Source organism: Acinetobacter marinus (assembly GCF_900096915.1).
Taxonomy (GTDB): Bacteria; Pseudomonadota; Gammaproteobacteria; order Pseudomonadales; family Moraxellaceae; genus Acinetobacter; species Acinetobacter marinus.
In genome coordinates, this window is the sequence record NZ_FMYK01000002.1 from 1 (window position 1) to 57671 (window position 57671).

A 57671-nucleotide genomic window follows, 5' to 3' on the forward strand; every position below is an offset into this window, starting at 1 on the left:
CACCTGATCCCTTCCCGAACTCAGAAGTGAAACCACTTAGCGCTGATGGTAGTGTGGGGTTACCCATGTGAGAGTAAGTCATCGCCAGCTTTTAATTCCAAAGCCCCCACCAAATAGGTGGGGGCTTTTTTATGCAGTGAAGGAGCTTAAAGGGGTGCATTACATCTACAATTGTTTAAAAAATGTGATTAAAAAATTGATCTAGTCATGTACTTTTAATTTATAAAAAATTAGAATAGCAACAAATATTAACAATGACACAGGAATAATAAATGACGTTAGGAAATGATATAAGAGTCCTTATGTGCTTAGGGATCTCTACCGTATTAGTGGCATGTGGAGGTGGTGGATCCTCTACAGAGAACAAGCCTGCGGTTGTTCAAAAAAGTAATAGTAGTATAACGTTTACGCAACAACAAGATAGCGATGATGATTTTCAAGTTGAAATTGATTTGAAAGAACTTGTGGATGAGTTAGACATCGATCCGAGCTTAATTCAGGCGACGGTTGATTGTGAAGCGAATCGTGTTCCAAGTTTTGCAAATGTGATTATTAAAGCAAGTTTATCTGATACAACAAAAACAATATATGCACCTGTCGGTTGTGATAATGTGATTACCACGTATGCAACAGACTTAGTACAAGGAAATTGGCAATTTGAAGTCATTGCTTATGATGTTCAGAAAAAACAGATTTTGGCAGCAGAAAAAACGATCAATATTAGAAAGACTTCAAAAATTGAATCGGGCTTAACCTTTGTTGCAGATGCGAGTAGAACTGCAGAAAAAGCCACTTTATCCAAGACTATAGATGAAGATGTACTATACGAAGTTTCTGCGACATTGCCTGAATACTTTCATAGTGATGAAGAAAATTTTGTCTATTTAAAGAGTATTAATGATTATATCGGCGCCAATCAAGAATATTTTTACTTATCCGATGAGTTTAGTTTAGTCGGTTATGGTAATCAAATGCAAGTCAATGTAGATGGTTTTGATGGAGTGTATTGGGATGGAGATTTTATTTTATCCGATTTAAAAAGTAATCTTGAAACAGGTGTATATGGAAACTTACTAAGATACCCTTTTCATAATCCACGTATTGGTGGGTTGAGTTGGACAGGTGATTATCGTGGATGTAATGAATCCAAAAGTTGGCTGTTAATAGATCAAATTACGGTTGAAAGCGGTGCAATTCGTTCTATTGATTTCCGATTCGCTCAGCATTGTGAGGATCAGCCCGATGGTGCCTTATTTGGTTTTATTCACTGGAAATCACCTTCTGATTCGATTGGTTATAAATGGCAACCTAAATTAGAAACAGTTCCTGAGGGTAATTATATTGCGATAGAAAGTGATAAAGGCGACTACATTGGCGGTGGTCAGAATTATTTATTTGACCCAAGTAATGCAGTAGTGCAAGTGGAAAATAATGAGAAAAATGCCCTCTCTATTAATATCCACGGTGATTCATGGTGGAGTGGACAATTTGCTATCCCTATAAGTTATTCAAAATTAGAAAAGGGAACCTATTTAAACTTAACGCGCTACCCATTCCATAATCCAACTCGTGGTGGTTTGAATTGGGATGGCGATGGGCGAGGTTGTAATGAACTTAGTGGTTGGATGATTGTTGACGATACTGTATATCGAGAGGATCAGTTGATTTCGATAGATCTTCGATTTGAGCAACATTGTGAGGGGAATGCTCCAGCACTCAGAGGGAAAGTGCATTGGAAACTTCCTTGATACACCCAAATAAATAATACGCTTGCAAAAAGCATCCTCATTTGACGGATGCTTTTTTATTTAAAGTGTCGACTACAATTTAATCAATCCGATTCTTTTAAATTCATGTTAAAATAATTGCCTTTCATTTTCAGCCCATCAATTTGATCCTTCCAATTCTCAATCTATATTGAGCATTGTACTAGAGATCACGCTGATTTATTTATCGAAATTCACCAAAAGTTGCCAGCCAAACTTGTTCAGCCAGTATGTTTTCAGTAACGGCTATAAGCGAAGTTTGCCAGCCGAGATTGACCAATTATGAGCACTGCGTACACCATGCAGACTGCGCCAAAAGCGTTGTTTGATTATGATAAATTTTGGGCATCATGCTTTGAGCCTGCACCATTTTTGCCGATGTCACGTGCAGAGATGGACTTGCTTGGTTGGGACAGTTGCGACTTTATTTTGGTCTGTGGTGACGCCTATATTGATCATCCGTCTTTTGTGTCAGGCATTATTGGTCGTGTGCTTGAGGCACAGGGTTTCCGTGTAGGGATTATTGCACAACCTGATTGGACAGATGTCGAAGCCTTTCGTGTGTTAGGTAAGCCAAATATTGCTTGGGGTGTGACAGCGGGTAATATGGATTCGATGATCAACCGCTATACCGCAGATCGTAAAATCCGTTCCGATGATGCCTATTCGCCTGATAATGTGCCGAATAAACGTCCTGACCGTGCAGCGACCGTGTATTGCCAGCGTGTACGTGAGGCTTTTCCTGATGTGCCTGTGCTACTTGGTGGTATCGAAGGTTCATTGCGTCGTATTGCGCATTATGATTATTGGTCGGACAAAGTGCGTCGCTCGATCTTGATGGATTCCAAAGCAGATTTGCTGATGTACGGTAATGGTGAACGCTCGATCATTGAGGTGATGCATCGTCTCGCCAAAGGTGAAAAAATCCACGAGATCACCGATGTGCGTGGTACAGCTTTTATCATCAATAAGCATAATCGTGCTTCAAAATCGCAGTTTGTCGAAATTGCCTCAAATGATGTCGATACCATTGGGCGTGTCGATGCGATTATCAATCCTTATGTCATGACCGAAGATTTAGAAGGTTGTGATATCGAAAAGAATAAAAATAGTTCACTCAGCCAATATCAAAATTTTCAGAAAGAAGCGGTTGCCAATCCGATTATTCGTCAAGCAGATGACCTTGCAGCTGATACGCAGATCGTGCAGTTACAACCATCAAAAGCGATTAAACACCGTTTGCCACCACGTGAGCTTGCCGTAATTCGTTTACCTGCGTTTGAGCAAGTGGCAAATGATCCTGTGCTGTATGCGCATGCCAACCGAATTTTGCATCTTGAAACCAATCCGGGCAACGCTCGGGCGTTGGTTCAAAAGCATGGTGAGCGTGATGTCTGGCTCAATCCACCACCGATTCCGTTGACTACGGAAGAAATGGATTATGTGTTTGATTTGCCTTATGCACGTCTGCCACATCCTGCTTATAAAGACGCACGCTTTCCTGCCTTTGACATGATTAAATTTTCTGTGAACATCATGCGTGGCTGTTTCGGTGGATGCACATTCTGTTCGATTACCGAGCATGAAGGACGAATTATTCAAAACCGTTCGGAAGACTCAATTCTACGTGAAGTGGAAAAAATTCGTGATACTGCACCGGGTTTTACAGGGATTATTTCTGATCTTGGCGGACCTACGGCGAATATGTATCGCTTGCAATGTAAAGATCCTGAGATTGAAAAGAATTGTCGTAAACCGTCGTGTGTCTATCCAGGTGTCTGTCAAAATCTACACACCGATCATGCGCCATTAACCCAATTGTATCGTAAAGCCCGTAGTCTAAAAGGCATTAAGAAAATTCTGATCGGTTCAGGCTTGCGTTATGACCTTGCGGTGCTGAATCCTGAATATGTCAAAGAATTGGTACAACATCATGTCGGCGGTTATCTGAAAATTGCCCCTGAACATACCGAAACTGGACCTTTGTCAAAAATGATGAAACCGGGTATCGGCACTTATGATCGCTTTAAACAAATGTTTGATCGTTTTAGTAAAGAAGTCGGTAAAGAGCAGTATTTGATTCCGTACTTTATTGCGGCGCATCCAGGGACATCAGATTATGACATGATGAATTTGGCGATTTGGCTCAAGAAAAATGGCTTCCGTGCCGATCAAGTGCAGACCTTTTACCCATCACCGATGGCAACGGCGACCACCATGTATTACACAGGGAAAAATCCGTTGGCGAAAGTCGCTCGCTATACCGAAGATGTCGATATCGTCAAAGGTGAAAAGCGTCGCCGTTTGCATAAGGCGTTTTTGCGCTACCATGATGCCAACAATTGGCCGATGCTTCGTGATGCTTTGAAAGAAATGGGACGTGCTGATTTGATTGGTAATTCTAAACAGCATTTGATTCCGACCTATCAACCGCAAGGCACAGGTGAGTATCAATCTGCTCGCAAGAAAAATTCTTCGAAAGCTGGTGACTCTGTGAAACGTACTGGCGGGCAAAGCACATCACAAAAAGCCCCTCAAAAAGGGCAAATATTGACTCAACACACAGGTTTGCCACCAAGAGAGCAAACGGATCGCTCAAGTTCGACCAATAATAATCAAGCAAAAAAAGTTCAGTCGAAAAATGCGCAAGGTCGAAATGCTTCAAATCCTAAACAAAAATCATCAGGGAAAAAGCACTCAAATCGTGCTTAATGAACTAATGCAAAATCATGCGCTGTGCTGAAATTGTGCACAGCGTATGGTGTTATTCATTTAAATTGCGCTAAAACACTTTCAAATAAACATTTTGGTACGAAGATTGCATTTTTACAGCGCAACAAGAGTGAAGATGTTGTGTTCTGCATGGTCTTGGTGCATTTTGATAGATGTGCAACGTGCATTATCATGAGTATGTGCTTTGCATGAATAAGCGCTAAACCAAATTTGCAAAAGAGTCGTAAAATGAGTGAAATCCGATTTGAATTTTATGGTCGGCTAGCGAGTCTAGCAGATCGACCAAGCATTGATTTAGCAACGACTTTTCCAATTCGGCTACAAGATGCCTTAACGCACTTGGCTGAACAGCTTCCACAGATTCATGACAATCTTGAACGCTGTGCCTGTGCGGTCGGCGATCAATTGGTGCATCGTGATTTGATGATTCATGAGCAGATGACCATCGCTTTATTACCTCCAGTTACAGGAGGCTAAAAATGTCAGAACAACTCAACCTAAGAATTAACGCTGAGATTGAACGCATTCAAGATCATGAGATTGATCTGAATCAGTTGCTTGCCATGCAATATTTTCCTGAATGTGGTGGTTTAGCACTTTTTGCAGGGACGGTGCGTGATCATCACGAGGGCAAAGCCGTAAAAAGCCTGAAATATACCGCTTATAAGCCACTGGCAGAGCGTTTAGTCCGAGAGATCGAACTCGACATCGAGCAAAAATATGGCGTGTCTTATGTGCGGGTCGTGCATCGTATTGGGCATTTAGACATTGGCGAAGTGGCGATCTATGCGGTAGCTCGTGCTGCGCATCGCCGTGAAGCCTTTGCCGCTTGCGAGGAAGCGGTGGAACGGGTGAAACACGAAGTGCCAGTGTGGAAAGAAGAATTTTATCATGACGGGACAAGTGTCTTTGTCGAAGGTTGTTGTATTCGTAGTGACTATGCTGATGTGGCGCAGAAAAAGGATATAAAACATGCACATCATCAGCACGATCATACAGCTTGTTCACATGAACATTAAGCGTTATATGTTTTGTAAATGCAGGAGACTTTATTTTGAAAATAAAAGCATTTTCGACAAGGTCTTGTGGTGTATGCTCTTATGTAAGGATTAACCTTCGGTTCGAGTTACTTTTCTTTCGGGAAAAGTAACCAAAACCATTTTGTCAGTTGCAAACTCGGTCAAATACCTTAAAAGAAATAATGTCTTGAGAAACATTATCTTGCATATTGAAGTTGTTCCTCGAACATGCAACTGACATTTCTACGAATCAGATGATAGTTACTCATCTAATGCTTAGGTTAATTAAAACATTAAACTTTAAAATTTAAACTTTTGGAAATTTTGCGATGAAAAATGTCGGCATGAAGCCTGAAAGCTATCGAATTGCCAAAGCCAGTGCCGAGTTGCTTGCGCCTGCACACTGTATTCAATTGCTTGCGGATGGTAATACTGAAAAAGGCGATGCCTTAAAAACAGCACGTATCGCAGGGATTCTCGCAGCAAAGCGTACCGATGAACTGATTCCGCTGTGTCATCCATTGCCGATTTATCGGGCGGATGTGGAATTTGAACTTTTGGAAGATCGTGTGGTGATCTATGCCGAAGTGGAAACCATCGGTCCAACGGGTGTGGAAATGGAAGCCTTGACGGCGGCAAGTTTGGCAGGATTGACCATTTATGACATGCTCAAACCGCACTGTGAACCTGAAGAATTAGTATTGCAACAATGCAAACTGGATCAAAAAAAAGGCGGTAAATCTCACTTCAAACGCACATTACGCCGTGCAGTATCTGCGGCGGTGATTGTGTTGTCTGATACCGTGGCAGCAGGGCGTAAGCCTGATACCGCAGGGCGTTCGGTAGTTGACACTTTAGAGCAAGCAGGCTTTGAGCCGATCCATTACCAAATCTTGCCTGACGAATCTGAGCAACTCAAAAGCCTTGTTTTAGAGTTGAGTCAAAGTTACGCCTGCGTGATCACTGTGGGTGGTACAGGTCTAGGTAGTCGTGACATTACCGTTGAAACCTTACAACCTTTATTGAAGCGTGAAATCCCTGGATTAATGGAAGCAGCTCGATCATTTGGGCAGAAGCGCACACCGTATGCGGCGCTTTCTCGTGGCGTGGCGGGCTATATTGATCGTAGCCTCGTCATTACCTTGCCGGGGAGTCGTGGTGGTGCAAGTGAGTCGATGGCGGCGATTTTGCCTGCATTGGTGCATTTGGTTGATGTCAGTCAGGATTTGCCACATGCGCAAGGTTATCAATAAGGTCATTTAAAATTATGGTGGCAACAGTATCAGCGTGTGGTGCGGAAAAAGGTTTAATCAGCATTGATCAAGCGATCGAAATCATCCTGCAGCAGACACAACCTTTAAGCATTGAAAATAAAGTACTACAGGCAAGTTTACATCACTATTTGGCAGAAGATATTCACGCCCAAGTGAATTTACCCACCTTTTCGCAAAGTGCGGTGGATGGTTATGCGCTGTGTTTTGATGGTGAAAATGCTCAAGATCAAACATTTGAAGTGATCGGGGAAATCCGAGCAGGTGGTGATCAGCAATTTCAGTTGAATCATGGTCAAGCAGTACGGATTTTCACAGGCGGTAAAATTCCTGAAAACACCACCACGGTTGCACGGCAAGAAATTGTTCAAGCCAAACAATCATCAATCACCATCACGGAACCACTTCGAGCCGATGCGGATATTCGTCATGTTGGTGAAGAAGTGTCAAAAGAGCAACTTTTGGCTGAGCGTGGGCAATATCTGAGTGTCGGTGCAATTGCAGCCTTGAGTATGGCAGGTGTGTTTGAGGTCACTGTATTTAAGCAACCGAAAATTGCGGTGCTGATCACGGGTGATGAAGTGGCGACCTCAAGCAATGATCCGTCAATGGATGCTAGCTCAAAAGTATTTGATGCCAATGGTCCTTTACTTCAAGCATGGTGTCAGTCGAATCATTTTCAGGTTGATGTTTTGCATATTGTCGATGATGAAGCGGTGGTCAATGACACTTTTCATCGCCTTAAAACGCAATACGATGTGTTGATCACTACAGGTGGTGTATCGGTTGGTGATTATGACTATGTACGTCCTTGTGCGCTGAACAATGGTTTTACGCAACACTTTTGGAAAGTGAAACAAAAACCAGGCAAACCGTTATTTTTCGCATCCTTTCAAAATCAAGATCATCATTGTTATTTGCTTGGGTTACCGGGGAATCCTGCGGCGGTCTATGTCTGTATGCAGGTTTATGGCAAGCTGTTGCTGAATACCTTACAAGGCAATTGCAATACCCTACAGTGGTTTAGCGCAACATTAACGCAGCCGATCAAAGCGGATCAACGTGAGCGATTTATCCGTATGGTCATGGCGTTTGATCAAGGGCGTTTAACGGTTCAGCCATTGGCAAAACAGCAGTCACATATGCTCTCCAATCTGATGCAAGCCAATTGTTTGGTCAGAGTACCGAGCGATCGGCAATGCGAGGCTGGCGATCCATTACAAGTATTGATGCTCTAGTTCAACAGATATTAAATGACTAATTCACACATAAAAAAACTGCCTGATTGATAAGACAGATCAGGCAGTTTTTATTGAGAATATGCTGTTTAAACTTAGAAGTTATAGCTTAAACCAACTGTATATACCCAAGGATTCACTTCTAAAGTACCGATGTCAGTACCATTTAATTCGAGGTCAGTTTCAACATTGGCATAACGGACGTCTGCATACACGCCCCAGTTTTTTGCATCAGCAGGTTGGAAAATGAAACCCACTTGACCAGCAGCTGCTACACTCACGTCATCTGCTTCAAGATCGTGGTTCGTGCCTTTGACTTCTTCATCCCAAGGCACAACGACTGTTACACCTGCACCGATATATGGTGTAAAGCCTTTATAAGTTGGCAAGTTGTATTTTGCAGTCAATGTCGGTGGAAGATGTTTGAACGATGCTTCAAGGCCAAGTTCAGGAAGCTCTACATCATGTTTGAATGGGGTTGCCAACAACAATTCTACAGAGAATGGTGTATCAGCAAAACGATATTCTACAGATGGCGTGAAGTTGTATTCACTAGAAACGTCTGGGTGTACAGTCGTACCGCCAATATTTAGCGTACCGTTGTCTGAATCAGGAGCAAGTAAACTTCCACCCACTTTGACAGTCCAGTTGCCTGCGAAACTTGCAGAAGAGAGCGCTAAAACAGCAGTAGCGAGAGCAATTTTTTTCAACATTGTTGTATCTCCAATTTGTAACAAAATAATTGTAATGCAGATACAAATGTTTACGCAATCACATTTTTAGATACATTTGATATCTAGTTGAATTTTATAAGAATATAATTTAATAATATGTTAATGAGAATAGGTTTCATTCTTTGATTTGACGAAAATAAATAAAATATTTAATAAAAACAATGAATTAAAATAAATATACACTTGTGTATAAATGAAAACTTAATTCAGAAATGCTTAAATATTCAGCAAAATAAAGCACATTATTTCTTCACAAAGTATTTGGGGGAAAAGCAAGTGGTTTTTAGGTTGGAGAATAGATGGTAATCAATAGCAAAAAGAGAGGATAAAATGATGCTTATTAGAAAATGGTGGAGTCAAGGAGGATCGAACTCCTGACCTCTACAATGCCATTGTAGCGCTCTACCAACTGAGCTATGACCCCAAGTATTTTGCTTTTATACAGCACTACAAAAAAGTGCTACGCCATCTTATGCAGATGGCGTAGCACTGTCAATTCTGCTGGATTATTCCGCAGTATCATTTGCTTCATTTTTAGGCAGTTTTAGCTGTTGATTCAGCTTTTCCCACACTTTCAGCTCTTTTTTGCTTGGGGCGCCGACGATGTCTAAGGCATGGCGCAGACGGGCAAAGGTCAGGTCAGGGCCGATGGTGACCATAGCTTGCATCACTGGGGTTGCGCTGGTCGAGCCTGCGATGGCAATAAAGAACGCAGGCATAAAGTCACGCAGTTTAATCTCCATCTGGTTCGCCAAATCCATCAAGGTCTGGCTCACCGTGTCATTATTCCATGTAAACATGCCTTCCAAACGCCAAATCGCAAATTGCAGACTTTGACGCACTTGTTCAGGACTGAGTTTTTTACTTTCAAATTGTTCAGCAGTTAATGTCGGCATGTGATTGAAATAAAATCCAGCCCAATTCACTGCTTCAGACAGGAGATGAATTCGAGGTTGAATTGCGGCGGCGATGTCTTCGAGTTTTTGGCGATCGCCTTGCCATGCCAAAATGGTGTCGAGCAATTGCGCTGGAGTCAGAGCTTTAATCCATTGTCCGTTGAGCCAGTTTAGTTTTTCCACATCAAAGATTGGACCACCGAGGGAAACCCGTTGAATGTCGAAGTTGGCGATCATGTCCGCCAAGGTAAACACTTCACGCTCATCAGGCATTGACCAGCCCATCCGTGCCAAGTAGTTTAACAAGGCTTCAGGCAAGACCCCGATGTCACGATAATAGTTGATTGAGGTCGGGTTTTTACGCTTGGATAATTTTGATTTGTCTGGATTGCGTAGCAGAGGCATGTGTCCGAGTACAGGCATCTCCCAACCAAAATATTGATAAAGGAGTTGATGCTTCGGCGCTGACGGCAACCATTCTTCACCACGGAACACATGGGTAATTTGCATCAAATGATCATCTACCACATTGGCAAGGTGGTAGGTCGGCAAGCCATCGGTTTTCAGCAAGACTTGCATGTCGACTTGTGCCCAAGGAATCTCGACTTCACCCCGTAATAAATCATTGACTTTACAGATACCGTCTTCAGGCACTTTCATGCGGATTACGTGTGCTTCGCCAGCGTCAAGGCGCTGTTGCACCTCTTCGCTCGAGAGCTTCAAACCACGACCGTCATATTTTGGTGTTTCGCCACGTGCTTGTTGTTCGGCACGCATTTGATCGAGCTCTTCGGCTGTGGCGAAACAATAAAAGGCATGTCCTTTTTCAATCAATTGTTCAGCATATTGCTTATAGATATGCATCCGTTCCGATTGGCGGTACGGCGCATGTGGCCCACCGACGTCAGGCCCTTCAGACCAATTTAGCCCAAGCCAACGCAGTGAATCCAAGATCATTTGCTCTGATTCAGGGGTTGAGCGCAGTTGGTCGGTATCTTCGATACGCAGAATAAATTCGCCGCCGTGTTGTTTGGCATAGCATAAGTTGAATAGGGCGATATACGCAGTACCAACATGCGGAAAACCTGTTGGTGAGGGAGCAATACGGGTACGAACGGTCATAATGAATGTCTAATAAGAGTGCAATGCGCAGTATTATAGCGAAAAATGCGCAGGCAAAAAATGCCAATTCGGCGCAAATCCTTGGCACCAATATCGAGATAATCCCTATCGTGGATTGGCACATTTTTCGCTACAATGGCGCAGCGTTAAAATTGGGTATGATGATGCAAAACGATAATCCACATTCACACAGTAGTTCAAGTGCGAATACCAGCCAAAATACAGATGACAGCTGGTTTGTAAAATGGCAACCCTATCAGGGTGATCTGGAACAGACGCCTGTAGCGATCCATGAATATTTACCCGCAGGGCAAAATGTTGCGCTCGGCTTACAGCATGTCTTTGCCATGTTTGGTGCCACAGTGCTTGCACCACTCTTGATGGGCTTTGATCCAAGTCTGACCATGCTGATGACAGGCTTTAGCACGATTTTATTCTTCCTGATTACAGGCGGCCGTGTGCCGAGTTATTTGGGCTCGAGCTTTGCGTTTATTGGTGTGGTTGCGGCAGCGACAGGCTATGCAGGCGCAGGCAGTAATCCAAACATGAGCCTTGCACTTGGCGGGATCATGGCGTGTGGTATTTTCTATGCCTTGGTTGGTTTGATCGTGATGCGTACTGGCACACAGTGGATTGAGCGATTGATGCCACCAGTGGTGACAGGTGCTGTGGTGATGATTATCGGCTTGAATCTGGCACCGATCACCATCAAAGGCGTGTCGGGCAATGTCTTTGATACATGGATGGCGCTACTCACAGTACTATGTATTACTACCATTGCCGTGTTTACCAAAGGCATGTTGCGCCGTCTGTTGCTCTTGGTGGGCTTGGCGCTGTCCTATTTATTCTATTTTATTCTCGCCAATGTCATGGGGCTAGGGACGCCGATCGACTTTGCCCCGATTATCAATGCAGCGTGGATTGGTCTGCCGCAGTTGCATAGTCCAAGTTTTGATGCCAAAGCGATACTGCTGATTGCACCCGTATTTATCATTTTGATTGCAGAAAATTTAGGACATTTTAAAGCGGTCAGCGCCATGACAGGGCAAAATATTTCGCCGTATATGGGGCGAGCTTTTTTTGCGGATGGTTTATGCACCACGATCTCGGGCGCAGTGGGTGGCACAGGCATGACCACTTATGCCGAGAACATCGGCGTGATGGCGGCAACCAAGATTTATTCTACCGTGGTGTTTATGGTGGCGGGAGTATTTGCGATATTGCTGGGTCTATCACCAAAATTCGGTGCGGTAATCAGCACCATTCCTGTGGCGATTTTGGGTGGTGCATCGATTGTGGTCTTTGGTTTGATTACCATTGCAGGCGCTCGGATTTGGATTAGTAATCGGGTTGATTTTAGTCAAAATGGCAATATGTTGGTCGCTGCGGTGGTGGTGATCATGGGCACGGGGAATTTCTCGTTACACCTTGCAGGCTTTGATCTGGGTGGTATTGGCACGGCGACCTTTGCGGCGATCTTGATGAATTTGATTTTTAATCGGCAAAGTCTTGGTCAAGAAAATCGAGATGAGCACGACGCTTTTTCGGCACATTAATGCTTCAAAATTTTGCTGAAAATCATAAAAAACGATGGGCTAAGGCGCATCGTTTTTTATTGGGTTGGATGGGGCGACTATATCGATCAATCGCCAATAAAATCTGGACAGTAAAAAACTGTAGAGAAAAAACTGTTGAGTAGAAAAAGCGGTGGCACACTGGATTGTAAATATGACAGTTTGGTAATAAAATCGTCGCAACTTTTCTATGCCATGCTTTTGACAAGCACCGTCAGGTTTTTGAGTCGATCTGACACGATTTTTGCTTAGCAAAGTTCAGGCATTTTTTCGGGGATTTCCATGAAACTTCAGCAATTGTGTGCGGCACTTGCACTGACTTCGATCGCCAGCTTTGCGACGGCAAAACCGATTTGGCAAGACTTTAGCTTAACAGGATTATACGGTGAAAATTATGAACTCACCAATGAACCTGAGCAAGCGACCATTACCGCAGAATATGCGGCAAAGTTAAAATACGGTGATTTCTTTGGTTTTATTGACCGCACCGAAAGTGGCGGTGACAAAGACAGCTATTTCGAAGCATCGCCTCGTTTGAGCCTCGCTGGTGTGTCTGGCAAAGACTTGCAATTCGGTATCGTGAAAGATGTTTTGATTTCAACGACTTGGGAAGGCAGTGAAGATGACAATAACTATCTCTACGGCGTTGGTGTAGATCTTGATATTCCATATTTCCAATATGCCAGTGCCAATATTTACCGTGCCAATAATGACAGTATTGATGATGATTGGCAGTTGACCTTGACCTATGGCGTGCCGTTCCAACTGTCGAATGAAGACTTTTTATTTGATGGTTTCCTCGACTGGTCAACTGAAGAAGATGATCATGAAAGCGAACTGAACTGGACGAGCCAGCTCAAGTGGAATGCAGGTAAACACATTTCACCTGATACTCGTTTGTATTTGGGGATTGAGTATTCACACTGGATCAATAAATACGGTGTAGATGGTGTGGATGAGCACAATGTCAGCGCATTGGTGAAATACCATTTCTAAGCATTGAAATGAGTATTGAAATTTGAAAAAGCAGATCAGACGGTCTGCTTTTTTTATGATGATTTTTTATGGCACTATTTTAGAGTGCAATTTTTCATGTTGTCTTGGGGTATCTTTTTTGCGCCTAGGTAATCAGACGGTCTGCTTTTTTTATGATGATTTTTTATGGCACTATTTTAGAGTGCAATTTTTCATGTTGTCTTGGGGTATCTTTTTTGCGCCTAGGTAATCTGTTCGATCTACGTTATGCTGAATAGATCAAAACAACATCAGGCGTTCAATCATGCATAAAATAATCGCCGTCATGCTGTTGGCAGGTTTAGCAGCTTGTAACCAAAACCAGCACAACAGCGTTCAAGCCGAGACATCATCCATAGAATCTGCTCAACAGGCAGACAAACTGCAAGCGCAGATGCCAAATGCGCAGACTAAAATCGTGAATATCAAGACCAATGATCTTGACGGTGACGTGGCGCTGATGCAGGGTTTAAATCCGTTCTTTAAACAGCAAAAATTTAAAATCGTTGATGTCGTGTCTGATGATGTCTGGAGCTACAATGATTGCCAAAATAATATGCAACTGCGCATCGAGGGCTCAGGTGTCACACGCTATTACATCAAACGCACCGAAGCCAAGCCGAAAAACTATTATCCTGATTATGTGATGTGGGTAATGCAATTTGCCGACCCAAACCAAGCGCAACAAGTCGAACAGCAAATCCGTGCGGCGAAGCGTTCAGGGCAAGGATTTTGCAATGGTAAAAATGCAGAATATTTCGTTCGAGATGGTCGCAATGTGATTCATCTGAGTACACGGGCGCATATGTTTATTGACTATATTCAGGCGGTTGCGGATTATATCGAAGCGCATCCGACCACAGTCGAACCTATAGAATAATTAACGCAACAGCGCCATACAAGGTACAAAAGGGCAAGCACAGACCGCAGGAAAAAGACCATGGAAGAAATGAGACTTGAACTGAATAATGAACAACGCAAATATTTGGGCTTAGCACCTGTTGAAGCACATTGGGAATTGCAACAGCTTGGCGAGCAATATTTATATTTTGATGGTGACAGCATTCGCAAAGAAATACGGGTCACAGAAAATAGCTATTTTGAAAAAGAACTGAATGAAAAAACCGCTGAAAATCGCACCATTTTGCTCCCCAAAACGGCACGTGGAAAGCCAAAAAAACTCAACTTCACCGCCACGAAATCCTTTGGTAGTGTTGGCGTGTATTTTCAGTATTCCCATGATTATATTAGCATCTCTAGCTACGACACGCAGACCACATTTCATGGTGAACGATTGCCAGAAAAGAGTAATTTAGCATCTTTGCAGGTGTGGCTTGCACAGTGGATCGCCGACAGCACAGCAGATGATTTGAAAGCCATCGAGGCATTTAAAACTGCTAAGCGTTCGCATCATAAATATCAAGAAGGGGATTTTTTTGCCTTCAAAGTGGATCGCCGTCGTTATGGTTTTGGGCGCATCTTGCTAGATGTGGTGAAACTGAAAAAGTCCAAAGGTTTTGATCAAAATAAAAACTATGGTTTGACCAATCTGATGGGGCGGGCGTTGATCGTCAAGGTCTATCATAAAATCAGCGATACGCTTGATGTGGATTTGGATGAGTTGGCGCAGACCATGGCATTGCCATCGCAAGCGGTGATGGATAATCACTTTTATTATGGTGAAAACATCATTATTGGACACAAGCCGATCGAGCCGAGTGATCAAGATATGTTGATCTCATACGGAATGAGCATCCGAGCTGATGAAATTGATTTGGTTTATCTGCAATACGGTTTGATTTACAAAGAGATGCGAGTCAAACAGTTTAATCAGCTTCTGTATCCTGATGATCCGAATATCCAGCCTGATACTTTAAAAATCAATCCATTTCGTAATGAAGGCATTGGCTTTGGTCTGGAGGTACGTCCGCTCGAAGCCTGTATCAAGGCGAAGTCGAATCAACCATTTTGGGAAAAGAGTTGGGTAAGAGATTTGCGTAATCCACAATGTGCTCAAGAAAAACGAGCAGTTTTTCAGGCATTTGGATTGGATGCAGATAAGAGTTATGAGGAGAATTTGGCGTTGGTTGAGTAGTTGGGCTTTGTAATTCACTATGTGATATAAACGATATAAATGAATTGGCGTGTTTTTAAAATGAAGTCAGAATATGAGCGTATGATTAAAAATGCTTTTCCAAAACAACTACAAAGCGATGTAGATGCTGTCATACAAATTTTACCACTCGCAGATGAAAATCCTATATGTGGCTCATATCCACTGATTGTATCATCTTGGCAAATACGACTTGAAGATGAGTTTTTAACAGTTCCCTATCGGATTTATTTTAATGAACCTGAGCTTGATTTAGAAAGCACTTTAAATGAAAGACAAACAGATATTTTGAATTGTATATACTCACGACATCATAATGGATATGTCAGAGCTAAGCGTTTGAAGCGTATTTCAGATCATGCAGAAAATTGGACGGTTCCATTTGTAATACAGTTATTGGGTGAATATGTTTGGGAGTTATTTCCGATCATTAATACTAAAATCAATGAAAGTACACTGCATTTTTATAAAGATTTCCGCTTGGAAAATCCGACATATTGGAGGCTTCTGGAGAGTAGAGTTGTGAGCTATTGGAATGAATATTACAGAGATAGCTTTCCAAAATGGGAAAATTATTTTGGCAATCAAGTATTACATAGAATTAATCAATAATATGTATAACCTGTTGTTGTATATGGTTTTTTATATTTCTTGGAAAATTATTTGGATTAAGCGCTTCATTCAAACGCATGCAAAAGGTAGCTTGTGAATACAGCACTTGAGCCGAAGAACGATTAAAAAAAGCAGAGAGGATTTCTGATATATGTAGTACCGACTCTTCGGGAAAACGAAAAAATACTTCCACTAGATCTAACTGGTCGCTAGGTTCATTATAAAAATCAATTGCAAAAATGAAGTCATGGTTATTTTGCTTTTGAAAGACATGAACATCGCCTTTACCAGCTCTTTCACAGTCTTCAAAATAGTCATCAACCAATTGTGTAACATCAATATTTGCATTAAAAATTTTGAAAATTGTGGAAAGTTCTGTTCGTTGACCATTGATAGAATCATCACCCCAATCAACAAGATCGACTGCGGAAATGATCATTCTAAACTCGGTAGCATTCATATTACGCCTCGTTTTGACCTTGTAGGTCGGAATGCCAAAAAGCAGTTTAAAGCTGTCGTTTAAACTGCTCACGAAGATTACTTCTGCTCCGTCCAACCTTCTGCTTTTTCCACAGAATCATCGTTGCTCAAGAACTTCTCACGTTGTTCTTCAAGGAACTTTTTGGCATCAGGTTCAAACACATTTAAGCGTTTTTCATTGATCAAGGTGGTTTGATGCTGCAGCCATTCTTGCCAAGCCTGCTTCGACACGGTTTCTAAATATTCCTGACCTTTCGCCCCTGGAAATGGTGCAAAATCAAGTGCCTCCATTTCCTTTTGATATTTACGACAAAATATCTGCTTTGACATAACGATTCCTTAAATTCTGCTGTAAAGTTTTAAGCCAATTTTTCGGTGCTTAGAGCGATGCAATACGCTGACGAGCACGTTCAATGGCTGCGCTGACTTGCTTTGGGGCAGTCCCGCCCAAGTGATCACGAGCCGATACCGATGCTTCCAAAGTCAACGCCAGATCAAACACATCTGCTGTAATCAAATCAGAGAATTGTTGCAATTGCTCAAGGGTGAGTTCGGACAAGTCTTTTTCCTCTTGCACACCGAGCGCAACCGCTTTACCGACGATCTCGTGCGCATCACGGAATGCCACACCTTTTTTCACCAAATAATCGGCAAGGTCAGTCGCTGTCGAGAAGCCACGAAGCGCTGCTTCACGCATACTGGCAATATTTGGTACAAGCGCAGGCACCATATCCGCAAACGCCATCAAGCTACCACGAACGGTATCAACCGCATCGAATAAAGGCTCTTTGTCTTCTTGGTTGTCTTTGTTATATGCCAACGGTTGACCTTTCATCAGCGTCAATAAACTGATCAAATCACCAAAGACACGACCTGATTTACCACGTACCAATTCAGGTACATCAGGATTTTTCTTCTGTGGCATGATCGATGAACCTGTGCAGAAGCGATCTGGAATCTGTACAAATTTAAACTGTGCCGATGTCCATAAAATCAATTCCTCTGACATGCGAGAGAGGTGCATCATGATCAACGATGCTGCCGCATTAAACTCAATGGCAAAGTCACGATCTGATACGCCGTCCAGTGAATTTTCACTGACCGCTTCAAAGCCGAGCAGTTCCGCAGTGTAGTTACGGTCGATCGGATAAGTCGTACCAGCTAACGCTGCCGAACCAAGTGGCATACGATTCACACGTTTACGACAGTCGATTAGACGCTCGCTATCACGATACAACATCTCAAACCACGCCAACAAATGATGACCAAAAGTCACAGGTTGCGCAGTTTGTAAGTGGGTAAAACCTGGCATGATGGTGTCGGTATTTTTCCCTGCCAAATCCAAAATGCCTGATTGCAAACGCTTTAATAAATCTAAAATCGCATCAATTTCATCACGCAAATAGAGGCGAATATCAGTCGCTACTTGGTCATTACGGCTACGACCTGTGTGCAATTTTTTCCCTGTAATGCCAATACGATCAGTCAGACGTGCTTCGATGTTCATGTGTACATCTTCAAGATCGATGCGCCACTGGAATTGACCCGCTTCGATTTCGGCTTGAATCGCCGTCAAACCATTGATAATGTCGTCACGTTCTTGAGTGGTGAGGACGCCGACTTTCGCCAACATGGTAGCGTGCGCAATCGAACCTGCAATGTCTTGTTTATAAAAGCGTTGGTCAAATTGCACAGATGCAGTAAATTCGGCAACAAAGGCATCGGTTGCTTCACTAAAACGACCGCCCCACATACCTGAAGTTTGAGTCGGGTTTTGAGCGGGATTCAAAGAATCAGTTGGCTGATTTGTCGGTGTAGTCATAAGATCGTCAATTCAATTTGAAACTGTTTAAAATTGAGCGAAATTATAACAGACATTGCCATCACAGACATTGAATTGTGTATGCAAGATGAAAAAGTCATGGAATATGCTAAGTTAAGCTGTTGCTTGATCTATTTAAATCAATATTATCCATCGCTCAACAGGACGTGCAACTGCATGGCACAACACACAAAATCCGACCCCACAAAATCTGACCCTTCAGCACAGGTTCAGCAATACGGCTTTCGTGACTTTAAGCAGTGGCGCCACGTGCTGGAGTTATTACTGGCGAGTAATGCACTGGGTTTGATTCTGGCGGTGGCGAGTGTGGCGAAGCTGTCGGATATTTCATGGGCATTGTTGATTCATCATCTGTTATTTGTCAGTTGGGTCTGTGTGGCATTTGCGACCTGTATGGATGTTTTACAGCGTCGATGGTTGCAATTAGAACGTAAAACCTTTTATCAATTGGGCTTTGTGTTGTTGATTGCCATCATTTTGCTCAGTAGTTTCATGATCAATATCCTGCAGCATCATGCCCAATTTACAGCAGCACCTTTAACATGGGCGATCATCAGCGAACATAGCTTGCGACGGATGGTGCTTGGCGGTGGCATTGGCTTGATTGTGCTGCGTTATTTGTATGTACGTGAGTTGGTGACACAGCAACGCCAGTCAGAACTGATGGCACGAGTGCAGGCGTTACAAGCTCGGATTCATCCACATTTTTTATTTAATAGCTTAAATAGTGTGGTCAGTTTGATCGGCAGTGATCCGTTTAAAGCCGAACAAATGTTGATTGATTTATCGAGTCTATTTCGGGCGAGTTTAACGGAATTGCGAGAAGTGAGTCTGCGCGAAGAAGTCGAATTGTGTCAGCGTTATTTAAAAATTGAATCGGTGCGACTCGGTGATCGGCTAGAGGTGAAATGGCGCATCGATGGCGAAAATATGCTGGATCAAGCCAAAATTCCGTTGCTCACTTTACAACCATTATTGGAAAATTGTATATATCATGGCGTAGAGTCATTGTCTAAATCGAGTTTAGTCAGTATATTAATCGAAATACGTGGCGATCATGTCAGTATTGTTTTGACCAATCCTTACCAACTCAAAGTAGGGCAGTCAAATTTAAAATCGAATCAAGGCAATGGAATTGCCATCGATAACGTGAAACAACGTCTTAAGGCGTATTATGGTGCTGAGGTGAAATTTTCGACCTTTGCCCGTGACGATGTCTACACGACTTTGTTGAGTTATCGATATTAAACGAAATCATTAAAAAAACAGATGCAACGCAAGTATTCATCTGTACCAAAAAACGATGGGGAATATAATGGATATTGTAGTCTGTGACGACGAGCCATTAGCACGTGAACGATTAGAGCGCATGTTGACACATCTGGGGCATCGTGTGCTTGGGCAAGCCAAAAATGGTGTCGAAGCACTGGAGCTGGTCGAGCAAGAACAGCCTGATGTGATCTTACTAGATATTCGTATGCCAGAAATGAACGGTTTGGAGTGCGCACATAAACTCAGTGCGTTGGATACACCGCCAGCGATCGCCTTTTGTACCGCATTTGATCAATATGCCATTGATGCCTTTAAAACCAATGCCATTGCCTATCTGCTCAAGCCGATCGGCATGGATGACTTGTCGCAAGCCTTGCATAAAGCCACCAAACTCAATCAAGCGCAGTTGCAGGCTTTACCGACGACAGAAAAAGATCCTGAACATCAAACTAGACAAAATATCGTAGCGAAAACCCATCGTGGTGTAGAGCTGATTGCGATTGATGATATTTACTATTTCTTAGCTGACCAGAAATATGTCATGGTGCGCCATAAGAATGGTCAGGTGCTGATCGATGAAACGCTGAAAGAATTAGAAACTGAGTTAGAAAGCAGTTTTGTGCGTATCCATCGTAATGCCTTGATGTCATTGAAATATTTAGATGGTTTGGAAATGCAGTCCAATGGGCAATATCAAGTGCGGTGTAAAGAGATTGATGAAAAGTTGATGATTAGTCGACGGCATTTGCCCTTGATCAAAGAGCGTATTCAAAATTTATAATTAAAGTGCTTTGAGCTCACTACTGCGTTAACCTCGTTTTTATAGTTTTAGCAGATAACACAATGCATGACTGAAATGTCTACAGATTCTACTTCAACGATAAATCTGAGTTTGATGAAATTTGTGATGTATGTACATAAGTTGGGATTAACCTTCGGTTCGACCTACTTTCCTTTCGGGGAAAGTAGGCAAAGCCATTTGTCAGTCGCAAACTCGGTCATACATCAAAATCAATCGAATGCCTTGAAAAACGCTACTTTACTAAAGCTGTTCTGACCTCGAACAATGCGACTGACGTTCCCACGAATCAGATAATTTCTACTCATCTTATTTAGAACTGAGGTTGTTTTTAAGTTCAGGCGAAAAAATCAAAATTGCCAAAATGACTTGCAATTCTGTCTCAGCACGGTAGTGTAAGTCATCCTTGATTGTTGCCGAGTTTGTGCCATGCCTATACTAAAAATTGCCACCCGTAAAAGTCCTTTGGCGCTTTGGCAGGCGGAGCATATCAAACAACGTCTAGAAGCATTACATCAAGATTTAAGCGTTGAGCTGGTGACTTTCGTGACTCAAGGCGACAAGATTTTAGATACACCGCTTGCCAAGATCGGCGGAAAAGGGTTATTTGTCAAAGAGCTGGAAGCTGCATTACTTGATGGTCGTGCGGATCTGGCGGTGCATTCGATGAAAGATGTGCCGATGCAGTTGCCCGAAGGCTTGGAACTGGCTGCCATCTGCACCCGTGAAGACCCGCTAGATGCCTTTGTGTCCAATCAATATGTGCATTTTGATGATTTACCACAAGGCGCAAAAGTCGGAACGTCGAGCTTACGCCGTCGCTGTCAGATTTTGGCACGTCGTCCAGATTTGAATGTGCTGGATTTGCGAGGCAATGTGGGGACACGGTTATCCAAGCTCGATGATGGGCAGTATGATGCGATTATCTTGGCGAGCGCAGGATTGAAGCGCTTAGAATTACACGGACGCATTCGCCATAGCTTAAGTCCTGAAGTGAGTTTACCTGCAGTCGGTCAAGGCGCATTAGGACTCGAATGTCGTAGCGATGATGCACAAATGCACGGCTGGATTGCGGCATTAAATGATGCTGAAACCTCAGCTTGTGTGCGTGCCGAACGTGCGTTTAATGCGCATCTTGAAGGTGGTTGCCAAGTGCCGATCGCTGCATTTGCCCAGTGGCTTGGCGACCAAATTCATATCGAAGGACGAGTTGGTTCACCAGATGGAGAGCAATTACTGATTGCTAAGCAACAAGGTTCGCTAGCACAAACAGAAGAAATGGGTGTAGCACTCGCCAAGGATTTATTGGCGCAAGGTGCGGGAGAGTTGTTGCAAGCGCTGTATCAAGACCAAAGCCAAGATCAGCAGTAAGATGAATTAAAGCAATTTGTTGATTTAGCTATGACCCAACGCAGATCAAAGCCACTGATTAATACGCGTCCTGCAGAGCGTGCGAGCGTTTTAACTGAAGCGTTGCAGGGTTTGGGTTATGCCGTGTATGAATTGCCTTTGTTGTCCTTAGAGCCGATGACGCTTGATACTGGGTTAAAGACGCAGTTTGCTCAATTGAAAGATGCAAAAATTGTGGTGGTGGTCAGCCCGATTGCGGTTGAGCTGGGCATACAATATGCGTTGCAATGTGATATTTCCTTGACTGAATTACAGACAAAACAATGGATTGCAGTTGGACGATCTACACAGTTAGCATTGTCAAAACATCAAATTGACAGTATTTGCCCCACAGTGGAAACCTCTGAAGGCATGTTGCAACTGCCGATTTTAAATGATCTGATCTCGGCACAATCGAGTACATCACGTGACACAAAAACTGACACAGAAAATGATACAGCAAATGTAACCATTGCCTTTTGGCGGGGCATAGGTGGACGAACCTTGATGATGGATGCGCTGACTGCACAAGGTTGTCATGTTTTGAATATGTTGCTGTATCATCGTGCAATGCCGAATTATACCATTGATGATTTAAAACAGCTTGTACAGCAACTGCCTGCGATGATTTTGATCAGCAGTGAACAAAGTTGGAAAAATTGGCAACAGCTCACAGAGCGCATGATTGAGCATCGTATCGTGAATCAAGATGTATTTGCTGAAAATCAATATGTGGTGCTGGGCGAACGTGTCAGTCAAGTGCTTCGAGATGCGTTGCCAAATCCCGAGCACATCATGACTGTACAGCATTTACAAGCAAATGAAATTGACAGCGTTGTTCAGAATCGCAACAATGCGGGGTAGCAGTGGCTTGATTGGTGTGCGCTGTGAAATTTTGACGCAATGATTGATATGAATATTGATGAAGAATGATGAATAAAATAGGTGCTTTGGTTCTGCTCTTAGTTGTTGCTTGGCTGGGTAAGCTCAGCTTTGATATGTATTATGTCAAGGCGGATCAGCTCAATACATTAAGCAAAAGTCTGAATCAGCAGAATCAGCGGGTTTCGGCATTGTATGATCAACTGGTGTTGTTGCAACAGTTTCATGAGCATGGCGAACCAAGTGTGCAGGCACAAGATCAGATCGCCACAAACAGTCAAACCCAAACAAAGCAAAATGACTCAAGCACACAGACACAGTCGAGCACCGCACCTGCGACATCAAACAATTTACATGCGTTGAACCCAACCCTTGCCAGTATCAATGCTTCGAATTTTGAGAGCCAACGGCTGATCCAAGATCGCTTGAATTATGTCAAAGATCGACTCAGCCTGATCCAAGCCATGTTGCAACAACAGCGCATCAGTATGGCATTGTCACAAATCCAAAGTCTCAAACAAAAGCTCGGTCAAGAGCAATTGCTTGCCAGTAGCTTGAACTCAACCCTGATTGAAGCATTGCAACGCGATCAAAATAGCATTACCCAATATTTACAACAGCGCAGTGAACATTTGGCGGTATTACAACAACAGCTGCAAAAAATCGAAACACAGCTTGAACCTACAGCACTCGATCAGCCGAGCCAGAAGTCATCTTGGTCGAATTGGTTTAATTTACAACGTGTTGAACAGGGAAAAACTGCGCCAAACCTACAACAACGTGCCTTGCATTATAAAGAAATGCAATTGCAAATTTTGCTGGCACAACAAGCCTTATATGCAGGGCAAAACGCCTTTTATCGTCAGCAAATCGACACCTTGAAAAAGGAATTGAATACCTATCCAGATGCGACCTCTAAGTCGGTGCTGAACAGTCTAAATCGCCTTGATCGCATGGCATTGAATCCTGCACCGCAACTCAGTGCGATGACATTATTGGGTGAAACACCATGATGTGCGGATCAACGTGGGAGAGCTGGCATGCGTAATGTGATTTTTGCCTATCTGATCTTATTTTTGATCCTCGTCGGCGCATTTATTGTGCTCAGTTTTAATGTCGGTTTTGGTTATGTATTTTTGCAATGGCACGGCTGGCAACTGCAAACCAATTTATTATTGGTGTTGATCTTATTTTTTATTTTACTTATCGCACTTTATGCCAGTTGGACTGTTTTAAAGCGTATTTTTCGGCGCAATATTCAAAATCATTTGCAGCCTAAATCATTTCACAAACTGCACCCCTATGAGCGACTTGGGATATTGTGGCTACTCAAAGCCGAACAATATGAACAACAACAGATTATCTCGACCTATCAAGCCTCTGCATTATTGCATCCGTTAATTCGAGCGCAAATGTCGCTGAATCAAATGGATGCTGAAACGGCAAAAGACTGGTTGAAGCACAGTAAAAATCCACTGTTCGAATTGGCAGAACTACTCAAAATTGATATTGCGCTACTTGAGGAAAATCATGCGGAAGCATTTGAGCGTATAGAATTCTTAAGTGTGCAACCTTTATCCACATGGTTAAATCCAGTCAAAAGCGCCTATCAAGCACAGCTTCAGCAAAAATGGTTGCAACTGTCACTGCAATATCCGTGGAAAATGTTTGATGCCACGTATCAGCCACAATTTGAGCAAACGCAAAATATATTATGGTTGCAAGCATTATTTCAATATAAAGACCGTGCCGATGCACAAGCAATTGATCAACTGGCGCAGTGGATTGAAAATCAGCAGGAAATGATTCAAAGCTATCCTGTTGAACATAAAATTGTCTTATTAAAACTCATGGTGCAATTTGAGCGTTTTGATGCACACAGTTTTATTTTTGCAGAGCAAATATTAGCTGAGCGTTTCGTGCCTGAGGTGTTGTATATTTGGCTCGATCAGGTATTTGAGCATGCACACTTGGATATTGCTGTGATCGCTGAAAAAATCGAATCGTGGTCACAACAATATCCTGCACAGCCGAGTCTTGCATTTGCCCAGTGGCATATCGCCCAGCAGCAAGGTGATATTACTCAGGCGAATCACTTGTTGGTACAATATCCAGACGATCCATATATGGCATATTTGCGGGTGAAAAACGCATTATCTTCGGATGAATTACAACATGATTTAAAATTGATGTTGCAGTTCTCTGAGCAAGATTTTAAGTTTAATTTATAGCGTTTACTTTATCGCTTATGCTGTATGGCGGTGTGCGAAATAGTTGATTTGGTATCGATCGCATTTTGCATTATCGCATTTTGTATTAATGAATCATTTTAAGGGGCTGGTTATGTCGGAGCAAAGCATGTCAGAGCAAAAACATTCAGAACAGGTAGCACAAGATTTGGATTTAAGTCAGATTCAGGATTATCCATTACACTTTGCGCAAACCGTGGCGTGGGGAGATATGGATGCTTTTGGTCATGTCAATAATGTCATGTATTATCGTTACTTTGAAAGTGCACGGATCAATTATTTTGAGCAATTTAAACTCTTTGCGCATGATTTAATTACTGTGATCGCAAAAAGTGATTGTCGCTATTTAAGCCCTGTATTTTATCCAGATCAATTAATTGTGGCGACCCGTGTCGAACAGTTTGGCAATACCTCAATGACCATGCGTTATACTTTATTTAGTCAAAGCCAAAATAAAGTCGTTGCCGATGGTGAGGCCGTGATTGTCTGCTTAGATGCCAAAACGCAAGTCAAAAAAGTTATTCCTGATGCATTTAAACAGCAAGTGATTGCATTTGAAACACAAGCTGGACACATATTCTAAGTGAGTCAATATTGAAGTAAAAATGCTGAAAGTAAACAGTTGTGAGCGTGGTTTTTGAAATGCATTATTTTAAGCTGAGTTTTTAAAGCATCGTTTTTTGAAGCATGGTTTTTAAATCGTTACTTTTAAATCGGTGCTTTTTAATTCGGACAATCCATTAAAAATTACATAATCCATATCATTATTTATGCGCAATATGTTATAAGGTCGAATAAGTAAATCGATAATGAACATCCATTTTGCCTTGTCGATTTAATATTTATCATCATTCAAATGAGAGACAACAATGGCAACAAATATTGATCAATTGGATTTAACCCAATTCGACCCAAATCAACTCAAAGCAATCTCGGAAAAAGCACAACAAATGCTCGAGAAAAAAGAAAAAGAGAAAGTAGATCAAGCCTATGCGCAGTTGATTGAAGTGGCTAAAAGCGTGGATATGACGCTTGATGAGCTACTTGCGCATGGCACAAGCAAAAAAGCCAAGCCGACTCGTAAAGTGGCACCACGCTATCGTAATCCAAAAGATGCTAGCCAAACGTGGACAGGTCGTGGTAAGCAGCCACGTTGGGTGGTTGAGGCACTTGCTTCAGGTAAAAAAATCACTGATTTAGAGATTTAATCCGCAATCTAATCAGAGACTTCATGAGAAGCCATCATGCACTGTCAGCACGGCAATATGATTGATCAAATCTGTCATTGTTGTCAGTTGTCATGAAATGGTCATCTAAGCCATTGATAATCGATCAAACCAAGCCACGGCTTGGTTTTTTTATTTGCGCTTTGTGAAATTCTAGTGTTGGTTCATGGCGCAAAATGTGCATAATGTGTTAAGAATTGCGGATCAATAACGATTCATGGATGTAGTTGTGGCGTATTTTGGGTAATGATGTGGATGACCAATAAAAAAATTCTAAGATTTTGGCTGATGGTGTTTTTCAGTCTTTTTGCGTTATTTGTATTATTACAAGTGCCTGCGGCATGGTTGTTGTCAAAATTTTATCCAAATTTGCGTAGTCTTCATAATGTCAGTGGCAATATCTGGCAGGGTGAAGCGGATTGGTCTTATCAAAACTTACAAGGCACGCTGTCGTGGTCGACTCGTCCATGGGAGCTGTTGCGTTTGCGTGCGGCGTCGAATATTAGTATTCATTCTGGGCAAACCGAGATCAATGCCATTGCTGCCTATGGTCTGGGCAAAAATGTCTATCTAAGCGATGTGAATGGCGAAATCAGCAGTGAGACCTTAGCCAGTGTGGTGGATTGGCAATGGCCAAGTAGCAATATTAAGCTCAAAGATGTTTCGCTGAAATATAAAAAGCAACAAGGTTATCAAGATGCGGATGGTCAGCTCACATGGGCGGGTGGCTTGCTGAATTATCCGATGGGGCAACGTTTAGAGCGTATCGATATTCCGCCATTGGTTGGACAGTTGAGCGCTGAAAAAGAACAATTGAAACTCGCAGTACAAGATGGTCAGAAGCAACGCATGGCTGATCTCAGTCTAGATAAGAGCAATATGCTGGATGTGCAAATTACCCAGCGCTTCTTGCTGAATGCACCGAGTTATCAAGGTAAAGCGGGTATGGATACGGCTGTAGTGAGTACTCGTCAGCCTTTGGGTAGCTTGTAATGAAGCGGGCGATGATGAATTGGCTTGAGATAAAGCGGGCTGGGATAAAGCGGATGGTCGTGAGTCAGGTTGATGCATGGGCACAGTGGCAAGAGGCGAACCATCATGACTAATATCCAACAGTGGTTAGCACGCTTCAATGCCGAAAAATTCAATAAAGTGGCACCCGTACTGTTTTTTATTTTGATGTTGTGGCTGTGCTGGCGTTTGGCGAATTTATTTTGGTGGTTTGCCTCTCCGCCGAAAGCACCGACCATCCAGCCAGTGGTGTTGGGTTCACAGCAAGTGCGTATGCCTGATATTGTGCGTTTTTCACTGTTTGAAGAACAAGGTCAAAACCCGCAAGCACAGCAGGCAAACTTACCTGTCAAACTGGAAGGTGTGGTGTTGGCAAGTCCGAGTTATCTGTCATCGGCGGTGTTGCGTGTTAATAATACTGCCAGCAGTTATCGGGTGGGTGAAACCATCGACGAGACCAATATGACCTTGGCAGAAGTGTATTGGGATCGGGTGTTTATTCGTGAAAGTAGTGGACAAACCCGAGAGGTAAAATTCGGCGATGAAACCAGTACCGCAAATACACCACCGCCAGCACAAGGGTCGTCAACACAACAAACTAGTCCACCTACAACTGCACAGCAACCGAATACGGAAAATAAACGATCTGATCGTGCCATTGACCAAGCCATTGAAAAACTGAAACAAGATCGTGAACAATATTTGGGTCAAATGGGTGTGACGACGGGACAAAATGGTTTTGAAGTCACGGATCAGACACCTGCGGCATTGCGTGCTCGATTGGGCTTAAAAGCGGGTGATAAAATTCTATCGGTGAATGGACAGGCGTTGTCATCAGGGGTGAATGAAGCACAATTGCTGGAACAAGTGCGTCAAGCTGGACAAGCCAAAATCGAAATACAACGTGGTGATCAAACGATGACCATCCAACAAAGTTTTTAACGCACAGTGATGTGTAATGAATAAATGAGGCAAGTGCGTAACATGACTTCATCTTTTGCAAATCGTCAACTTTGGGCTGCACTTGCAGTAGCACCGATGATCTTTGTGGCGTCGCAGGCAAGCCATGCGCAAACGTGGAAAATTAATCTGCGGGATGCAGATTTGACCGCTTTTATCAATGAAGTGGCGGACATTACGGGTAAGAATTTTGCGGTTGATCCACGGGTGCGTGGTAATGTCACTGTGATTTCCAATAAACCACTGAACAAAGATCAAGTCTACGATCTGTTTCTTGGCGTGCTCAATGTCAATGGCGTGGTAGCGATTCCATCGGGCAATACCATCAAACTGGTGCCTGATAATAATGTCAAAAACTCAGGCATCCCGTTTGATGCCCGCAATAATGCTCGTGGCGATCAAATTGTGACACGGGTGATTTGGCTGGATAATACCAATCCCAATGATTTGATTCCTGCGCTACGTCCATTGATGCCACAGTTTGCGCATTTGGCGGCAGTGCCTGGTACTAATGCCTTGATCGTGTCTGATCGAGCAGCGAATATTTATCAACTGGAAACCATTATTCGCAACTTAGACGGTACGGGTGAAAATGATATTGAGGCGGTTGCGCTACAGTCGAGCCAAGCCGAAGAAATATTAGGGCTGTTGGATTCGATGAGTTCCACGGGTGCAGCCAAAGATGTGAAAGGCTCACGGGTGCGGGTGATTGCTGATGCACGTACCAACCGCATTATCATCAAAGGTGATACCCATAGCCGTAAGCGTATCCGTCAATTGATCGAAATGCTGGATGTGCCGTCTGCGGATCGTTTGGGTGGCTTACGGGTGTTTCGTTTAAAACATGCCAATGCCAAAAATTTGGCGGAAATTTTACAAGGATTAGTCACAGGGCAAGCGGTAAATAGTTCGAGTAATTCAAATAATAACAATACGACCTCGAATCAAATCACCTCATTATTAAATAATGGCAATAGCTCAAGCACCACCTCCAGTGGCTCGAATAACTCAGGCTCGTTGATTAATCTTACAGGGAACAATAATAATACCAATCAAAATGCCCTGACCAGTTTTAGCGCCAATGGGGTCAGTATCATTGCTGATGCCACGCAAAATGCGTTGGTGGTCAAAGCTGAGCCACAGTTGATGCGTGAACTTGAAAGCGCCATTGAGCAACTCGATATTCGCCGTCAACAAGTGCTGATCGAAGCGGCGATTTTAGAAATTTCAGGCACCAATGCTGATCAACTCGGTGTGCAGTGGGCGCTCGGTGACTTATCCAGCGGTGTGGGCTTGATCAACTTCGCCAATGCAGGCGCCAGTATCGCCAGTATCGCAGGGGCTTATCTGGGCGGGACATCCAGTCAGGCGACCGCACTGGGCAATATGAGTAGTGGCGGATCCTTTGCGATCGGTGACTATAGCTCTAATAGCGATGGCACAAGAAGTTTCTTTGGCGTGTTGGTTCAAGCACTCGAGCAAAGTAATAAGTCCAATCTGCTATCTGCGCCGTCTGTGGTGACCATGGACAATGAAGAAGCCTATATTGTGGTTGGTGAAAACGTTCCCTTTGTCACAGGTTCGGTCAGTACCAGTGGTGGAACAGCCAACCCTTACACCACCATTGAGCGTAAAGATGTCGGGATCACCTTGAAAGTCATACCGCATATTGGTGAAGGTGGCACGATTCGTCTCGAAGTGGAGCAAGAAGTGTCTGCTGTGCAGGACGATACTTCGGCGGCAGACATTATCACCAGTAAGCGTGCCATCAAAACGGCAATCTTGGCGGAAAATGGACAAACCATCGTACTGGGTGGCTTGATGAAAGATGATCGTTCCGAAGGACGTCAAGCCATTCCTGGTTTAGGGCGGATTCCTGTCGTTGGGCGCTTATTCCGCTCAGACAATGCCAGCACCGAAAAGCGCAATCTGTTGGTATTTATTCATCCAACCATTATCAAAGATGCTGCCGATGGTCGTCGTGTCACGGGCGACCGTTATAATCAGATTCGCAGTCTACAGATTGCTTTTGATAAGGATGGTAGTTTTGCCACCTTGCCTGATACTGTCGAGGAAATTTACGATCCACGGATCACGTTGCCGATTCCAAAAGATCAGCGTAATCCAGAAGATGGTCAAAAATATCAGACTGTCCCTGTGACTGCGATTCAAAAGCAAAATGGTGAAACGGTGATTGATCTGCGTCAAAATTTGAATGCACCACAAAGTTATGCACCCCAAACCGTTGTGGTGACGCCAACCGCTGAAGCCTATCCAGCGCCACAAGTTGAACGTACCAGCAATACAGTGACCGAGACCACGATTCGAGTTGATTAGTTTTACTGCGTATATGCTGTTTCATTGCATAATTTCATGTAATAAATGGTGTAAAGACTTGCATCTACAGCGCTGTTATTGAATGATGGGGAACAACGTAATATTGATATGAATTCGGCGTAATTGATGTGTATCGCCGTGAAAGAGGTGTTTTGATGAACTGGAAGCTGATTGCAATAAGCGAGCCGATTGAAGGACAGACCATTGTCATCGATCGAGATATGGTGATTGGACGTCATCAGCAAGCAGATATTGTCTTGCAGGCTTCGCATGTCTCTCGTCGTCATGCGGCACTGCTGCTTAAGGAGCAGGGGCGTCAGTTGTGGATTCAAGATTTAGAATCGTCGAATGGTACCTTCGTCAATGATCAACGTATCACCTCGCATCAGCTCAAACATTTAGATCAAATCAATTTTGAAACAATTCGCTTTAAAATTGTCGCTGAACAAGCTGATGCAAGCACGACCAGTACGCCAACAGTCGTACCCGATACAAGTGTGTCTGAGCCAACTGTAGCTGAGTCAGTGCTTTCTGAAGCAGAAATCACAGAATCGATTGAAACAAAAACAGATAAAATTGAAACAGATAAAACTGAAACAGCACCAGTGTCTACAGCGCCTGATTTAGAAAAAGTCGTGCCATCTGACCAAGGTATGCCAACGCTTGCGGAGCGTGGTGATGTTGAGGTGAAACAAGACGGTATGCCTGAAAATGTCGGTGTGCCAAAGCCAGCGCCAATTCCAGAACATGTCGCTGTAGATGTAGCACCTGAGCCAAAAGCGGTACCGATCGAACAGCCTGAAAGTCGTGTTGAGCAAGCGCAAACTCAGCAAAAAAATGCCAAAGTCGGCTTGATGAGTCTGATTGTCTTGGTGATTTTAATTGTCTTGGCTGTGATCTTTTTCGTGGTTTAATCACGTTTAAACGCAATGTTTTACCTTTGAATGCACCGAAAAGATCGTACTATTAGATCGCATTAAATAGCTAGAACTGAGTAGATAGAACTGGGTAGTTAGAACTGAATAGATAGAGGGCTTCATGAATCTGATCGCAGATATTTCACAGCGCCAATTGATCATGTTCGACTTGGATGGCACTTTGGTGGATTCCGCCCGTGACCTGTATGCCTCGATGAATATGGCACTGGCTGAACTGGGTCGTCCTGCAGTCACTGAGTCGCAAGTGCGTAACTGGGTGGGCAAAGGCGCATCACAACTGTGTAGTTGTGTGATTCAATATCAAGAGCACGGTTTAAATCCTGAACTTCAGCAACAGCTTTTACAGAAATTTTTGGCGGTTTATCAGCGTCATCTGTGTGTTGATACCGTAATTTATGACGGGGTGCTGGAGTTTTTGGATTATTGCCGTGCTGAGAAAAAAACATTGGCATGTGTCACCAACAAGCCATTCGATGCGGCACATGGTTTGCTCAAGCAACTGAATATTCTTGATCGTTTTGCACTGGTGATCGGTGGCGATTCGTTGACCCATCGCAAGCCTCATCCTGAGCCACTGTTGCATACTATGCATTATTTTCAGCAAAAGCCTGAACAGACCTTGATGATTGGTGATTCACGCAATGATGTCGAAGCGGCACGTGCTGCGCATGTCGATTGTATTGTGCTCAGTTATGGCTATAATCATGGTGAAGATATTCATGCCTGCGCACCGCAGATGGTGATTGATTCATTGGCGGCGCTTATTTCACACTAAATCATCTGCTCATTTACCTAAACTTTTCAATTTAAAAAAATTGAGGAAAATATGTCTAAAACAATGTTGTGCCCAATCATGTTTCGATGGCGAGTCTGTATCTGAGCCCATTTTTTCGAATCATTTTTTCAACATTGAGTAAAGACCATGACCTCACACGATCAGCTTCAAAAAGCACAACTTCAAAACGATCAACTGCAAAACAGCCAATTCCAACGCCTCGTCCAAGCAGGCTATCAGACCATTCCTGTATTTCGTCAACGTTTAGCGGATACCGAAACACCACTCACTGTTTTTGCACGTTTGCGTCAGCAGGCATTGGCGTATTTGTTTGAATCGGTCGAAGGCGGGGAGACGTGGGCACGCTATTCGATCATTGGTTTGGGTGAAAGTACGGTATTTTCCTGCAATGCAGGCGTGCTGAGTATTCAAGACGAACAAGGGCAAGTTTCAACTCAGCCGTGCACCGATCCTTTTCAATATATTCGGGATTATCAAGCCCAGTTTAAAGTGCCACCGCATGCAGAGCTTCCAGAGTTACCGCAATTTACAGGCGGTCTAGTCGGATATTTTGGCTATGACTCGGTGCGCTATATCGAGCCAAAATTAACCAATGTCCCTGAAGCTGATCCTGTGGGCTTGCCAGATATTTGGATGATGCTCTCAAAAACCGTGATCGTGTTTGATAATCTCAAAGACACCATGTTTTTGATCAGTCATGCCGATGCCAGCCAAGCCGATGGCTATGAAAAGGCACAACAACGTCTTGATGAAATCGAAGCCTTGCTTGCGCAGCCTGTGAGTTTGGCGGCACAACCACACACTGCGCCACAATTCGAATCTTTAACGGGCAAACAAAAATTCTTAGACACCATCGAAACGGTGAAAGAATATATCCGTGCGGGAGATGTGATGCAGGTGGTGCCTGGGCATCGCATGGTCTCCAATTTTGATGGCGATGCGATTTCGGTCTATCGTGCGCTTCGTCACCTCAATCCATCGCCGTACTTATTCTTGGTACAAGGCTATACCCTACACGATCAAAAGCCGTTTCATATTGTTGGCTCATCACCTGAGATTTTGTGCCGTTTAGAAGATGGTGTGGCAACGGTGCGCCCGTTGGCAGGCACTCGTCCCCGTGGCAAAACTCATGAAGAAGATTTGGTTTTAGAAAAAGACTTGCTTGCCGATGAAAAAGAAATTGCTGAACATCTGATGCTCATCGATCTCGGGCGCAATGATATTGGTCGTGTCTCGAAAATTGGCAAAGTACAAGTCACTGATCAGATGGTGATTGAGCGCTATTCCCATGTCATGCACATCGTCTCGAATGTGCAAGGTGAAGTGTTGGATGATGTTGATGCGCTAGACGTATTAAAAGCGACTTTCCCTGCAGGAACGCTGTCAGGTGCGCCAAAGATTCGTGCCATGGAAATCATTGATGAAGTCGAACCTGTCAAACGTGGCGTATTCGGCGGGGCAGTTGGTTATCTTGGATGGCATGGTGAGATGGATATGTCGATTGCGATTCGGACGGGGATTATCCGAGAAGGCAAAGTCTATGTCCAAGCAGGCGCAGGTTTGGTGGCGGACTCTAATCCTGAATCGGAATGGAATGAAACCCAAATTAAAGCACGTGCAGTGATCAAAGCGGTTGAATTATCGTCAAATGGTTTGATTTTATAGGAATTCATAGCATTTCAGTAAAAAAAGCACTTGCATCGTTTGAAAGTTTTGCTAAACTGCACACCGTTCTGATGCGAAACGTCATTGATGAAATGATGTGAAATATCGAAAAGCCGGCATAGCTCAGTTGGTAGAGCAACTGACTTGTAATCAGTAGGTCCACAGTTCGAATCCGTGTGCCGGCACCATTTTTAAGAATGATTGAATATTTTTAAAATATGGTAAGATAGCAGAAGTAACGAGCTCTAATAAGAGTGAAAAAAGGTGAGGTTCCCGAGCGGTCAAAGGGAGCAGACTGTAACTCTGCCACGAAAGTTTCGAAGGTTCGAATCCTTCCCTCACCACCATTTTTCAACTTCGATTGAGTGCTGACTTCAAGTATTTAAAGAATATTGAAGCAACCAACATCTGCGGGAGTAGCTCAGTTGGTAGAGCGGCAGCCTTCCAAGCTGCATGTCGCGAGTTCGACCCTCGTCTCCCGCTCCATTCGAAGAGCATTGAAAACTGAATAACTACATCACGTAGTGATTGCTCTTATAGCTCAGTGGTAGAGCACTCCCTTGGTAAGGGAGAGGTCTCGAGTTCAAATCTCGATAAGAGCTCCAGATTTGATTTAAATTACCAGTGTGTCAATATTCACACAGTAATCAAAACATAGAATTTTATCTCAAAGCAGGCTATTTAGTCTGCTTTTAAAGTATTAGGCGTTCAGTTTTTTAAATTTTTAAGACCTGAACATATTTCAGTCGATAGCTGAAAGATTGTTATTTTACCAAATAGCAATACATCAGGATCGAGAGTCTCGACGTAAGCGAGGAGTATCATCATGGCTAAGGCTAAGTTTGAACGTAATAAACCACACGTAAACGTGGGCACGATCGGTCACGTTGACCATGGTAAAACAACTTTGACAGCAGCGATTGCAACAATCTGTGCTAAAACCTACGGTGGTGAAGCAAAAGACTACGCAGCAATCGACTCTGCACCAGAAGAAAAAGCACGTGGTATTACCATTAATACTTCACACGTAGAATACGATTCTCCTACACGTCACTACGCACACGTAGACTGCCCAGGACACGCCGATTATGTGAAAAACATGATTACTGGTGCTGCGCAAATGGACGGTGCGATTCTTGTATGTGCTGCGACTGATGGTCCAATGCCACAAACACGTGAACACATCCTATTGTCTCGTCAGGTTGGTGTACCATACATCCTTGTATTCTTGAACAAGTGTGACCTTGTTGATGATGAAGAATTGCTTGAACTCGTAGAAATGGAAGTACGTGAACTTCTTTCTTCTTATGACTTCCCTGGTGATGACACACCTGTTATCCGTGGTTCTGCATTGAAAGCGCTTGAAGGTGATGCGGGTCAATACGGCGAATCTGCTGTACTTGCATTGGTTGAAGCGCTTGATTCTTATATCCCAGAACCAGAGCGTGCAATTGACAAAGACTTCTTGATGCCGATTGAAGATGTATTCTCGATTTCTGGTCGTGGTACAGTTGTTACTGGTCGTGTAGAAACTGGTATTGTTAAAGTTGGTGAAGAAGTTGAAATCGTTGGTATCAAAGATACAGCGAAAACGACTGTAACTGGCGTTGAAATGTTCCGTAAATTGCTTGACGAAGGTCGTGCAGGCGAGAACTGTGGTGTACTTCTACGTGGTACAAAACGTGAAGAAGTACAACGTGGTCAAGTATTGGCGAAGCCAGGTACAATCAAACCGCACACTAAATTCGACGCAGAAGTATATGTACTTTCTAAAGAAGAAGGTGGTCGTCATACACCATTCCTTAACGGTTACCGTCCACAATTCTATTTCCGTACAACCGACGTCACTGGTGCGATCCAATTGCAAGACGGCGTTGAAATGGTTATGCCAGGTGACAACGTAGAAATGTCAGTAGAATTGATCCACCCAATTGCGATGGATCCAGGTCTACGTTTTGCGATCCGTGAAGGTGGTCGTACAGTAGGTGCTGGTGTTGTTGCGAAAGTAACTGCATAAGCTACGCTGAAGTCGGTATAATAAAATTTATCAGGTCGGGAATGCGTTTCCGATCTGTATCACAGGTCAGTAGTTCAATTGGTAGAGCGTCGGTCTCCAAAACCGAATGTTGGGGGTTCGAGTCCCTCCTGACCTGCCAAATATAATGCTAAATAATTGATTTGAATAAATACTGATAATTTTTTATTTTTATAACCCTCATCATTACCCACATAAAAATTTGGATAGAATCAGATCAAATAGATTTGTTTAGGACTTTGGTCTAGTGCATTTGGTATCTCTTGTTAAATTGAGTTTCCCAGCTCCAGCTTGCAAGTTGGAATATCTGGCATTCTGCTCGGGTTGTAAATCTTGTATTTTATTTTCTACAGTTAAATTCTGAACTTGATCGGTCGGAAGCACAATGCTAGCCCATCTTGATTCCTTCCAATAATTTAATATCTGTTGCACTTCATTTGAGAATCTAAGCGATTAAAAATATCAATTACTGTGGTTTTTTATCGAGAATATAAGGTTGTAGCGCCTCTCGAACACGTGTTTGAATTAATTGCCAATCTTTTAAATTTACTCGTTTATAAATTACAATTGCTCTTGCTCTTGCTTTTAGCTCTGGTAAAAATAAGAACCGTTGCTCACACCCTCCTCCAAATTTATTACTATGACAATACATGATTGTAATTACATTACCATTTTCATCCTTATATACATAAAGATCTCTATTCATACCATGTCTTGATGGATTATCCAGTTTATACTCCTGTAAGCCATAAATTTCTTTGCCTGTAGGATGATAGGCAGTAGAGCTATTTTTAGGGGCACTCATAATATTGTCCCAAGTAATATCCATACTCCCCCCCCCATAGCGCTTACCACTTTCAATACCAACACTTAACCATTTACTATCTGGTCGGTCATGTTCTGCCTGATATTGAATTTTTGAAGTTTGTGGTGCTTTATAATATCCCTCTAATAACATACCATCGCTATAGCGCATCTCAAAAGCCATCGATTTAATAATAGAATCGTAGGTTCGAGGGTGTTTTTCGTATTCTAGTCTTTCTTCTTTTGTCCCTCCCCATGTATCGGGAGAGTCGTTATACTCCCATACAATAAATATGGTTGAAGGCAACTTTACTGGTTTGCCACCTAAGTTACCTGCCCAATAAGGTAAACCATATTGGTCTTTCGGGCGTTCAAACGCTGGAGCTTGTTGCTCGGATTCAGAATGTGGTTGGCAAGCAGCCAATAATAGAAGACTGGTTGCCAATAATACGAGTTTTAGGCTTGTTTTATTCATCTTAGATTCTCAAATGAAGTGCAACAGAGATTAAATTATTGGAAGGAAGCAAGATGAGCTAGCATTGTGCTTCCGACCGACCAAAGTCAAAATTGCATTCATGAACTATACTCATCTCACTCTTGAAGAAAGATATCAGATTTATGTTTTGTTACGTGAAGGTTTTTCTAAGCGTCATATTGCCTCGTTTCACTGCTGTGCGGTGGGAATCTTGCAAAATATATTTTTCATGGTTGATGTGTGGATTTGAGTGGAGATTCGTTAGGAATAGGCTATCGATAGTCTGGCATTTCGACTGTGTTTTCTTATTTTGATTCGAGTCTTTACCAGCTTGTTTAATAGGTTTCAAAGATCTGATTTATTTAAAATTCTTATTTTTTGGCATTGCCATCCTAAAATGAAAAAAGCCCATATCAATAGATATGGGCTTTTTAGAATTTGGCGTCCCTACGGGGATTCGAACCCCGGTTACCGCCGTGAAAGGGGCGTGATCGAGTTGCTTAATAGTTTTGTAAACTTTTGTAATTTTGCGTTAAAATTGGCAGGGCGTTTAAACATTCGTGCAAATTATCAGGCGCTAAGTGCGCATAGCATTGTGTTATGCGTGTATCTGAATGCCCCAGCAATTGTGAAACGTGGTAAAGCGGTACACCCTGTTTTATTAGAAAACTTGCAAAAGTGTGGCGTAAGTCATGGATTCTAACTTTGCCAATATCGGCACGTTCAACAGCACTAGAGAATCGTTTATAGAATGTTCTATAGTGATCATCGGTTTTTTCATTGTAAAACACCCATTTTTTGTGGTTTCTCATTCTGAGTAGGGCAGTAATTGCAGAATCATTTAGCGGTTTATAAACAGTCTTTTCATTCTTAGAAAGTGAATTTCTAACTATTAAATAACGATCATTTAAATAGACATTGTCCCAAGTCAATTTAAGCAGCTCACCCGACCTACACCCTGTATTCAATAGCAGCAATATATAATCATGTAGGTAAAAATTACCGAATCGTTTTGACTCAGTGAGAAGTTTTGAACATTCCGAAGCATTCAAAAATCGTGGGATGTAATCATCTTCAAAAAGTCGAAATCCATTAAATCTGTTTTTAAAATTCGCATCGTCTTTGTGTTTTAAGTAGTAATTGAATGCCGAGCGAATAACATTTAATTCCCGATTGATTGTACTATTCTTTACCCCAGAAGATCGGCGATACAATACATATTGATGCAAGATTTCAATTGTGATTTCATCGAATTGATAAAAATATTCCAAGTGTTTAAATTTTTCTAAGTATTCATGATCAGATTCAAACAAGCCATTAATTGCATAAAATTTCAGAATTTTTTTAATATCCATAATATAAGCCTTTGTTAATATTGAATTTTATTTGTAGCAAAAAGCAAAAGCAAAAGCAAAAGCGGAATTCAGCGAGGGTGTATGGGCGAAAATTTTGCACGTCACTCGTAGACACTCGTTAAAGAATATATTCGAGTGAGCAGGGGCGTGATGATGGCGAATCGACAAACTCGCTTTGTTAGCGAGCTTGTGAAAATCAAAGATTTTCAAGTTAACTTTGAAATTTAGTGTTCTATAAAAACGACATATGTAACAAGCAGGGCAAAAACCATGGAGGTTAAACAGTCAAGATAGCCGATCCAATAATATATTTGTGCATATTTATCCAAATCCATGATTTAACTCCCCTGTTTGTTGGGGTTGTGACCGTTGATATTCTTGCGTAATACGCTGATATTCTTGGAATTTTGCATATTCATTCAAAGAAATCTGCGCAGGATTTTGTTGACTAGATAGCGGACTATTGCCCGAATTATTGCTTTGAGCATAAGTAAAATTCTCATTTGAGTTAACTTGTTTGAATGGGTTAAACGGCTTGTCACCATTCATATATCGCTTGCAATCAGTTTGTGAAATGTCTAAACGTGTCGCTTGCTGTGAGTAGCATGTACATTTTTTATCGATGATTGCGCAACCTGATAATTGCGGTACTTGTTGTACTTGGTACTGGAAAGCTGTGTAGTCAATGTCATACGGTTTATTAACATTGTATTTCATGAGTTGTTCACGGTTATACTCAAGTTGTTTATTAAAATCAGCCCTGCGTTGTTCTTCTGTGCGATCATCAAGTCCGCCAAAGCCTTGCGGTTCATTAATTGACACAGATGACGCTTGCGATTCAACAACTTTTTTACCGCTTGCGTGATCATAGTTATCTTTGATTTTGTGTGCAGATAAAAAAGGGTTATTTGAGCCAAAAACCATATATAAGATCAATGCAATGACAGCAAGCAAGAATCCGCCTAATTTCCAATATAAAACAGGTACTTTAAGTTTATGTGTGTCAATCGTCGTGGATTGATAATTATCGAATAATTTTGATTCAGGTTTAAATTTTTCGTGTGATTCTGCTTTATTTTTTGCACCCGTTGAGTCAGGAGAATGTGATGTATATCGCCATAAAAACACATCAGCATATGAACGACCATAGGCACGGTGCAAGTGATAATGCTCACCAACAAGGCTTAGAACATGGTTGTGCAAGAAGCTCGGCGATTGTGTAACAAGGATAATGTCATAGCCTTGATGACGATGAGTTTCTAAACCCTTTACACGTTGATCACTAGAGAGCTTTTCACGTCCTTTGTACTGTAAGAAATCAAATTGCTGGGCTTCATCATAGATAACAACGGATCCGTGAGGACAATCAGCCCAATCAAGAGATTCGGGGAGCTTTTGAACGCCCTCATAGTCGAAATTGTCGATATTTGTATAGACTGGACGACCTTCTTTGACAAAGCGCATGGCATCGCTCACAGCTTTGGCAGTTTTAAATGAGCCGGGTTTGCCAGTATAGAGCTTAAGCATTTTTTATCCTCCAGCGCCCGCGCCATGCGTTACATGTGCGAGGAAGCGCACACGGTACGCACAGCGCAGGCGCATCATGTGAGTTTCTTCAATGAAACAGAGCTAGCAACAATAGTTGCACGAGCAATTAAAGCGCCGATCACAATAGATATGGCAGTATCTACGCCCGAGATTGAAAGCAAACCCAAATATGTTGGATCTACTGAATTTGATGCATTGATTGCTTTATTAATAAATGCGGTCAGTATTGATTGAATGATTGCGCTTGATACAATTGCAACACCAGCGCCCAATAGCACTTTTTTAGCAAAATTGGATAAGAGCCAAGAACCGAGCATAAATAATAAACGTGGCATTATCTCATTCCTAAAATAATGTAAGCGCCAGCAAAATAGGCACAGGCAATAATTGCCCAGCGGAGCTTAGAAAGTAATTCACACCAAGGCGACCACGACAAAGTTAGCGTTGAGGATTGACCCATCAAGTTAATGTGTACATTTTTATCTGCTGGACATTGTGACGACCAAGAAACATAGTTATTTTCATAGTCACCTACTGTATGTTCCTGTATTTCTGCTGTACCGTTTTCACTGAAATCGACACCCGAATCATCTTTAAGCCAATCATCAATAGATTGGATTTTGTCGTTTGTTTCTGTTTGCAAGTCTTTAATATCATTTAAATTTTGATTTGATTGATCTAATTTTTCATTAGTCTGATCAAGTTTTGCATTAGTTTGATCAATGCCATTTTGAACAGCATCTAACTTTGTATTCGTTGTATCTAAACGTGAGTTTGTACCATCGATTTTTGAATTGACCGTATCAAGTTTTGAATTAGTTTGTGCTGTATTTGATTTTATATCAGCAGTGTTTTGTGCTGTTTGTGCTGTATTACTCGCAGTTTGAGCTGTGTTATTTTTTACATCATTTAAACGTGCATTCGTTGTATCGAGCTTTGAAGCAACTTGATTCACTGCTGATGTAATTGCAGAACTTGCAGAATTAACAGCATTGGTAATGGATGTTTTTGCGTTGTTGACTGCTGTGGTTATTGCAGAAGATGCGTTGTTTACTGCGCCAACAATGGAAGATGAAGCATTATTGATTGCTGAGATAATGCCCTCAGAATCCATTGTATTACAGTTATTTGTGCCATTACATGAGCCGTCACCAGTTCCGTCAGGTGGTTGATTTGGGTCTGTTGGGTCTGTTGGGTCTGTTGGGTCTGTTGGGTCAGTTGGGTCAGTTGGCGGATTAGGGTTTTCAGGAGTACCCATATTTGTATCTACTTCACAAGTGTTGCCCGTGGATTCATAAGTTCCACCCCATTCGTTGTCATCAAAAGACATTGATGATAATTGTGTGTATTCACAGCCTGAATGACAAAACAAGTCAGGCATAGATGAACCATAGTAAGGCTCAAACCATTCCTCATTACCTGCCTCACATTGACTAGGAACATAAGTAAGATTGAAAGAAAACCAAACTGAACCACCAGGATAAAGGGCATTTAACTTAGTATGTGTGGAATCTGTGTCTTCAAATGTGCATGAAGCAACGTTAGAACGGTTAGCTTTAACTGCGGAACACCATTCTTCTTTTGTTTTATATTCAGTTACACCGTTAGTATATGCACCTGTACCAGTCCAACCAGCGAATACAGAATTTGAGATAAATAACAAAGAAATGAAAATCAAATATTTAAAGTATTTCATTATTTCACCATCAAAGTTATTGTGATCGTAAAAACAATGACAATGAGCCAATTTGCAATGTGAACAGTGTCCATGTCATCCCCTGAAATTGTTTAAATATTTGAATTAAAAGAGGGGGCGAACCCCCTACTTTTTTTATCGTGCAGCTGCTCGAAGATTACGCCAAATTGCAATACCCGCAGTAAAGCCGAGCCAAGCAACACCGATCGTTGCAGCAGCAGTAACAGCAAGACCAAGATTAGAAACGATCTCAGTCACATCATAGTCAGCAAAAGCGGAGGTTCCCGCAGTTGCAACAACTGCACCCGCACCGATTTTGTTTACAATGCGTTGTAAACGTGGATATTTTTGTTCTTTAGCAGTGTGAACAGTCACTTGTGTTTTTTTATCCATGAGATGATTCCCCTATTTTGGATAATTTTCGAAATACAGCTCCAGTGATGATAACCAGTGCAATAGATGCACTAATAACAACAGCTTGAGCCATTGTGATGCCAAGCAGATCATTTATTGTGATTTGCTCGACCCATACGGCGCATGTAGCGACATTGTTTTGTACGGTCAATTGCTCGCATACATACGCCATATTTAATGACCTCTTAAAAATTTGAGCGTTGCTTTATACACACAATAAATGTGTGCAATAACGCCAATTAATAAGAAGTACCAAACTGCATATATGATCATAATTTAGTCATCACAATATTTTTGATGTTTTTCTAAATCTTGTTTAGATACAAAATCTTGATCACATCGTGTACATGTGAATAGTGTTCGTTCCCATTGATAAATCACGGTTTTGCCTGTTGTGACGTTTTTGGCACAGGAACAACATCAAGAATAATCGTGGTCATTGCTTTACCATTGGAAACCTGTTGCATAACAACATCGGCAAGCAATGGCGATTCATGTTTATTCAGTTTTTCAATGTTTGAAGAAAGCCCCCAGCGCATTGATTCGCCGACTTGACCCCAGTAATTTGCACCCTCAGGTGTGTCAGCTTGGAAAAACACCTCAGTGTAATCGTATGTATTCCCTTGGAATTCGCCCTTTGAAGCACGAGCGCCCAAGATTACAAGTTGAGTTTTAAATTGCATTTATGAATTCCTCATAGATTGGTTTTTCAAAGTTGTAATCAGCACCAACGAATAAAGGGAATTCGTCAGCAAATGATTTTTGGATAGGTTGATTGGTACAAATTGCTTGATGAACCGCAGCCATTGAAAACTGTAAACGCTTCGGTACTTCGTCTTTATCAGATGAAAGCAAGCGAATTAATTCGCTTGGTTCGATGTATTTCGCAAAATGGCGCATATACTTACCGAATTGATGCTTCATGATTGAAATTGCTTTCAATTCATTGATTTTGCTTTGCTTTTTAACAATTTCCAATTTTGTCGGTAATGCATAATCACCAAGTTTTTCGATTAAAAGACGAAATGCAGGGTATGCACCTGAAAAATAATCAGTTGGATTCAACAAAATATCCAAAGGGATATGGGCTTGTGTCGCTTTAAATTCGATTTCTGCACGTACCCACGGAGACATATTGTCGCCCTCTTTTTTGCCACGTTCATAAATGCGGGCAAACTTATAACTGGTACGATCACCAATTGTTAAGGTACGTCCTTTACCTGTGATACGTTTCCAGTTACCTAAATGGTTAACCTCAGGAGGGCGACCACCTGAGAAAAACAACCCAGCATCGTCCCATTCGTCAGCCAACTCCGTAGTTATAAATTCGCCCTCGAAGTCATCAAAAGCCAAGTCGACACGGTTTAATTTTGCTTTTCTTGCTTGATCATGGAGAAAATCATATAGGCGTTCATTCCAGCCAAGACGTGCCAGTGAACAGCCTGAGCCGTTTATCTGCACTGCAATACGGCGTGATTTATGACCATATAAAACCATGCCCAAATTATCTTGTAATTCATAGGCGCATTGATACCAGTGCATGCCTTTATCACGTTTTTTACCTAATCCGAAACCGAACATTTCAAAAAGCCACTGGTCAAGGTGCGTTTCAATAGCATCGGTCAATGCTTCGATATTGTGTTGAGGGTCAATAAATGAATATTTTTCACCAAAAGTGGATTGGCAAAAACTGAATGTTACCCAGTCGTGACCTACATCCTGACCCTGAACGGGCACACAGCAAAGCACTGGCACAACGCCTTGAGGAGTTGAAATTAATTTGTGATTGTCCAAATGCCGAGGAAATGCGTATTTTTCAGATTGCGGGTACTCATCCTTTTCCCCCATATTATAAATTGGGGGAAATTCACGGTGATTTACTATGTGTTTTTCACACGTTTTGGATAAATTTTGTACAAAAGATTGCTGGATTGAATGGTCAGGAACATATGCAATTTTTTTCGATAATTCAGAATCAAACTTTTTCAGTTTATTGATAAATATGCCATCGAGCATATTTTTTAAGGTCAGCGAATCATTGGCAGTAATGTCACCAAATGCAGTCAATGCATGAATTTCTTCATCAAGCGCCGTTTTTGCTTTAAACACGTGAACAGCATTAGGGGCGATTTCATTATCGAAATCTTTAATCTGCTCGATGATCTTAAATAGTGGATTCATGTCAGCAATCCCCCATGTTTTCTTGTAATTCTTTGTTGGCTGCCTTATATGTTTCTAGGTATGCATCAATTAATGAATGATCATAAGACCATTCGTAACAGACCAGCGCCAAGTGAGATAAGCATTTTTGCGTTGAAAAAGCGGGTACAAATGCGTCCAATGTTGGGCGACCATGATCAGAAATGATTTTGGCGATGTCATTGAAAGCAGATTGCAAATATTCTTGTCGTGTTTGAAATATTATTTGTGCCATTTATGCCACCACTGGGAGGGAGCCAAGTTTTTTCTTGATGCGATCTAAAGACCTAGGTTGATCAATACCATCTATAAAACGGCACTTATGAGCAAAAGTAGATTTCTGAACGTATTCTTTGAAATACTTTTGGCGCAATTCATGAGAATCAGCATTAATAATGCTTTTTTCGAGTTCTCGAAGTTCAGAACGAATTTGATTCTTCATAAAAAGCCCCTTGATATTTTTGGTATTTGGTTTTACCGTTCACGGTATTAACTTACCCAATTGGATAAATATCCATATGGGTAATCTAACTATCCATTTGGATAAAATCAAGAGGGCGAATTATGAATAAAGAGCTAGTTGATCTGATTGATCGTGCAAGATGGAAAGCAGGAAGCTATAAAGCTGTAGCAGAAAAGATGGGAATTACAGCAGGAAGATTATCGGATTTTAAACATGGCAATAGAACGCCATCGACATTAAATATTTGTCAACTTGCTGATATTGCTGAACTAAATGTAGCAGAAACTTTGTTTCAGATATTAGAAAAGCTCGACACTGATCATGCCGAGCTTTGGAGAATTTGGCGTCCCTACGGGGATTCGAACCCCGGTTACCGCCGTGAAAGGGCGATGTCCTAGGCCTCTAGACGATAGGGACTAATATGAGGCATGTTCTAAAGTGAAGTGTTGACTTCAAGGCACTTTAATTAGGTTAAGAATTAAAGTGGCGTCCCTACGGGGATTCGAACCCCGGTTACCGCCGTGAAAGGGCGATGTCCTAGGCCTCTAGACGATAGGGACGCAGAGTACAAGTGTTGATAACTATCAATCTGCTTGCTTAGAACGAGGTGCATTGTAATGGCATATTATTGATGATGCAAACGATTTCAATGCACTAACGACGAGATCATGCGCTTTTTCATGCTATTTGTCCAAGTTTTATGCAACATCGTTCAAATTGAACGCAACGCAGGTGCTTTATTCAGAATAATCATCAATTAGGTCGATTGGATGCGGCATGAGGTGTGGCTATGTTCGTGCTCTAGCCGAGTTTTTTTGCGATGCTCGGCAGCTTCAAAGCGACATTGTTGTACAGGGTTTTGAATGGTTAATGGCGGAATCTTTTTGGGTTTACGGTTTTCATCGACGGCGACCATGGTGAAGTAACAGGTATTGGTATGACGTCGGGTGCGTTCTCGAATATTTTGTGCTTCGACACGGATACCGATTTCCATCGAGGTATTGCCGACATGGTTGACGCTAGCGAGGAAAGTCACCAGTTCACCGACATGCACAGGTTCTTTGAATAACACCTGATCGACAGACAAGGTCACCACATAGCTACCACTATATTGACTGGCACAGGCAAACGCCGCTTGATCCAACAATTTTAAAATAATACCGCCGTGAATATTTCCTGAGAAATTGACCATATCTGGCGTCATCAATACAGACATGCTGAGTTCGGTCTGTAGATTGGCTGGAGTGGTTGAATCAGGCATGAGGATTTCCTTCATTTGCAACAATATCGATAGATTAAGCACAAAACAGGGTGTATTCAATGCTTTCTGTGCCTAGAGAATAAGCCAGTTGATTATCAGATCATAGGTTGAATAGATGATCATCAACATGGCAAAGCCTGCCATTCACACGGTGATATTGCTAGCAAAATTAGCGCCAGAAGATGACATCCGTGCACATCATGTGCAGTTTCATATCCTAAGTTGTCGCAGTGCGTCAGTAAGTACTTGCTGAAAATTCCCAAGCGCCGTAGCATAGCTAAAACTTGATAAAATGATTTCTAGAAGGAATGCATCGATCACATGAGTAGCCTTGTCCATCACGCCACTGAAAACCGCTCTGTTGCCGAATTCACCGAACAAGCCTATTTAAACTACGCCATGTACGTGATCATGGATCGTGCATTGCCCCATATTAGTGATGGTCTAAAGCCTGTACAGCGTCGTATCGTCTATGCGATGAGCGAACTTGGATTAAAGAATTCAGGTAAACCAAAGAAATCTGCACGTACCGTCGGTGATGTGCTCGGTAAATATCATCCACATGGCGATAGCGCATGTTATGAAGCGATGGTGTTGATGGCACAGCCGTTTAGCTATCGTTATCCATTTATCGAAGGTCAAGGCAACTGGGGATCACCAGACGATCCAAAATCCTTTGCGGCGATGCGTTATACCGAAGCCAAGTTGTCCAATTATAGTGAGCTTTTACTCAGCGAACTCGGTCAAGGCACTTGTGAATGGCAAGACAACTTTGATGGTAGTTTAAAAGAACCAGTCACCATGCCTGCTCGTGTGCCGAATATTTTACTCAATGGTACGACAGGGATTGCGGTCGGTATGGCAACCGATATTCCACCGCACAATCTACGTGAAGTGGTCAAAGGCACCGTTGCCCTGATTAAAAATGCCAACCTGACCGATGAAAAATTACAAAGCATTATCCCAGGTCCTGATTTACCGACCCATGCCGAGATTATTACCCGACCTGAAGAATTATTAAAAATTCAAACCACGGGACGTGGTAGTTATCGCATGCGTGCAGTTTATACGGTTGATAAGCAAGCGGATAAACACGAGATCGTGATTCAGCATCTACCGTATCAAGTATCAGGCTCGAAGGTACTGACGCAGATTGCGGATCAAATGCAAGCGAAGAAGTTGCCATTTGTGACTGATCTACGGGATGAATCTGACCATAAAAATCCAACGCGTTTGGTGATCGTACTGCGTTCCAATCGGGTTGACGTTGATGCGATCATGAGTCATCTGTTTGCTACGACCGATCTGGAAAGTAGTTATCGGGTCAATCTAAATATGATCGGTGCGGACGGTCGCCCACAGGTCAAATCGATTCGTCAGATTCTGCTGGAATGGATTGAGATTCGCACTGAAACTATTACCAATCGACTACGCTATCACCTCAATAAAATCGAAAAACGTCTACATATCTTGGCGGGATTACTCATCGCCTATCTCGACATAGATACCGTCATTAAAATTATCCGTGAAGAAGATAAGCCAAAGCCTGTTTTGATGGCACATTTTGGTATTGATGAGATTCAAGCCGAAGCGATTTTAGAACTCAAGTTGCGTCATTTGGCACGCCTTGAGGAAATGGAAATTCGCAGAGAGCAAGACGAGTTAGCGGCACGTGCAGCAGTGATTCGTGAACAATTGGAAAACCCTGAATCACTGAAAAAACTGATGATCGAAGAGCTGACAGAAGATGCCAAAAAGTTTGGCGATGATCGTCGTTCACAAATCGTGTTGCGTGAAGATGCAGTGCAAATCAAGGAATCTGACCTTGCACCAGCGGAAACCGTGACCGTGGTGCTCTCTGAAGCAGGTTGGATTCGGATGGCAAAAGGTGAAGTCGATGCCACACAGCTCAACTACCGTGCAGGGGATAAATATTTAGACTCTGCAATTGGTAAGTCCAATCAAAAAGTCTATTTACTTGATCAGACTGGACGTAGCTATGCACTCGCTGCTAATGGTTTGCCTTCTGCACGAGGACAAGGTGAGCCACTCACCTCAAAACTTAATCCAGCCAATGGCGTGCAATTTGTGCAAGTGATCATGGGCGCCGATGATGCGCCGATCGTGACGCTTAGTTCACAAGCGTACGGTTTTTTATCCACTTTGAAACAACTTGATACCTCTGCCAAAGCGGGCAAGAACTATTTATCTGTAACAGATGGTTTCAAGAGCCTAGCAATTGAATTTGCTCAAGAAAAAAGTCATTTGGCACTGCTCAGTCAGCAAGGTCGCCTACTTATTATTGATAGGGAATCTTTACCACAACTCAATAAAGGTAAAGGAAACAAGATGATGCAACTTGAGGCTGGAGATGAACTAATCAGTCATCTTACTCTGAATTTGAGCCAAGATGTGTTAAAAATACACGTTGGCAATCGCTTCCTTAACTTAAAAGGCGAAGATTTGAAAGCCTACTATGGTAAAAAGGCGACCAAAGGCAAACTTTTACCTCGTGGCTATCAGAAAGCGCAACGATTATCACTTGATCTGTAATTCGGTATCAACGTATAGTCGTGCTATGCGATATGTTTTTAAACAATAGCCATGGACAAGGTAAAATTTGATGATCTGATGGTAAATTGAATCGATGGCGATCACACATTGCATCGGAATTCAGCTTACAGGGAATCAGGAGCTTTGTTCAGCGCAAGACACATAAATCAAATCAGGGCAGATTGATAAACATCGCAACAGTCTGCATTGGTACAAGGAAATATTTTGGGAGTAGTGGGTACTATGGACAAAGTTTGGCTGAAAGCGTATGAAAAATTTGGAATTCCTGCAGATATTTCAATGCCAGCAGAAAATACATCGTTAATTGATATTTTCGAAAATAATTTTAAAAAATATAGCTCACGTGATGCGTTTATTTTCATGGATAAAACCATGACCTTCGCTGAACTAGAAGATCATAGTCGTCGTTTTGCTGCATATTTACAAAGTCTGAATTTGCCGAAAGGTTCTCGCGTTGCGGTGATGATGCCGAACGTATTCCAATATCCAATCGTGCAAATTGGCGTATTTTTGGCAGGTTTGGTGTTGGTGAACGTCAACCCATTGTATACCACACGTGAGCTTGAGCATCAGTTGAATGACTCAGGATCGCAAGTATTGGTGGTGGTAGAAAACTTTGCCAGTGTCTATCAGCCGATTCATGGTAAAACCACAGTAAAACACGTTGTCGTGACGGGTGTGGGCGATATGCTCGGTATGCTCAAAGGCACTTTAGTGAACTTTGTACTGCGTAAAGTCCGTAAGCAAGTACCAGAGTGGAGCATTCCAGGTCATGTGCCGTTTAAAACTGCGCTGAACCAAGTTTCTCCAAGTAAATATCAACGTCCAACCGTGAGCTTAAGCGACACTGCGGTATTGCAATATACTGGCGGTACTACAGGTGTGTCTAAAGGTGCGGAGTTGACGCATCGTAACCTTGTGGCAAACCTACTGCAATGTGAAGGCATCTTCTCTTCAAAATTTGGTCAAGGTGATGCAGCACAAGGCGATAAGATCGTCTGTGCGCTGCCGCTATATCATATCTTTGCGTTCATGGTCTGTGCGCTATACGGCATGTACAAAGGTCAAACCAATATCTTGATTCCAAACCCACGTGATCTCCCTGCGGTGGTCGGTGAGCTGCGTAAGTACAAGCCATCGTTCTTCCCTGCGGTAAACACCCTATTCAATGCATTGGTGAACAATGAAGAGTTCAAACAACTCGATCATAGCAATCTCAAAATGGCAATGGGTGGCGGTACAGCAGTATTACCATCAACTGCGGAAGCATGGAAAAAAGTCACTGGTACGACCATTATCGAAGGTTATGGTCTCTCTGAAACCTCGCCTGTAGCGACAGCAAACCCGCCGATTAACGAAGAGTTTACTGGAACCATTGGTGTGCCATTACCTGCAACCGAAGTGACTTTGCTAGATGATGATGGCAACGAAATTGCACTTGGCGCATTGGATGAACAAGGCAATCCACAATCTGGTGAAATCTCGATTCGTGGGCCTCAAGTGATGAAAGGCTATTGGAACCGTCCTGAAGAAACTGCAAAAGTGATGACAGCAGATGGCTACTTCCGCACAGGTGATGTCGGCATCATGAATGCTGAAGGCTATTTCAAAATTGTCGACCGTAAGAAAGACATGATCTTGGTGTCTGGCTTTAACGTCTATCCAATCGAAATCGAAGAAGTCGTCTCAAAACATCCAAAAGTATTGGAAGCGGCGGCGATTGGTGTACCAGATGAAAAATCAGGTGAAGTACCAAAATTGTTTGTGGTGAAAAAAGACGAAAGTCTGACTGCAGAAGAAATCTTGGCGTATACCAAACAAAACCTCACAGGCTATAAGCAACCACGTTATGTTGAATTCTTGCAAGAACTGCCAAAATCTAACGTTGGTAAAATCCTGCGTAAAGATTTGCGTAAATAATTCGCTTAAGTATATCCAAGACAATAAAAAAGCAGCTTCGGCTGCTTTTTTCTATTTAAAAATCATGATGTGACTGTTATACACATTGTGATTGAACAGCATCGTGATTAAAACGAATCTTTTTTCATCATGGCACGTTCAAACATAAAGCGGGTCAACCCGATCAGTGAAACGAATAAAATCATCGACAGCAGCTGACGCTTAAGTCCAGTGATATTAAATTGCATGTGGTAACTGAGATAGTTGTCGATCAAGCAATAGATCAAGACGATAGTGAGCGTGAGTGCCAATGATTTTTTCTTGATGCCGACCATGACAAAGCAGATACCAAGTACGATCGCTGTGCCGATGGTGGATAAAATGTTCCAATTGGCAAAAATCGCACTCAGTAAGAGTGCCAAAATCGGCAAAATAATCCACAAGATACGGTCTAAATCACGGCGATTTTTTTCCTGAACAGCTAAGGCGTGCTCCAGCTCCTGATTGGGGTCAGTTTTTTTATTCATCGCTACATCCGCAAATTCAAATATCGAAAAATCCAGAACATGGTATCATGCTTCGGAAAATTAAATTGTTGATTTACGCAGACTTTCAATTTCAATGCCGAGGACATTCATGCATAGCTTAAATATCATCATTCTGATCATTTTAGTTGCATGTTTATTGCCCTATGTTTTTGCCTTCATTGCGCGCATGACTTCGAGCTACGATGCCAAAATTCATGATAGTCATCGCCAAGTGGTTGAGCAGTCGCAGGGCATTACCCGACGTGCTGATGCGGTACAAAAGAATAGCTATGAAGGCTTGCCATTATTTATCGCTGCGATGTTGATCGCAGATTATTTGGTGGTGCCCGATTTTTTTGTGGTGACATTGGGCATCGCCTATCTGATTTTAAGAGTGATTTATGGGCTATGTTATTTAGCCAATTTTAATCGCTTGCGTTCGGTATTCTGGATGCTTGCTACCTTATGCCCTGTGTGTTTGCTGATTATCTGTATCCGTCTCTGAGTGTTTATAAAACGGCAAGAATCATGGAAGGAACATGCAATAAAACATGACAATTCTTCGTGCAATTGACAGCGCAACAGCTTGAGATTTAAGTATAATAGGTCGATTAAAATTTTTAGATGATAATATTTTGCAAGATACGCAATGCATTATCGCCATTTATTTCACCACAGACAAAGAGTGAGCTATGAGTTACAACAATATTCCGCCAGGTAAAGACGCACCAAACGACATCTATGTGATCGTTGAAATTCCTGCCAATGCTGCACCGATCAAATATGAAATCGACAAAGATTCTGATGCATTGTTTGTCGACCGTTTCATGGGTACAGCGATGTTCTATCCTGCGAACTACGGTTATGTGCCAAATACTTTGTCAGAAGATGGCGATCCGCTAGACGTATTGGTCGTTACACCGCATCCAGTGGCTGCGGGTTCGGTGATTCGTTGCCGTCCAGTGGGTAAATTGAACATGGAAGATGATGGTGGTATTGATGCGAAATTGATCGCTGTACCGCACGAGAAACTTTCTCCACTGTACAAAGACGTGCAAGAATATACTGATCTTCCGCCATTGTTGATCAGTCAAATTGAACACTTCTTCTCACATTACAAAGATTTAGAGCCTGGTAAATGGGTAAAAATCAGTGGTTGGGAAAATGCTGAAGTAGCAAAAGCTGAAATCCTAAAATCAATCGAAGCGTTTAAAAAATAAGCTGAAAGATTGAAGTAAAAAGACCGCATTTGCGGTCTTTTTTGATTGACGGATGTGTTTATTGATTAGGTATTTTCTGTGTTCTTCGCCTGCTTTTGCGCTAATTCAGGCGCATGCAACTCTTGTCGCTCAAGTTGAATATTTTGAAAATCGGCACCCGACGGCGCTTGGTATGCACGCAAACCAAACTCACTGATAATCGCAAACAGATGATCGAAAATATCTGACTGAATATCTTCATATGCAACCCATGCAGTGGTATTGGTGAAGCAATACAACTCCAGCGGTAAGCCTTGCGCAGTTGGTTGAAGTTGGCGGACGAGCAAAGTCTGATCTTGTGCGATGCCATCATGCTTTTGCAAATAAAGCAACATGTAGGCTCGGAAAGTCCCAAGATTGGTCATACGGCGTTGATTAAATAAGTCTTTGATACTGCTATTCCATTCTGCCAGTTCATGGCTTTTTTTATCGATATAAGTCTCAAGTAGCAGAAAATTTTTTAAACGGGCAATGTCATCATCAGATAAGAAATGTACGCTACTTTGATCGACATAGAAGGCACGTTTGATGCGACGTCGCCCAAGATCGGTCATACCACGCCAGTTTTTAAAGGTGTCGGTGACCAATTTGTTGGTTGGAACCACGGTATAGGTTTTATCAAAGTTTTGCACGGTGACGGTGTGCAGTGCAATATCAATCACCGTACCATCTGCGCCAAGACTTGGCATTTCGATCCAGTCGCCGATACGGATCATGTCATACGATGAGATTTGAACACTTGCCACCAAAGACAAGATGGTATTTTGAAAAACCAACATCAGCACCGCAGCCATTGCACCGAAGCCTGCTAGCAAGGTAAACACATCTTTCTTTAAAAAGGTGCCAATAATCATCAAACCGCAGACGATATAGACGATGAGTTTGATTAGTTGCAGATAGCCTTTGATCGGTTTATTGGCGGATTTGGGATTGGTTTGATAGGACAGATTAAAAATATTTAAAAAGTCGCTGATCGCCAGCGCCATCGTCACAAAAATCCATGCCTGTGACAGCATTTGTACCAATTGGACGACTTTCTCAGACAAGTGTGGGACTGTGCCGATACCATTGATAATCACCAAAGCAGGGACAATGTTGGCGATTCGACGAATGACGCTATGCTTTTGAAAACCTGCGCTATTTTTAATCCAAGATACTCTGGCAAGGAGTTTGCGAATGCCCACCACCACGACTTTTTTGGTGATCAGATAGGCGACAGCTGCGACGAGACACAAAATTGCCAATGAATTGAGCATCTCTAACCACGGATATTGGTCAATCCAGTCTTGTAACTTTAGCCAAATCTCTTGCACAGCACACTCCACATTTCATCATTTTAAAGGCATTCTGCGAGCTCAGCAGATCAACCAAAATCATTTCATCAAGAAGTCGCATAGCTTAAACTATGTCTATGCCAGTCGGATGTTATTTGTCAAAAAAGAACATAAAAAAACAATATTTAAAAGTTAAGCTAAGAAATCATAAAATCTAAAACCGTGATGAGTGATCGCTGTCATTTAAGAAACTACAATTTTTGCTATACCTCAGAGATTGGTTCAGGCACAATCAATATCAGTCAAATTTATGTTTTTACTTATTTTTAGGAGCTCTAAATGACTGCGCAATCTGTCATTTTGCCACTACCTTCCGATCATGCCCGCTTTATCGTGATTCGCTTGGGACAACTGACCATAGAACAACTCAAACAGCAACTCAATGATCTGATCAATACTCGAGATCGTTTGATCACCCAACACGCCAACGCCGAAATTAAAACAGCAATCGCATTTTCACCGTCGCTTTGGCAACAACTTCATGATCAAACTCCTGAAAATTTTCATCAGCTTGAACCATTACAAGGCGCATTCTTGATGCCTGTTGATGCAGGTGATGTATTGATTCACGTGGCGAGTAGCAAGGCAGATATTTGTTTTGCACTGAGCCAAGCATTTTTTAACGGTGTTCGTGAGCAAGTAGACGTGCTTGAAGAGCGTACCTGCTTTAAATATCTGGATAGCCGTGATTTAACGGGCTTTATTGATGGCACAGAGAATCCGCAATTCAAAGATGACCGTGAAGAAGTGGCGCTACTTGGAGAAGATGCGGGTATTTTTGCAGATGGTAGTTTTGTTTTTGCTCAGCGCTATGTGCATGATTTGGAAAAATTCAATCGCTTAAAAGTCGATGCGCAAGAGCATGTGATCGGTCGTTCTAAGCTCGAAAGTATCGAGATGGAAGACGATGTCAAACCTGACAATGCGCATATCGCACGTGTGGTGATCGAAGATGATGCGGGCGAAGAGCTCGAAATCGTGCGCCACAGTTTGCCTTATGGTGACGGACATGGTGAGCAAGGTTTGTTTTTTATCGCCTACACCAAAGATTTAAATATTATTGATCAAATGCTTGAGCATATGTTTGGTACGACAGGGGATCATATCCACGATCGTCTGTTGCATTTCACCACAGCGGTCAATGGTGGCTATTATTTTGCACCATCTGATGAATTATTGGCTGAAGTCATTGATGAAGATTGATTTTGTGATTCATTGATAAAAATGTAAAAGGAGCTGTCTCAAAATCCAATTTTCAACCCCACCTAACCTCCCCTTAAAAAGGGGAGGAATTTTAGCCATTTGATTTTATTGAGCGGTTTTCCCCCTGTGAAGGGGGAATTAAAGGGGGTTTTATAGTTTTGAGACAGCTTTTTAACTTTGGGGAATCAAAAGCCGAATTTTGCGATTTTAGATTTTAGAAAAATCAACCAAACGTGCGGTAATACGGCGCACAATCGGTAATAAAATCAACACCGCAGGGAAGGCGATACACCATGAAAAAAACCATGCCGAAATCCAAACTGTCGCAAAATGATCGACAAAACCAATATTGTGAATAATATTGATGAATGAAATCAGTCCACTCATCATAAATGACAAAATAAACGGAATCACCACCGCAGCATATTTGGCAGGAAGTTTTGGCACCGTGCCAAAGATATAAGGAGATTGAGACATAAAGCGGATCAAATCAAAAAGATGGACTATTCTAACCATATTTACAAAATTAGCCAAAAATTAACCAGAAAAAAACCACATCAAATACCGATCGCATGCTCTTCGCTCTCCCTTTGTACGGCAAAATTTGCTATATTTGCTTTCTTTTTTCGCAATATTCCGAGCGGTTATGAACACGGCAATCCAAAATGCACTGGCGCAAGCAGTGACGGCACTTCAATCTCAAAATATTCTTCCACAAGATTGGCAAAATAACAGTGTATTGACCCGTACCAAAGACCGTAGTCATGGCGATTTTGCCTCAAATATTGCCATGGTGGCGTCCAAAGTTGCAGGCATGAAGCCACGTGATTTGGCAGAAAAAATTTTAGAAAATCTACCAACGGTCAGTGACATCAGTAAGGCGGAAATCGCAGGGCCAGGCTTTATCAATTTCTTTTTAAATGCCGATCAACGCTTTGTGGTACTAGACACCATTGCGACGCAAAAAGAGCAATACGGTCGTAGCCAAGTCAATCAAGCCGAAAAAATCCAAGTCGAATTTGTCTCTGCCAATCCAACATCGAGTTTGCATGTTGGACATGGTCGTGGTGCAGCGTATGGGATGACCGTGGCGAATTTGCTGGAAGCCACAGGTGCAACCGTTGATCGTGAATATTATGTCAATGATGCAGGGCGTCAGATGGACATCTTGGCGACGTCGACCTACTTGCGTTATTTAGAGTTGTGCGGTCAAACGCTGGTTTTCCCAAAGAATGCTTATCAAGGCGACTACGTTAAAGACATCGCACAAAGCATTATTGACGCCGATCAGAGCCAAGATAAAAATCATTATGTTCGTGATGTTGCGGATGTCTATGCAGAAGTGCCTGAAGATGTGCAATATGCTGAGGAGCTTGATGCAGAAGGCAACAAAGTCGTGCTGTCTGGTGATAAAGAAAAGCATATCGATGGTTTGATTGCCAATAGTCAAAAGTTGCTTGGTGAAGATTATGCGGTGTTCCATCAAGCAGCGTTAAAAGCCATTTTGGATGATATTCAAGATGATTTGGCGGATTTCGGCGTGACTTTTGCCAAGTGGTTTAGCGAAGCCTCATTGATTGAGAAGATTGATGAAGCCTTAGCGGTGCTCGATCAGCGTGGTTTCCTCTATGAAAAGGACGGCAATATTTGGTTTAAATCCACTGAATTCGGTGATGAAAAAGACCGTGTGGTAAAACGTCGTAACGGTCAAACTACCTATTTTGCTTCGGATATTGCTTATCACTTAGACAAGTTACAACGTGGCTATACCCATATCGTGGATATTTGGGGATCAGACCATCATGGCTATATCGCTCGGGTCAAAGCGGCGATTGATGCGCTTGGCTATGATTCATCAAAATTGACTGTGCTTTTGGTGCAGTTCGTCAGTCTATGGCGTGGCGGTGAAATGGTACAAATGTCCTCTCGCTCAGGGCAGTTTGTGACTTTGCGTGAGCTTCGTCAGGAAGTTGGCAATGATGCGGCACGGTTCTACTATGTGATGCGAAAGTCTGAGCAACATATTGATTTTGATTTGGATTTGGCAGTTTCACAAAGTAAAGACAATGCGGTGTATTACATCCAATATGCCCATGCACGTGTGAATCGTATGGTCGATGTGAGAGCACCAGAAAAAAATATTCCGTTTAATCGAAATGCCGTCGATGACTATGACCGAACATTGTTAAGTCATGAGTTTGAGACCGAGTTGCTGGTAAAACTAGCAGCCTATCCAGAGATTGTGATTCGTGCGGCCAATGCCTATGAACCACATCAGATAGGTAATTATCTCAAAGACTTGGCGGCATTGTTCCACGGCTGGTATGCGCAAGATGACATCAAAATATTGGATGAGAACAATATTGCCTTGTCGCAAGCACGTTTATTACTTTCGGTCAATGTACAGCAAGTTTTGCGCAATGGGTTAAATGTGCTTGGTGTCAGTGCGCCTGAGTCTATGTAACAATTTATTTTAGTTGCTATGAAGCGCCAAGAAATTCTGTAATATAAATGCCATAGTGCATTGCCATGGAACTAAAGCAATGCCATCAGGTGAGAATACTGACAAAATACGATGTGGTTGATCACATTATGTTTTGTCAGTGAACCATGATGTAATTTTCATTGCTCAAAAAATTAGAGGACAGTCTGTGTTTGGTAAAGCCCCTCGTGGAGTGTCGCAACG

52 protein-coding genes, 8 tRNA genes, 1 rRNA gene and 1 pseudogene (1 of these 62 running past the window's edge) are annotated in these 57671 nt (G+C 42.4%); 40 read left to right on the forward strand and 22 right to left on the reverse strand.

Going from position 1 to position 57671, the window contains the following annotated elements; all coding sequences use genetic code 11:
• The 7 genes from rrf to BLQ60_RS03410 form a co-directional block, all read left to right on the forward strand.
• Nucleotides 1–90: ribosomal RNA gene (rrf, locus tag BLQ60_RS03380) — 5S ribosomal RNA — on the forward strand; the annotation flags it as partial.
• A 182-nt stretch (nt 91–272) separates the two neighbouring features.
• Nucleotides 273–1748 carry a hypothetical protein gene (locus BLQ60_RS03385; protein WP_143005169.1) on the forward strand — a complete coding sequence of 492 codons (1476 nt, stop codon included), beginning with the start codon at nt 273–275 and terminating at the stop codon, nt 1746–1748.
• Nucleotides 1749–2048: 300 nt separating this feature from the next.
• Nucleotides 2049–4478 (forward strand): YgiQ family radical SAM protein, encoded by a 2430-nt coding sequence (locus BLQ60_RS03390; RefSeq protein WP_092616136.1) that lies wholly within the window; start codon nt 2049–2051, stop codon nt 4476–4478.
• A 249-nt stretch (nt 4479–4727) separates the two neighbouring features.
• Nucleotides 4728–4976 (forward strand): MoaD/ThiS family protein, encoded by a 249-nt coding sequence (locus BLQ60_RS03395; RefSeq protein WP_092616139.1) that lies wholly within the window; start codon nt 4728–4730, stop codon nt 4974–4976.
• A gap of 2 nt (nt 4977–4978) precedes the next feature.
• The gene (locus BLQ60_RS03400) at nt 4979–5518 is read left to right on the forward strand and encodes a molybdenum cofactor biosynthesis protein MoaE (RefSeq protein WP_092616142.1); all 540 of its coding nucleotides are present in this window, start codon (nt 4979–4981) and stop codon (nt 5516–5518) included.
• A 329-nt stretch (nt 5519–5847) separates the two neighbouring features.
• Nucleotides 5848–6771, forward strand: coding sequence for a bifunctional molybdenum cofactor biosynthesis protein MoaC/MoaB (moaCB, locus tag BLQ60_RS03405; RefSeq protein ID WP_092616145.1), 924 nt, complete (start codon nt 5848–5850; stop codon nt 6769–6771).
• Nucleotides 6772–6785: 14 nt separating this feature from the next.
• Nucleotides 6786–8027 carry a molybdopterin molybdotransferase MoeA gene (locus BLQ60_RS03410; RefSeq protein WP_092616148.1) on the forward strand — a complete coding sequence of 414 codons (1242 nt, stop codon included), beginning with the start codon at nt 6786–6788 and terminating at the stop codon, nt 8025–8027.
• Nucleotides 8028–8122: 95 nt separating this feature from the next.
• Here BLQ60_RS03410 and BLQ60_RS03415 read toward each other — a convergent pair whose 3' ends face one another.
• The 3 genes from BLQ60_RS03415 to gltX form a co-directional block, all read right to left on the reverse strand.
• Nucleotides 8123–8740, reverse strand: a complete 618-nt coding sequence (locus tag BLQ60_RS03415) for an OmpW/AlkL family protein (RefSeq protein ID WP_092616151.1) — start codon at nt 8738–8740, stop codon at nt 8123–8125.
• 369 nt (nt 8741–9109) lie between these two features.
• Nucleotides 9110–9185 (reverse strand) — tRNA-Ala (locus BLQ60_RS03420).
• A gap of 82 nt (nt 9186–9267) precedes the next feature.
• The gene (gene gltX, locus BLQ60_RS03425; protein ID WP_092616154.1) at nt 9268–10779 is read right to left on the reverse strand and encodes a glutamate--tRNA ligase; all 1512 of its coding nucleotides are present in this window, start codon (nt 10777–10779) and stop codon (nt 9268–9270) included.
• A 5-nt stretch (nt 10780–10784) separates the two neighbouring features.
• On the opposite strand from gltX, the gene BLQ60_RS03430 reads away from it, so the two are divergent.
• The 5 genes from BLQ60_RS03430 (at nt 10785) to BLQ60_RS03450 (ending at nt 16092) form a co-directional block, all read left to right on the forward strand.
• Nucleotides 10785–12335: a solute carrier family 23 protein gene (locus BLQ60_RS03430; protein ID WP_378235223.1), complete on the forward strand. Its 1551-nt coding sequence runs from the start codon at nt 10785–10787 to the stop codon at nt 12333–12335.
• A 300-nt stretch (nt 12336–12635) separates the two neighbouring features.
• A complete protein-coding gene (locus tag BLQ60_RS03435) occupies nt 12636–13349 on the forward strand; it encodes an outer membrane protein OmpK (protein WP_092616157.1) in 714 nt (237 codons plus the stop codon).
• Between the two features lie 283 nt (nt 13350–13632).
• The gene (locus BLQ60_RS03440; RefSeq protein WP_092616160.1) at nt 13633–14247 is read left to right on the forward strand and encodes a hypothetical protein; all 615 of its coding nucleotides are present in this window, start codon (nt 13633–13635) and stop codon (nt 14245–14247) included.
• A 60-nt stretch (nt 14248–14307) separates the two neighbouring features.
• Nucleotides 14308–15462, forward strand: coding sequence for an immunity 26/phosphotriesterase HocA family protein (locus BLQ60_RS03445; RefSeq protein ID WP_213030458.1), 1155 nt, complete (start codon nt 14308–14310; stop codon nt 15460–15462).
• A gap of 39 nt (nt 15463–15501) precedes the next feature.
• Complete coding sequence (locus BLQ60_RS03450) at nt 15502–16092, forward strand: hypothetical protein (protein WP_143005170.1); 591 nt, start codon at nt 15502–15504, stop codon at nt 16090–16092.
• Here the strand turns inward: BLQ60_RS03450 and BLQ60_RS03455 are convergent.
• From BLQ60_RS03455 to argH, 3 genes are all read right to left on the reverse strand, one after another.
• Nucleotides 16082–16552, reverse strand: coding sequence for a hypothetical protein (locus BLQ60_RS03455; RefSeq protein ID WP_143005171.1), 471 nt, complete (start codon nt 16550–16552; stop codon nt 16082–16084). The two genes, BLQ60_RS03450 and BLQ60_RS03455, sit on opposite strands and share 11 nt — an antisense overlap.
• Before the next feature lie 77 nt (nt 16553–16629).
• Nucleotides 16630–16902, reverse strand: a complete 273-nt coding sequence (locus BLQ60_RS03460; RefSeq protein WP_092616170.1) for an oxidative damage protection protein — start codon at nt 16900–16902, stop codon at nt 16630–16632.
• Between the two features lie 49 nt (nt 16903–16951).
• Nucleotides 16952–18394, reverse strand: a complete 1443-nt coding sequence (gene argH / locus BLQ60_RS03465; protein ID WP_092616173.1) for an argininosuccinate lyase — start codon at nt 18392–18394, stop codon at nt 16952–16954.
• Nucleotides 18395–18571: 177 nt separating this feature from the next.
• Between argH and BLQ60_RS03470 the strand changes: the two genes are divergently transcribed.
• From BLQ60_RS03470 to BLQ60_RS03565, 20 genes are all read left to right on the forward strand, one after another.
• On the forward strand, nt 18572–19663 hold the full coding sequence (locus BLQ60_RS03470; RefSeq protein WP_092617342.1) for a sensor histidine kinase: 1092 nt from the start codon (nt 18572–18574) through the stop codon (nt 19661–19663).
• A 67-nt stretch (nt 19664–19730) separates the two neighbouring features.
• Nucleotides 19731–20468 carry a LytR/AlgR family response regulator transcription factor gene (locus BLQ60_RS03475; RefSeq protein ID WP_092616176.1) on the forward strand — a complete coding sequence of 246 codons (738 nt, stop codon included), beginning with the start codon at nt 19731–19733 and terminating at the stop codon, nt 20466–20468.
• 447 nt (nt 20469–20915) lie between these two features.
• The gene (gene hemC, locus BLQ60_RS03480; RefSeq protein WP_092616179.1) at nt 20916–21857 is read left to right on the forward strand and encodes a hydroxymethylbilane synthase; all 942 of its coding nucleotides are present in this window, start codon (nt 20916–20918) and stop codon (nt 21855–21857) included.
• A gap of 30 nt (nt 21858–21887) precedes the next feature.
• The gene (locus tag BLQ60_RS03485; protein WP_092616182.1) at nt 21888–22739 is read left to right on the forward strand and encodes a uroporphyrinogen-III synthase; all 852 of its coding nucleotides are present in this window, start codon (nt 21888–21890) and stop codon (nt 22737–22739) included.
• 65 nt (nt 22740–22804) lie between these two features.
• On the forward strand, nt 22805–23770 hold the full coding sequence (locus tag BLQ60_RS03490) for a hypothetical protein (RefSeq protein WP_143005172.1): 966 nt from the start codon (nt 22805–22807) through the stop codon (nt 23768–23770).
• Between the two features lie 27 nt (nt 23771–23797).
• Nucleotides 23798–24988: a hypothetical protein gene (locus BLQ60_RS03495; RefSeq protein ID WP_092616188.1), complete on the forward strand. Its 1191-nt coding sequence runs from the start codon at nt 23798–23800 to the stop codon at nt 24986–24988.
• A 127-nt stretch (nt 24989–25115) separates the two neighbouring features.
• Entirely contained in the window at nt 25116–25589 is a 474-nt protein-coding gene (locus BLQ60_RS03500; RefSeq protein ID WP_092617345.1) for an acyl-CoA thioesterase, read from the forward strand.
• A gap of 286 nt (nt 25590–25875) precedes the next feature.
• The gene (locus tag BLQ60_RS03505) at nt 25876–26214 is read left to right on the forward strand and encodes an H-NS histone family protein (RefSeq protein ID WP_092616191.1); all 339 of its coding nucleotides are present in this window, start codon (nt 25876–25878) and stop codon (nt 26212–26214) included.
• 273 nt (nt 26215–26487) lie between these two features.
• Nucleotides 26488–27225: a type II secretion system protein N gene (gene gspN, locus BLQ60_RS03510; RefSeq protein WP_092617348.1), complete on the forward strand. Its 738-nt coding sequence runs from the start codon at nt 26488–26490 to the stop codon at nt 27223–27225.
• Nucleotides 27226–27330: 105 nt separating this feature from the next.
• Nucleotides 27331–28185, forward strand: coding sequence for a type II secretion system protein N (locus tag BLQ60_RS03515; protein ID WP_092616194.1), 855 nt, complete (start codon nt 27331–27333; stop codon nt 28183–28185).
• 42 nt (nt 28186–28227) lie between these two features.
• Complete coding sequence (gene gspD, locus BLQ60_RS03520; protein ID WP_092616197.1) at nt 28228–30540, forward strand: type II secretion system secretin GspD; 2313 nt, start codon at nt 28228–28230, stop codon at nt 30538–30540.
• Between the two features lie 155 nt (nt 30541–30695).
• The gene (locus BLQ60_RS03525; RefSeq protein ID WP_092616200.1) at nt 30696–31454 is read left to right on the forward strand and encodes an FHA domain-containing protein; all 759 of its coding nucleotides are present in this window, start codon (nt 30696–30698) and stop codon (nt 31452–31454) included.
• A 124-nt stretch (nt 31455–31578) separates the two neighbouring features.
• Nucleotides 31579–32253 carry a phosphoglycolate phosphatase gene (locus BLQ60_RS03530; RefSeq protein ID WP_092616203.1) on the forward strand — a complete coding sequence of 225 codons (675 nt, stop codon included), beginning with the start codon at nt 31579–31581 and terminating at the stop codon, nt 32251–32253.
• Between the two features lie 147 nt (nt 32254–32400).
• On the forward strand, nt 32401–33939 hold the full coding sequence (gene trpE, locus BLQ60_RS03535; RefSeq protein ID WP_092616206.1) for an anthranilate synthase component I: 1539 nt from the start codon (nt 32401–32403) through the stop codon (nt 33937–33939).
• 112 nt (nt 33940–34051) lie between these two features.
• A tRNA-Thr gene (locus BLQ60_RS03540) sits at nt 34052–34127 on the forward strand.
• 75 nt (nt 34128–34202) lie between these two features.
• Nucleotides 34203–34286 (forward strand) — tRNA-Tyr (locus tag BLQ60_RS03545).
• 63 nt (nt 34287–34349) lie between these two features.
• Nucleotides 34350–34425 (forward strand) — tRNA-Gly (locus tag BLQ60_RS03550).
• 44 nt (nt 34426–34469) lie between these two features.
• Nucleotides 34470–34544 (forward strand) — tRNA-Thr (locus tag BLQ60_RS03555).
• Nucleotides 34545–34765: 221 nt separating this feature from the next.
• Nucleotides 34766–35956, forward strand: a complete 1191-nt coding sequence (tuf, locus tag BLQ60_RS03560; RefSeq protein WP_092616210.1) for an elongation factor Tu — start codon at nt 34766–34768, stop codon at nt 35954–35956.
• A 63-nt stretch (nt 35957–36019) separates the two neighbouring features.
• A tRNA-Trp gene (locus BLQ60_RS03565) sits at nt 36020–36095 on the forward strand.
• A gap of 345 nt (nt 36096–36440) precedes the next feature.
• Here BLQ60_RS03565 and BLQ60_RS03570 read toward each other — a convergent pair.
• Nucleotides 36441–37253, reverse strand: coding sequence for a hypothetical protein (locus tag BLQ60_RS03570; protein WP_092616213.1), 813 nt, complete (start codon nt 37251–37253; stop codon nt 36441–36443).
• A 100-nt stretch (nt 37254–37353) separates the two neighbouring features.
• On the opposite strand from BLQ60_RS03570, the pseudogene BLQ60_RS14250 reads away from it, so the two are divergent.
• Nucleotides 37354–37437: pseudogene (locus BLQ60_RS14250) on the forward strand (helix-turn-helix domain-containing protein); the annotation flags it as partial.
• 316 nt (nt 37438–37753) lie between these two features.
• Here BLQ60_RS14250 and BLQ60_RS03575 read toward each other — a convergent pair.
• The 12 genes from BLQ60_RS03575 to BLQ60_RS03635 all read right to left on the reverse strand — a co-directional run bounded on the left by BLQ60_RS03575 (nt 37754) and on the right by BLQ60_RS03635 (nt 46189).
• Entirely contained in the window at nt 37754–38608 is an 855-nt protein-coding gene (locus tag BLQ60_RS03575) for a tyrosine-type recombinase/integrase (RefSeq protein WP_092616216.1), read from the reverse strand.
• Nucleotides 38609–38929: 321 nt separating this feature from the next.
• Nucleotides 38930–40135 carry a zonular occludens toxin domain-containing protein gene (locus BLQ60_RS03580; RefSeq protein ID WP_092616219.1) on the reverse strand — a complete coding sequence of 402 codons (1206 nt, stop codon included), beginning with the start codon at nt 40133–40135 and terminating at the stop codon, nt 38930–38932.
• A gap of 74 nt (nt 40136–40209) precedes the next feature.
• On the reverse strand, nt 40210–40491 hold the full coding sequence (locus tag BLQ60_RS03585) for a DUF2523 family protein (protein WP_092616222.1): 282 nt from the start codon (nt 40489–40491) through the stop codon (nt 40210–40212).
• Entirely contained in the window at nt 40491–41852 is a 1362-nt protein-coding gene (locus BLQ60_RS03590) for a virulence factor TspB C-terminal domain-related protein (RefSeq protein WP_143005174.1), read from the reverse strand. The genes BLQ60_RS03585 and BLQ60_RS03590 overlap by 1 nt, the downstream gene beginning before the upstream one ends.
• A 135-nt stretch (nt 41853–41987) precedes the next feature.
• Complete coding sequence (locus BLQ60_RS03595; protein WP_092616226.1) at nt 41988–42245, reverse strand: major capsid protein; 258 nt, start codon at nt 42243–42245, stop codon at nt 41988–41990.
• 398 nt (nt 42246–42643) lie between these two features.
• A complete protein-coding gene (locus BLQ60_RS03605; protein ID WP_092616230.1) occupies nt 42644–42949 on the reverse strand; it encodes a hypothetical protein in 306 nt (101 codons plus the stop codon).
• A complete protein-coding gene (locus BLQ60_RS03610; RefSeq protein WP_244515957.1) occupies nt 42939–44447 on the reverse strand; it encodes a replication initiation factor domain-containing protein in 1509 nt (502 codons plus the stop codon). The genes BLQ60_RS03605 and BLQ60_RS03610 overlap by 11 nt, the downstream gene beginning before the upstream one ends.
• Nucleotide 44448: 1 nt before the next feature.
• On the reverse strand, nt 44449–44700 hold the full coding sequence (locus BLQ60_RS03615; RefSeq protein WP_092616232.1) for a hypothetical protein: 252 nt from the start codon (nt 44698–44700) through the stop codon (nt 44449–44451).
• Nucleotides 44701–44907 (reverse strand): hypothetical protein, encoded by a 207-nt coding sequence (locus BLQ60_RS03620; RefSeq protein ID WP_092616234.1) that lies wholly within the window; start codon nt 44905–44907, stop codon nt 44701–44703.
• A 362-nt stretch (nt 44908–45269) separates the two neighbouring features.
• Nucleotides 45270–45345 (reverse strand) — tRNA-Glu (locus tag BLQ60_RS03625).
• Between the two features lie 67 nt (nt 45346–45412).
• A tRNA-Glu gene (locus tag BLQ60_RS03630) sits at nt 45413–45488 on the reverse strand.
• 197 nt (nt 45489–45685) lie between these two features.
• Complete coding sequence (locus tag BLQ60_RS03635; protein WP_092616236.1) at nt 45686–46189, reverse strand: acyl-CoA thioesterase; 504 nt, start codon at nt 46187–46189, stop codon at nt 45686–45688.
• A 321-nt stretch (nt 46190–46510) separates the two neighbouring features.
• Between BLQ60_RS03635 and parC the strand changes: the two genes are divergently transcribed.
• On the forward strand, nt 46511–48742 hold the full coding sequence (gene parC / locus BLQ60_RS03640; protein ID WP_092616238.1) for a DNA topoisomerase IV subunit A: 2232 nt from the start codon (nt 46511–46513) through the stop codon (nt 48740–48742).
• A 243-nt stretch (nt 48743–48985) separates the two neighbouring features.
• Entirely contained in the window at nt 48986–50683 is a 1698-nt protein-coding gene (locus BLQ60_RS03645) for an AMP-binding protein (protein ID WP_092616240.1), read from the forward strand.
• Between the two features lie 107 nt (nt 50684–50790).
• Here BLQ60_RS03645 and BLQ60_RS03650 read toward each other — a convergent pair whose 3' ends face one another.
• Nucleotides 50791–51189, reverse strand: a complete 399-nt coding sequence (locus BLQ60_RS03650; RefSeq protein WP_092616243.1) for a hypothetical protein — start codon at nt 51187–51189, stop codon at nt 50791–50793.
• Nucleotides 51190–51298: 109 nt separating this feature from the next.
• Here BLQ60_RS03650 and BLQ60_RS03655 point away from each other — a divergent pair, with 109 nt between their 5' ends.
• Both BLQ60_RS03655 and ppa read left to right on the forward strand, forming a co-directional pair.
• Nucleotides 51299–51694, forward strand: a complete 396-nt coding sequence (locus tag BLQ60_RS03655) for an MAPEG family protein (RefSeq protein WP_092616246.1) — start codon at nt 51299–51301, stop codon at nt 51692–51694.
• A 187-nt stretch (nt 51695–51881) separates the two neighbouring features.
• The gene (ppa, locus tag BLQ60_RS03660) at nt 51882–52409 is read left to right on the forward strand and encodes an inorganic diphosphatase (protein WP_092616249.1); all 528 of its coding nucleotides are present in this window, start codon (nt 51882–51884) and stop codon (nt 52407–52409) included.
• 65 nt (nt 52410–52474) lie between these two features.
• Here the strand turns inward: ppa and BLQ60_RS03665 are convergent, their stop codons facing one another.
• A complete protein-coding gene (locus tag BLQ60_RS03665) occupies nt 52475–53704 on the reverse strand; it encodes a mechanosensitive ion channel family protein (RefSeq protein ID WP_092617354.1) in 1230 nt (409 codons plus the stop codon).
• A 357-nt stretch (nt 53705–54061) separates the two neighbouring features.
• Between BLQ60_RS03665 and BLQ60_RS03670 the strand changes: the two genes are divergently transcribed.
• On the forward strand, nt 54062–54985 hold the full coding sequence (locus tag BLQ60_RS03670; RefSeq protein WP_092616252.1) for a Dyp-type peroxidase: 924 nt from the start codon (nt 54062–54064) through the stop codon (nt 54983–54985).
• Between the two features lie 207 nt (nt 54986–55192).
• Here the strand turns inward: BLQ60_RS03670 and BLQ60_RS03675 are convergent, their stop codons facing one another.
• Complete coding sequence (locus BLQ60_RS03675) at nt 55193–55462, reverse strand: DUF2798 domain-containing protein (protein WP_092616255.1); 270 nt, start codon at nt 55460–55462, stop codon at nt 55193–55195.
• 169 nt (nt 55463–55631) lie between these two features.
• Between BLQ60_RS03675 and argS the strand changes: the two genes are divergently transcribed.
• Both argS and BLQ60_RS03685 read left to right on the forward strand, forming a co-directional pair.
• Nucleotides 55632–57449 carry an arginine--tRNA ligase gene (gene argS, locus BLQ60_RS03680; protein WP_092616259.1) on the forward strand — a complete coding sequence of 606 codons (1818 nt, stop codon included), beginning with the start codon at nt 55632–55634 and terminating at the stop codon, nt 57447–57449.
• Between the two features lie 187 nt (nt 57450–57636).
• Nucleotides 57637–57671, forward strand: partial view of an SPOR domain-containing protein gene (locus tag BLQ60_RS03685; protein WP_092616262.1) — the 5' portion only. Its footprint extends 613 nt past the window's final position; the window shows 35 of its 648 coding nt (coding positions 1–35); the start codon lies at nt 57637–57639; the stop codon falls past the right edge of the window.

Excerpts from the sequence above, each read along its gene's own strand:
- BLQ60_RS03385 (WP_143005169.1), top strand. The coding sequence starts at position 273 with ATGACGTTAGGAAATGATATAAGAGTCCTTATGTGCTTAGGGATCTCT.
- BLQ60_RS03390 (WP_092616136.1), top strand. The coding sequence starts at position 2,049 with ATGAGCACTGCGTACACCATGCAGACTGCGCCAAAAGCGTTGTTTGAT.
- BLQ60_RS03395 (WP_092616139.1), top strand. The coding sequence starts at position 4,728 with ATGAGTGAAATCCGATTTGAATTTTATGGTCGGCTAGCGAGTCTAGCA.
- BLQ60_RS03400 (WP_092616142.1), top strand. The coding sequence starts at position 4,979 with ATGTCAGAACAACTCAACCTAAGAATTAACGCTGAGATTGAACGCATT.
- moaCB (WP_092616145.1), top strand. The coding sequence starts at position 5,848 with ATGAAAAATGTCGGCATGAAGCCTGAAAGCTATCGAATTGCCAAAGCC.
- BLQ60_RS03410 (WP_092616148.1), top strand. The coding sequence starts at position 6,786 with ATGGTGGCAACAGTATCAGCGTGTGGTGCGGAAAAAGGTTTAATCAGC.
- BLQ60_RS03415 (WP_092616151.1), bottom strand. The coding sequence starts at position 8,740 with ATGTTGAAAAAAATTGCTCTCGCTACTGCTGTTTTAGCGCTCTCTTCT.
- gltX (WP_092616154.1), bottom strand. The coding sequence starts at position 10,779 with ATGACCGTTCGTACCCGTATTGCTCCCTCACCAACAGGTTTTCCGCAT.
- BLQ60_RS03430 (WP_378235223.1), top strand. The coding sequence starts at position 10,785 with ATGTCTAATAAGAGTGCAATGCGCAGTATTATAGCGAAAAATGCGCAG.
- BLQ60_RS03435 (WP_092616157.1), top strand. The coding sequence starts at position 12,636 with ATGAAACTTCAGCAATTGTGTGCGGCACTTGCACTGACTTCGATCGCC.
- BLQ60_RS03440 (WP_092616160.1), top strand. The coding sequence starts at position 13,633 with ATGCATAAAATAATCGCCGTCATGCTGTTGGCAGGTTTAGCAGCTTGT.
- BLQ60_RS03445 (WP_213030458.1), top strand. The coding sequence starts at position 14,308 with ATGGAAGAAATGAGACTTGAACTGAATAATGAACAACGCAAATATTTG.
- BLQ60_RS03450 (WP_143005170.1), top strand. The coding sequence starts at position 15,502 with ATGAATTGGCGTGTTTTTAAAATGAAGTCAGAATATGAGCGTATGATT.
- BLQ60_RS03455 (WP_143005171.1), bottom strand. The coding sequence starts at position 16,552 with ATGAATGCTACCGAGTTTAGAATGATCATTTCCGCAGTCGATCTTGTT.
- BLQ60_RS03460 (WP_092616170.1), bottom strand. The coding sequence starts at position 16,902 with ATGTCAAAGCAGATATTTTGTCGTAAATATCAAAAGGAAATGGAGGCA.
- argH (WP_092616173.1), bottom strand. The coding sequence starts at position 18,394 with ATGACTACACCGACAAATCAGCCAACTGATTCTTTGAATCCCGCTCAA.
- BLQ60_RS03470 (WP_092617342.1), top strand. The coding sequence starts at position 18,572 with ATGGCACAACACACAAAATCCGACCCCACAAAATCTGACCCTTCAGCA.
- BLQ60_RS03475 (WP_092616176.1), top strand. The coding sequence starts at position 19,731 with ATGGATATTGTAGTCTGTGACGACGAGCCATTAGCACGTGAACGATTA.
- hemC (WP_092616179.1), top strand. The coding sequence starts at position 20,916 with ATGCCTATACTAAAAATTGCCACCCGTAAAAGTCCTTTGGCGCTTTGG.
- BLQ60_RS03485 (WP_092616182.1), top strand. The coding sequence starts at position 21,888 with ATGACCCAACGCAGATCAAAGCCACTGATTAATACGCGTCCTGCAGAG.
- BLQ60_RS03490 (WP_143005172.1), top strand. The coding sequence starts at position 22,805 with ATGATGAATAAAATAGGTGCTTTGGTTCTGCTCTTAGTTGTTGCTTGG.
- BLQ60_RS03495 (WP_092616188.1), top strand. The coding sequence starts at position 23,798 with ATGCGTAATGTGATTTTTGCCTATCTGATCTTATTTTTGATCCTCGTC.
- BLQ60_RS03500 (WP_092617345.1), top strand. The coding sequence starts at position 25,116 with ATGTCAGAGCAAAAACATTCAGAACAGGTAGCACAAGATTTGGATTTA.
- BLQ60_RS03505 (WP_092616191.1), top strand. The coding sequence starts at position 25,876 with ATGGCAACAAATATTGATCAATTGGATTTAACCCAATTCGACCCAAAT.
- gspN (WP_092617348.1), top strand. The coding sequence starts at position 26,488 with ATGACCAATAAAAAAATTCTAAGATTTTGGCTGATGGTGTTTTTCAGT.
- BLQ60_RS03515 (WP_092616194.1), top strand. The coding sequence starts at position 27,331 with ATGACTAATATCCAACAGTGGTTAGCACGCTTCAATGCCGAAAAATTC.
- gspD (WP_092616197.1), top strand. The coding sequence starts at position 28,228 with ATGACTTCATCTTTTGCAAATCGTCAACTTTGGGCTGCACTTGCAGTA.
- BLQ60_RS03525 (WP_092616200.1), top strand. The coding sequence starts at position 30,696 with ATGAACTGGAAGCTGATTGCAATAAGCGAGCCGATTGAAGGACAGACC.
- BLQ60_RS03530 (WP_092616203.1), top strand. The coding sequence starts at position 31,579 with ATGAATCTGATCGCAGATATTTCACAGCGCCAATTGATCATGTTCGAC.
- trpE (WP_092616206.1), top strand. The coding sequence starts at position 32,401 with ATGACCTCACACGATCAGCTTCAAAAAGCACAACTTCAAAACGATCAA.
- tuf (WP_092616210.1), top strand. The coding sequence starts at position 34,766 with ATGGCTAAGGCTAAGTTTGAACGTAATAAACCACACGTAAACGTGGGC.
- BLQ60_RS03570 (WP_092616213.1), bottom strand. The coding sequence starts at position 37,253 with ATGAATAAAACAAGCCTAAAACTCGTATTATTGGCAACCAGTCTTCTA.
- BLQ60_RS03575 (WP_092616216.1), bottom strand. The coding sequence starts at position 38,608 with ATGGATATTAAAAAAATTCTGAAATTTTATGCAATTAATGGCTTGTTT.
- BLQ60_RS03580 (WP_092616219.1), bottom strand. The coding sequence starts at position 40,135 with ATGCTTAAGCTCTATACTGGCAAACCCGGCTCATTTAAAACTGCCAAA.
- BLQ60_RS03585 (WP_092616222.1), bottom strand. The coding sequence starts at position 40,491 with ATGCCACGTTTATTATTTATGCTCGGTTCTTGGCTCTTATCCAATTTT.
- BLQ60_RS03590 (WP_143005174.1), bottom strand. The coding sequence starts at position 41,852 with ATGAAATACTTTAAATATTTGATTTTCATTTCTTTGTTATTTATCTCA.
- BLQ60_RS03595 (WP_092616226.1), bottom strand. The coding sequence starts at position 42,245 with ATGGATAAAAAAACACAAGTGACTGTTCACACTGCTAAAGAACAAAAA.
- BLQ60_RS03605 (WP_092616230.1), bottom strand. The coding sequence starts at position 42,949 with ATGCAATTTAAAACTCAACTTGTAATCTTGGGCGCTCGTGCTTCAAAG.
- BLQ60_RS03610 (WP_244515957.1), bottom strand. The coding sequence starts at position 44,447 with ATGAATCCACTATTTAAGATCATCGAGCAGATTAAAGATTTCGATAAT.
- BLQ60_RS03615 (WP_092616232.1), bottom strand. The coding sequence starts at position 44,700 with ATGGCACAAATAATATTTCAAACACGACAAGAATATTTGCAATCTGCT.
- BLQ60_RS03620 (WP_092616234.1), bottom strand. The coding sequence starts at position 44,907 with ATGAAGAATCAAATTCGTTCTGAACTTCGAGAACTCGAAAAAAGCATT.
- BLQ60_RS03635 (WP_092616236.1), bottom strand. The coding sequence starts at position 46,189 with ATGCCTGATTCAACCACTCCAGCCAATCTACAGACCGAACTCAGCATG.
- parC (WP_092616238.1), top strand. The coding sequence starts at position 46,511 with ATGAGTAGCCTTGTCCATCACGCCACTGAAAACCGCTCTGTTGCCGAA.
- BLQ60_RS03645 (WP_092616240.1), top strand. The coding sequence starts at position 48,986 with ATGGACAAAGTTTGGCTGAAAGCGTATGAAAAATTTGGAATTCCTGCA.
- BLQ60_RS03650 (WP_092616243.1), bottom strand. The coding sequence starts at position 51,189 with ATGAATAAAAAAACTGACCCCAATCAGGAGCTGGAGCACGCCTTAGCT.
- BLQ60_RS03655 (WP_092616246.1), top strand. The coding sequence starts at position 51,299 with ATGCATAGCTTAAATATCATCATTCTGATCATTTTAGTTGCATGTTTA.
- ppa (WP_092616249.1), top strand. The coding sequence starts at position 51,882 with ATGAGTTACAACAATATTCCGCCAGGTAAAGACGCACCAAACGACATC.
- BLQ60_RS03665 (WP_092617354.1), bottom strand. The coding sequence starts at position 53,704 with ATGCTCAATTCATTGGCAATTTTGTGTCTCGTCGCAGCTGTCGCCTAT.
- BLQ60_RS03670 (WP_092616252.1), top strand. The coding sequence starts at position 54,062 with ATGACTGCGCAATCTGTCATTTTGCCACTACCTTCCGATCATGCCCGC.
- BLQ60_RS03675 (WP_092616255.1), bottom strand. The coding sequence starts at position 55,462 with ATGTCTCAATCTCCTTATATCTTTGGCACGGTGCCAAAACTTCCTGCC.
- argS (WP_092616259.1), top strand. The coding sequence starts at position 55,632 with ATGAACACGGCAATCCAAAATGCACTGGCGCAAGCAGTGACGGCACTT.